Here is a 57,671-nt window from a genome sequence, read left to right on the forward strand (position 1 = left end):
GCTGGTGAGTCCCGAGCGGCTGAACAACCCGGACTTCCGCGACCAGGTCCTGCCCAGGCTCTCCGCGGCGACCGGGCTCCTCGTGGTCGACGAGGCACACTGCATCTCCGACTGGGGCCACGACTTCCGCCCGGACTACCGCCGGCTGCGCACCATGCTCAGCGACCTCCCCGACGGCGTACCCGTACTCGCCACCACCGCCACCGCCAACGCGCGCGTCACCGCCGACGTCGCGGAGCAACTCGGCACGGGCGGCTCGTCGGACGCGCTGGTCCTGCGGGGTCCGCTGAACCGGGAGAGTCTGAGCCTGAGCGTGCTACCCCTGCCGGACGCCGCCCACCGGATGGCCTGGCTTTCCGACCATCTGGACGAACTCCCGGGTTCGGGGATCATCTACACACTGACCGTGGCCGCCGCCGAGGAGGTCACCGCCTTCCTGCGGCAGCGCGGTCACACCGTCGCCTCGTACACCGGCCGGACGGAGGACGCCGACCGCCGGCAGGCCGAGGAGGACCTGCTGGCCAACAAGGTGAAGGCGCTGGTCGCCACCTCCGCACTCGGCATGGGCTTCGACAAGCCCGACCTTGGCTTCGTGGTCCATCTCGGCTCACCGTCCTCCCCCATCTCCTACTACCAGCAGGTGGGCCGTGCCGGTCGCGGTGTCCGGCATGCCGAGGTGCTGCTCCTTCCCGGGAAGGAGGACGAGGCGATCTGGGAGTACTTCGCCTCGCTCGCCTTCCCCTCGGAGGACCTGGTGCGTCGCACCCTCGACGTCCTCGCGCGTGCGGAGCGGCCCATGTCGCTGCCGGCCCTCGAGCCGCTGGTGGAGCTGCGCCGCTCCCGGCTGGAGACCATGCTCAAGGTGCTCGACGTGGACGGGGCGGTGAAGCGGGTCAAGGGCGGCTGGATCGGCACCGGCCGGCCGTGGACGTACGACGCCGAGCGGTACGCCTGGGTGGCACGCCAGCGCAAGACCGAACAGCAGGCGATGCGCGAGTACGCCGCGACCTCCGACTGCCGGATGGAGTTCCTGCAGCGCCAGTTGGACGACGAGGGCGCCAAGCCCTGCGGCCGCTGCGACAACTGCGCGGGCGCGCGCTACACCGCGGAGGCCTCCGCGGTGGCACTCGAGGCGGCCCGGGTGGACCTGGTCCGGGCGGGCGTCGAGGTGGAGCCCCGGAAGATGTGGCCCACCGGTCTGCCGGCGATCGGCATGGAGCTCAAGGGCCGTATTCCGGCCGGGGAACAGGCCGCTCAAGGGAGGGCTCTGGGGCGTCTGTCGGACATCGGCTGGGGCAACCGGCTGCGGCCGATGCTCGCGCCCCAGGCACCGGACGGGCCGGTACCGGACGATGTCGCGGGCGCCGTGGTGGGCGTGCTGGCCGACTGGGCCAAGGGCCCCGGCGGCTGGGCCTCAGGCGCGGCGGACGCCCGGCCCCGGCCCGTGGGGGTGGTGACCCTCGCCTCGCGCACCCGGCCCCGGCTGATCCACTCCCTGGGGGAGCGCATCGCGGAGGTCGGCCGGCTGCCGCTGCTGGGGTCGGTGTCCTACACGGGGGAGGCGCAGCCCGCTCCCCGGAGCAACAGCGCACAGCGCCTCAAGGCCCTCGACGGGGCACTCACCGTGCCGCCCGACCTCGCGGCCGCACTCGCGCGGGCGGACGGCCCGGTTCTCCTGGTCGACGACTACACCGAGACGGGCTGGACCCTCGCGGTCGCGGCGCGCCTGCTGCGGCGTGCCGGTGCACAGGGCGTACTGCCGCTGGTGCTGGCCGTACAGGGCTGATGGATTCAGTCCACCCCGCGGGTGGGGATATTAGCCGTAGAACGTCCGATACCGGGCTGCTGTCCCAATTGCTCGTTGCCGCATCCAAGTTCGACAGGAAGAATTGAAGTCCGCACCCGCACGGCTCGCCCGCCGATCAGGTAGGGCTCTGTTGCGTGCGCGCTCCCCGAATCCGACCCCGCCCGCAGTGCGGGCGTAGCCGAAGGGAGGACCGTGACCTTCGGATTCGCTCCGTCCTCGGCGGCATCGCTGTCGACGTCCGCCGCTTCCGCCACGCGTGTGCTCGAGCCCGCGGAGTGGGCCGCCGCGGGAATCCCGCTGCTGCGCAATCCGCGCGAGGTCGTCAGCGGACTGCACGCACGGCACCGTCCCGGTCCGGCGACCGCGGTCGTCGCCGTGCTCGACCCGGACGAACGTCTGCGGGCGAGCGCCTCGTTCACCCGCCGCACCTCCGCCGCGGACGGCTGGATGCTGCGCAACGTGCTGCTGGCCCAGCTGCGCCGGGTCATCCCCCACGACCTGCGGCGCCGCACACCGGTGCGCACCGCCGTGCTGCTCTACTGCCGTGACGGCGAAGCCCGTTGGACGGAGGAGGACGGCGCGTGGATGTGGGGCCTGCGGGACGCCTGCACCCTGCACGGGCTGCGCTGCGGGGCGTACATCACGCTCACCCGTGACGGCTGGCAGGTGCTCGGTGAGGGGCGGGGTGGCCGCCACCCCAATGCGAGCTCGGCACCGGAGCCGTTCGCGCTGTCCGAGGCGCCACCCCGGATACCACGCACCGGCGGTGTCGCGTCGGACGTGCTGCGCCGCGCGGCGGCGCGCTGACGTTCCCGCGGACGGCCGCACGCCTGCGGACGGTGCCGGGCGCCGTTCCGCGGACGGTGTCGGCGGAACACCCGTCCTCGTCCGGACACCGGGCCCGCGCGGCCGTTCGGGCACGGGACCGCGCGGAACCGCCGACGCCGCGTCAGGCCCCGCCTCGGCCGCCCCGTCCGCGGCCATGGCATCAGGACGGCAGGGGCAGGCGTGCGTCGGCCCTCGGGCCAGGGCATGCCCGGACGCCGCACGGGCGGACGCCGCAGCCACGGCATTCGCACCACCCCACGGCGTCCGCTCGACCACCGTGGCGCCGGCTCAGACAGTCGCGCCCAGCACCGAGTTGATCCGCTGCGGGTCGCCGCAGACGATCAGCAGGGCACCGGCCCGGGTATGAGCCACCGACAGCGCGGAGACGGCCGCGGCCTCCGGGCCTCCGTTGACGGCGACCACGACGACGGGCCGCGTTCCGGCGCGGTCCGCCACCCGGGCGTCCGCGTAGAAGACGTCGTCGCCGGCATCGTGCTGCGCCCAGTAGGAGGCTTCACCGAAGGACAGTTCGTGGGTTGCCCACGGGTGCGGCTCGCCGGTGGTGACCACCAGCATGTCACCGGGGGCGCGGCCCGAGTCCAGCAGCAGGTCCACGGCCTCCTCGGCGGCGGCGAGCGCCCCCTCGGCCGAGGCCGGGATCAACTGGATCTGCGGGGTGACCGCAGCGGGTGCGGACCGGTCCGCGGAACCGGGCTCGGGCGTGGGACCGGGCTCGGTTGCCGCGGCGGGCTTGGCCGCGGGAGCCGCATCGCGCGGCGCACGCTGCGCCGGCGGCGCGGGCCGCGGCGGGCCGGGACGACCGGGACGCGACGGAGCCGCGGGGCGGGGACCGGGTACGGGGCGGGGGGTCGACGCGGTGCGGCCGTTGGCCGGCGCGGCGTGGGGACCCTGGGCACTCTCGTGAATCTGAGGCTCCTCGGGAGGGAGAGGCATAAGCTGATTCTTATCAAACGTCGGTGCGGCTCGCGCCGCCGGGTGGCACATCAGTGCGAGCGGTGCGTCAGAAGTCGAAGCCGAGCTGGCCCTCGATCTCCGGAACACGCGCGTCGGTCCAGCCGCGGACCTTCTTGAGGTGCCGCCACTGGGGCAGCGCATCAAGATACGCCCACGACAACCGGTGGTACGGGGTGGGTCCCCGGACCTCCAGTGCGGCCTTGTGCACGGGCGACGGATACCCGGCGTTGTCCGCAAAACCGAAGTCTGCATGGTCGACGCCCAGTTCGGCCATCATTTTGTCGCGCTGAACCTTGGCGATCACCGAGGCCGCCGCGACCGCCACGCACGACTGGTCACCCTTGATGACCGTACGGACCCGCCAGGGAGACCCGAGATAGTCGTGCTTGCCGTCGAGGATCACCGCGTCGGGCCGGACCGGCAGCGCCTCCAGAGCGCGCACCGCCGCCAGCCGCAGCGCGGCCGTCATTCCCAGTTCGTCGATCTCCTCGGGCGAGGCGTGCCCCAGGGCGTGCGACGTCACCCAGGTCCGCAACGTCTCGGCGAGCGCGGTGCGCCGCTTGACGGTGAGGAGCTTGGAGTCGGTCAGACCCTCCGGGGGCCGGCGCAGTCCGGTGATCGCCGCACAGACGGTGACCGGGCCGGCCCAGGCGCCGCGCCCCACCTCGTCGACACCTGCGACGATCTTCGCCCCGGTCGTGGCGCGCAGTGAGCGCTCGACGGTGTGAGTAGGTGGTTCGTACGGCATGGCGCCCTTAGCGTACGCCGCCCGTGACGACGCGCGACACCCCGGTCCCCGGGTGACACCGGGGGCCGCGCGGCGCGCGGATCACGAGCCGCCGCACCGCAGCAGCGGAACCATCAACTGGTCGATCATCTCCTCCAGATCGACGTCCGCGAGTTCACTGCCGCACATCTTCGACCGGTACATCATCATCGCCGGGAGGACGTCGAAGACACAGCCGTTCGCCGCCTCGGCACGCGCCTCTCCCCGCTTGATTCCACGCTCGATCACCTCACGCAGCATTCTGAGGACCGGCTCCACGACCCCCTCGAAGATGACGGCATGGAAGCGCTCGGCCTGTGCGCTGTCACATTCGTAAATCACCGAGCGCACCGCGAACCCGGCGGGGGAGAACATCGCATCGCGCGCTCGCCGGCACAGGTCCAGCAGATCCTCGCGCACGCTCCCCAGGTCCGGTACCGCGTCGAACTGCGGCAGGCCGGCCCGGAGCGCGTCCGCGACCAGATCCTCCTTGGACGACCAGCGCCGGTAGACGGCGGCCTTGCCGGTCTGGGCGGCGGCGGCGACACCCTCCATCGTCAGGCCGTTCCAGCCGACCGTACTCAGCTGCTCCAGGGCGGCATCGAGGATCGCGCGATCCAGCACTGCGCCGCGACGGCGGGAAGCGGCCGTCCGGGCGTGAGCGGTCGCCCAGCTCGAAGTAACCATCTGAACTCTCTCCAACGAGCGGCGGACATGGGCATTCGGGGATGAAAGGCGCACAGCGCGGCGACTGAGGGGGACACGCCGAGCGGCACGCTTTAAGTGAACGCTTGCGTTCACTGTCGAGGACTCCTACCTTTGTCGCAACAGTGAACGCGAGCGTTCACTGACAGACTCGTGGGGGACCCATAGTGACAACCTCTCCGTTGATCCATGACCAGAAACCGGGTGCGGCCCGCCGGGAGGGGCATCCCGGCATCGCGCTCACCGTCATCGCGGCCTGCCAACTCATGGTGGTACTCGACGCGACAATTGTGAACATCGCGCTGCCGCACATCCAGAACGCTCTCCGGTTCAGCACCACCGACCTCACCTGGGTGGTCAGCGCCTACACCCTGACCTTCGGCGGTCTGCTGCTGCTCGGCGGCCGCGCGGGCGACATCCTCGGCCGCCGCCGTGTCTTCATGAGCGGCATCCTGCTGTTCACCTTCGCCTCGCTGCTCGGCGGGTTCGCCCAGGAGCCGTGGCAGCTGCTGGCCGCACGCGTACTGCAGGGTGTGGGAGGCGCGATCGCGTCGCCCACCTCGCTGGCACTCATCACCACCACCTTCCCGGAAGGGCCCGAGCGCAACCGGGCCTTCGGTGTCTTCGCCGCGGTCTCCGCGGGCGGTGGCGCCATCGGCCTGCTCGCGGGCGGCATGCTCACCGAGTGGCTCGACTGGCGCTGGGTGCTCTTCGTCAATGTGCCGATCGGCCTGCTGATCGCCGTACTCACACCGATGTACATCAACGAGTCCGAGCGGCACACCGGCCGCTTCGACATCGCGGGTGCGGTGACCTCGACCGCAGGCATGGCCTCCCTCGTCTACGGCTTCATACGCGCGGCGGAGGAAGGCTGGCGGGACAGTCTGACCATCGGCTCCTTCGCGGCCGCCGTGGTCCTGCTGGTGGCCTTCGCGCTGATCGAGTCCCGGGCCAAGGAACCGATCACCCCGCTGCGCATGTTCACCGACCGCAACCGCGCGGGCACGTATGTGATCATGCTCAGCCTGGCCGCGGCGATGTTCGGCATGTTCTTCTACATCGTCCTCTTCGTGCAGAACGTCCTCGGGTACACCCCGATCGAGGCGGGCCTGGCCTTCCTTCCGGTGACGGTCGTGATCGCTCTCGGGGCGGGTCTGTCGCAGCGGTTCCTTCCCGTGTTCGGCCCCAAGCCGTTCATGCTCGTCGGTTCGGCTCTCGCCGCGACCGGACTGGCCTGGCAGACACTGATCAGCTCCGACAGCTCCTATGTCACCGGTATCCTGGGCCCGATGCTGGTCTTCGGCTTCGGTATGGGCCTGAACTTCGTGACACTGACGCTCACCGCGGTCTCCGGGGTCGCCCAGCACGAGGCCGGCGCCGCGTCCGGGCTCCTCAACGCAACCCAGCAGGTGGGCGGGTCGGTGGGCCTGGCCCTGCTGACGACGGTGTTCGGCACGGCGAGCAGGGACGAGGCGGACAAGCAGGTCGCGGCCTTCCTCGCCGAGGGGACGGCCGAGCAGAAGGCGGAGTTCGCCCAGACACAGCAACTGCCGGAGCCCTGGGGACACGAGGTGCTCACGCAGGGCATCTCCACGGCCTTCATCCCCGCTGCCGCGATGGCCGTACTGGCCCTGGCCACCGCGTGGTTCGTCATCCGGGTCCGCAAGAGCGACCTGGAGGCACTGTCCGGCACGGCCGGACCCGGGATGGGCTGACCCGGCCCGGGACGAGCCGGGACCACCGCGGGTCCGGCCCGGCGGCTCCCCGACCGACGTCACGGGGGTCGGCCGGGGAGCGCCGGGCCGGCCCGCGCGGCAGAGCGCCACAGCCCCCAGGGCGAGCAGCACGACGAGCCACACATTCATGATCACCGCAACCGCCCCCTTCCCGGCTGGACCGGCACGACCGGCACGACCTACGCGGCGGCGCACCGCGCGGCACTCCGGTAACTGTCAGGCCTCATGCCTCACACAGTGGATGTCCCGACAACGAACGACCTGTCACAGAGAGTTCCCGACGCACACGGAGAGTTCCGACGTCTCCAGGCTTCACACCGAACTCTCCAGGCCTCAGAGCGAGGTCCGCAGCCAGTCGGGAAGCGGCTCGACCCGGTCGGCCCACTCGGCGGGCGGCGCCCCGGCCTTCCCCGCGGCGACCACCCCACCGACGATCGCACAGGTCGTGTCCACGTCTCCGCCCACCTGCGCGGTCGTCCAGAAGGCCCGCTCGTAGTCGCCGAGAGACCGGGCGGCCGACCAGAGCGCGAAGGGGACGGTGTCATGCGCCGTCGTACGCCGTCCGCAGCCGAGCACCGCCGCGACCGTCGCGGCGTCGCTGTAGTCCAGCATGTCCCGAGCCCGGCGCAGTCCCGCGCCGACCGCGCTTCGCGCGGGCACCAGGTCGATCACCCCGTCGAGGAGGGTGTCAGGCCCGGGCGGCCCTCCAGGGGCGGTGGCGAGCGCGGCGGCCGCGGCGACGGCCATGGCACCGACCACCGCCTCGCGATGCTGATGCGTGGGGTAGGCGGAGATCTCGGCCTGGTGCGTGGCCTGCTCCGGGTCGTCCGCGTACCAGGCGCCCAGCGGCGCGATCCGCATGGCGGCGCCGTTCCCCCACGATCCCTGTCCGTTGAAGAGGCCCGCGGCCAGCTCGCGCCAGTCCCCGCCCTCCCGGACCAGCCGCAGCAGCCGGTTGACCGCGGGACCGTACCCCCGGTCGAAGTCGTGATGCACGGCGAAGGACCGGGCGAGGGCGTCCTGGTCGATCCGGTGGTGCGCGGCCAGGACGGTGACGACGGAGCACGCCATCTCCGTGTCATCGGTCCACTGCCAGGGGCCCGGGGGCAGCTCGCGGCGCTTGAGCAGCGGGTAGTTCACCGGCACGAAGAACTGGGAGCCGAGTGCGTCCCCCACCGACAGTCCGCGCAGGCAGGCCAGGGCGCGCTCCAGGCGCCCGGCGGGAGAGGATTCAGCGGTCATCGCCCTGCCACTCTATCCGTGCCCCCGTCTATCCGGTGATTCCGTACGGTTCCGGTTCACGCCAGCGTACGAAGGGCCGGTCGAGGGTGTACTTGCCGTTCTCCCCCAGAACGAGCATCCGCATCTCGGCGTTCCCCGGGTTGGACAGCGACTCGAACTCCGCCACCGTCCAGTGGAACCACCGCATGCAGAACAGCCGCATCGCCAGACCGTGGGTGACGATCATGACGTTCGGCGGATGGTCGGGCTCCTCGAAGCTGCGGAACAGGCTCTCCAGGAAACCACCGACGCGGTCGTACACATCTGCTCCGGACTCGCCCTGGGCGAACCGGTAGAAGAAGTGCCCGTAGGCGTCCCGGTACGCCTTCTGCAGACGCACGTCCTCACGGTCCTGCCAGTTGCCCCAGTCCTGCTCGCGCAGCCTCGGCTCCTCGCGCACCCGTATCAGCCCGGGGTCCAGCCCGAAGGCACGCAGCGTCTGGTGCGTCCGGCGGTACGGGGAGACATACACGCTCACGCGCTCGTGGCCGAACAGTTTCCGCAACCGCTCCCCCGTCTCCTCCGCCTGCCGTCGGCCCCGCTCGGTCAGGGCCAGGGCGTGATCGGGTTCGCGCTCATAAACGGAGTCGTCAACATTGCCCGTTGATTCACCGTGCCGGACAAGGACGATGCGCCGTGGTCGTGCCATGCCAAGACCCTAGATCGGGTGACGCCCGTACGGGCAATCGTGCGGGCCCCATACGGCGTACGTCACACCTGTACCGCAGCGCGCACCGCGTACCACGCACCGCACAGGCGTGCTCCGTTCCGTATCCGGAGCTCACACCGTCCAGGCCGCCTCCATGTCCACGATGTCCCCCGTGAGGGCCGCGACATCGGCCTCCGTCTGCGCCCTCAGGGCGAGGCGCTCCACCCTTTCGGTGCGGTACTTGCCGTGCTCGGCGGCCGAGCGCCACATCGACAGCACCAGGAACTCGCTCCCGGGCGCCTCGCCGAACAGCCCCCGGATCATGCCGGGCGAGCCGGCCATCGCCGGGTTCCAGACCTTCTCCTGCATCAGTACGAAGTGTTCCGCCCGCTCCTCGTGGACCCGGCACAGCGCCACCCTGAGCAGGTCGGCGTCGGTGAAGCGCGGCTCGAATCCGGTCTTCACGTCGAAACGGTGGTCGAAGAGTCTGACCTGGGTGTCCTTGAAGGTCCCCGACTGGGTCGAGGCGAGCCGGTCGTGGGAGCGCGCCATGAAGGAGTCGTAGAAGGCACGGCTCTCCCAGAAGGAGAAGATGTGCGCCACATCCGACCGCCCTCGGCTCCAGCCCCCGCCCTGCCCCCGGAATCCCGGCTCCCCCAGAAGCCCCGCCCACTTCCGCTGCCCCCGCTCAAACCCGCGGCGGTCCACCACGGTGCAGCGAATCCACTTGACCAGCACCGCGCCATCGTAAGGCCCAGGAGCGTGGCGCCGGTCACCCTCGAGGCGACTGGTTCGCGACGTCCGTCACCCTGCGCATGGCAGGATGGACAAACTGCTACGAACGTCCGGCAGTTGAGGTGAGCGGGCAGGACGGTCACGGGAAGGGGAAGACTGGTGAACGGCCTCAACAAGGGCTTCCGCAAGGTCGAGATCGCGCTGAGGTGGGACCCGAGTCCGTCGGGTGAGCCCTCCACCGACCTGGATCTCGTCGCCGCGCCCTATCCGGCGAGTGATCCGCACGGTGATCCCGCCTATGTGGTGCACTTCGACAGTCGCTCCCCCGACGGCACCATCCTGCTCAACCGGGACAGCAAGGACGGCCTCGGCTTCGGCTACGACGAGGTGATGACGCTGGAGCTGGACCGGCTCGACGAGCGGTACGCGCGCGTGGTGGTCGGCGTCGTCATCCAACAGCACCGGACGCGCCGGACGTTCTCCGGGGTGAGCCATCCCGGTCTGCGCATCCGCGAGGGATACACCGTCCTGGCCGAGGACGACTTCGGCGGTGTGCTCGGGGCTATGGCGGCGACCGTCGCGGAGTTCGTCCGCGACGGTGCGGGTCCCTGGGAGTTCCACCCCGGTGTCCAGGGTTTCGACGGCGACCCGGCGGAGTTCTCCCGCAGGATGGGAGCCACCCGCCGGGCCTGACCCGGGCGCGGGCCGGGGCGCCACGGCGAACGGGACGCGCCACGGGACGACGACGCCGGGGGCGGTGGTACCGGAGTTCCGGTACCACCGCCCTCGGCGCGTTCACTCATCTCCGGGCGGCGCCCGGACGCGTCAGCTGCAGCCGCTCGTCGAGCCGCAGCCCTCGCAGATGTAGCAGGAGCCGGCCCGCTGCATCTTCGTACCGCAGGAGAAGCACAGGGGCGCGTCCGCGTGGATGCCCAACTGCATCTCGACCAGTTCCGCGCTGGTGTGAGCCTCCTTCGGGGCCGGCGTGACCGCCTCGGCCCCGGTCCTCGGCGCGGCGACCGCCTTCAGTTCCTGAGCCAGTGGCGCCGACTGGGCCAGGCCCTCGACGTCCAGCTCGTCGTCGGAGGGCTCGTACGAACCGGTCTCCAGGTGACGCTGACGCTCCTCGGCGGAGTGGATGCCGAGCGCGGAACGCGTCTCGAAGGGCAGGAAGTCCAGCGCCAGGCGGCGGAAGATGTAGTCGACGATCGACTGCGCCATCCGCACGTCCGGGTCGTCCGTCATACCGGCCGGCTCGAAGCGCATGTTGGTGAACTTCGCGACGTACGTCTCCAGCGGCACACCGTACTGGAGGCCCACCGAGACCGCGATGGAGAAGGCGTCCATCATGCCCGCAAGGGTGGAGCCCTGCTTGGACATCTTCAGGAAGACCTCACCGAGACCGTCGTCCGGGTAGGAGTTGGCGGTCATGTAGCCCTCGGCGCCGCCGACGGTGAAGGAGGTGGTGATGCCGGGACGGCCCTTCGGGAGGCGCTTGCGGACCGGGCGGTACTCGACCACCTTCTCGACCGCGGCACGGATCGTCTCCTCGGCCTTCTCGGTGACCTCGGCCTTCTCCTTCTCCTTGGTCTTCGCGGAGAGCGGCTGGCCGACCTTGCAGTTGTCGCGGTAGATCGCGAGCGCCTTGACGCCGAGCTTCCAGGCCTCGAAGTAGATCTCCTCGACCTCCTCCACGGTCGCCGACTCCGGCATGTTGACCGTCTTGGAGATGGCGCCGGAGATCCAGGGCTGGATCGCGGCCATCATCCGGACGTGGCCCATCGGGGAGATGGCACGCTCGCCCATGGCGCAGTCGAACACCTCGTAGTGCTCCTGCTTGAGACCGGGGGCGTCGATCACATTGCCGTGGTCGGCGATGTGGGCGACGATCGCCTCGATCTGCTCCTCCTGGTAGCCCAGGCGGCGCAGGGCCTGCGGGACGGTGCCGTTGACGATCTGCATCGATCCGCCACCGACGAGCTTCTTGAACTTCACCAGCGCCAGGTCGGGCTCGACACCGGTGGTGTCGCAGGACATCGCCAGACCGATGGTGCCGGTCGGGGCGAGCACGGACGCCTGGGCGTTGCGGAAGCCGTTCTTCTCACCGACGCGGATCACGTCCTGCCAGGCCTCGGTGGCGGCGGCCCACACCGGGGTGTCCAGGTCGTCCATGCGCACCGCCGCGCCGTTGGCGTCGGCGTGCTGCTTCATGACGCGCTTGTGGGCGTCGGCGTTACGGGCGTAGCCGTCGTACGGGCCGACGATCGCGGCGAGTTCGGCGGAGCGGCGGTACGCCGTACCGGTCATCAGAGAGGTGATGGCACCGGCCAGGGACCGGCCGCCCTCGGAGTCGTAGGCGTGGCCGGTCGCCATCAGCAGGGCGCCGAGGTTGGCGTAGCCGATGCCGAGCTGGCGGAAGGCGCGGGTGTTGTCGCCGATCTTCTGGGTCGGGAAGTCCGCGAAGCAGATCGAGATGTCCATCGCGGTGATGACCAGCTCGACGACCTTCTGGAAACGCTCGGCCTCGAAGGACTGGTTGCCCCGGCTGTCGTCCTTCAGGAACTTCATCAGGTTCAGCGAGGCCAGGTTGCAGGACGTGTTGTCCAGGTGCATGTACTCGCTGCACGGGTTCGACGCGGTGATCCGGCCGGACTCGGGACAGGTGTGCCAGTTGTTGATGACACCGTCGTACTGGATGCCCGGGTCGGCGCAGGCCCACGCGGCCTCGGCGATCTTGCGGAAGAGCGCCTTGGCGTCGACCTCCTCGATGACCTCGCCGGTCATCCGGGCGCGCAGGCCGAACTTGCCGCCCTGCTCGACCGCCTGCATGAACTCGTCGTTGACGCGGACCGAGTTGTTGGCGTTCTGATACTGGACGGAGGCGATGTCGTCGCCGCCCAGGTCCATGTCGTAGCCCGCGTCGCGCAGGACGCGGATCTTCTCCTCTTCCTTGACCTTGGTCTCGACGAAGTCCTCGATGTCCGGGTGGTCCACGTCGAGGACGACCATCTTGGCGGCGCGACGGGTGGCGCCACCGGACTTGATCGTTCCGGCGGAGGCGTCGGCTCCGCGCATGAAGGAGACCGGTCCCGAGGCGTTGCCGCCGGAGGAGAGCAGTTCCTTGGAGGAGCGGATCCGGGAGAGGTTCAGGCCGGCGCCGGAGCCGCCCTTGAAGATCATGCCCTCTTCCTTGTACCAGTCGAGGATCGACTCCATGGAGTCGTCGACGGCCAGGATGAAGCAGGCGGAGACCTGCTGCGGCTGAGGCGTGCCCACGTTGAACCAGACGGGGCTGTTGAAGCTGAAGATCTGGTGCAGGAGGGCGTACGCCAGCTCGTGCTCGAAGATCTCCGCGTCGGCGGGCGAGGCGAAGTACCTGTGGTCCTCACCGGCCTTCCGGTACGTCTTCACGATGCGGTCGATCAGCTGCCTGAGGCCGGTCTCGCGCTGCGGGGTGCCCACCGCACCGCGGAAGTACTTGCTGGTGACGATGTTGACCGCGTTCACCGACCAGAAGTCGGGGAACTCCACGCCGCGCTGCTCGAAGTTGACCGAGCCGTCACGCCAGTTGGTCATCACGACGTCACGGCGCTCCCAGGCCACCTCGTCGTAGGGGTGGACTCCGGGAGTGGTGTGGATGCGCTCGACACGCAGTCCCTTGCCGGCCTTGTTGCTCTTGGCTCGGGAACTCCTTGCCGGACCGCTCGCCGTCTCTGTCATGCCGCCTCCCTGTACGGGCAAAAACGCCCTGAAGTGCCCCGATTGTTCCCGTGGCACGGTGTTCTGTCTGGTATTGCGAGCACCCACTCGTCTGCCCGCAACAGGTCTTCTCATCGCCGCCGCCCGGCCGGTCCCCGCATCCGGCATCCGCGGCCGGCCCGCCGGTCAGTCGGCGGCGGGAGCGGGTTCGGGGACCTGGACGGTCCCTCCGGGCCCGCTGTCGCCTTCCTGGCTCCCCGCGACGGCTCCCTCGCCGTCCCCGTCCCCGCCGTCCCCGCCGCCCGCGGCGCCCGCGGCGGCCCGGTCCGCCCCCCGGAGTTCCGCGATCGCGGCCTCGAAGTCGTCGAGCGAGTCGAACGCCCGGTAGACGGACGCGAACCGCAGATAGGCGACGAGGTCGAGTTCCTGCAGCGGGCCGAGTATGGCCAGCCCCACGTCGTGGGTGGTCAGCTCGGCACTCCCGGTGGCCCGTACCGCCTCCTCGACCCGCTGCCCGAGCTGGGCGAGGGCGTCCTCGGTGACGGGCCGCCCCTGGCACGCCTTGCGCACACCGTTGATGACCTTGGTGCGGCTGAACGGCTCGGTGACCCCGGACCGCTTGACCACCATGAGCGAACACGTCTCCACGGTCGTGAAACGACGGGAGCAGTCCGGACACTGGCGGCGGCGGCGGATCGACGTGCCGTCGTCGGTCGTACGACTGTCGACGACACGGCTGTCGGGGTGCCTGCAGAAGGGGCAGTGCATGAAACTCCCAACCCTCCTCACAGCAGACTCATTGACCTCGCAAGCCCTCACGGGCCTCACGAAGCAGCACCAGCATAGGCGATCTCGGAGGGCCCGAAGACCCGGGGGACCACAACTTCTGGGCCACTGCCGCAATCCAACCACTACATGTGGGGATTGGCTCATACATCCAACGCTCTGCACGCGTGTCGCCCGCGCGCCGCGGGCGGGCGCCGCGGGACGGGGGAGACCGTGTTCCCGGGGAGCGGGAAACCATGCGACTCACGAACGGACCGGGGCCGCTTCCCGCGTGCCGGGGCACCCGATGGCAGACTGTGATCGCAACCCGGGAGAGTCCCGGGAGGTCACCGCCCCGGCGGCGAAGAGTACAACGATGGGCCCGTCCATCCGGCCGGGAACGTGGCGGCCAATACACCTCGACGAGAGATGGCGTACCGCAATTCGCGATTTTTCACTCGAACGTGTGTTTGGCGCAACCTTTCGAAAGCTACTACCGTTGTGCTGCAGGGAGACCATCGAGAGGGGCCGACGTGACCACGACCGCAGACAGTGCCGCCATCACTGCCCAGGACCGCTCCCAGGGCCGGCCCGAGCCGGTGCACGTGATGAACGAAGGTGCGCATCCCGAGGGGCCCAAGCGTTCCCTGCCAGGCCGACCTCCCGGCATCCGGGCGGACAGCTCGGGACTCACCGACCGCCAGCGCCGGGTGATCGAGGTCATCAGGGATTCGGTGCAGCGCCGGGGCTACCCGCCGTCGATGCGCGAGATCGGCCAGGCGGTCGGCCTCTCCAGTACCTCCTCGGTGGCACACCAGCTCATGGCGCTGGAGCGCAAGGGCTTCCTGCGCCGCGACCCGCACCGCCCGCGGGCGTACGAGGTGCGCGGCTCCGACCAGGCCGCCTCCGTGCAGCCCACCGACACCGCCGGCAAGCCGGCCGCGTCCTACGTCCCGCTGGTCGGCCGTATCGCCGCCGGTGGCCCGATCCTCGCCGAGGAGTCCGTCGAGGACGTCTTCCCGCTGCCCCGGCAACTGGTGGGCGACGGCGAGCTGTTCGTGCTGAAGGTCGTCGGCGATTCCATGATCGAAGCGGCGATCTGCGACGGGGACTGGGTCACGGTCCGCCGCCAGCCGGTCGCGGAGAACGGCGACATCGTGGCGGCGATGCTCGACGGCGAGGCGACCGTCAAGCGCTTCAAGCGCGAGGACGGCCATGTGTGGCTCCTCCCGCACAACGCGGCCTACGAGCCGATCCCCGGCGACGACGCGACCATTCTCGGCAAGGTGGTGGCCGTTCTGCGCCGCGTCTGAGCATCGTGCGGGCCGGCTTCGGCCTCGGCCCCGCCCCCTGACCGGACCCCGGGACCCCTGCGCCGGTTCCGGGGTCCTGCGCTGTCCGGACCCGCCCGCCGGCGCCTCGGACAGCATGGTGTGCCGACCGTGAGGCGGCACACCACCGGGCTCACTCCGCCTCGGCCGGCTCCTGTGTGCCCGCCTCCGCCCGGACGGCCGCCGCGTCGATGGCGGCCAGCGACTTCCTGACCTGATTGCGGTCCGTGGTGTACCAGAAGTCGGGCAGCGAAGCCTTCAGATAGCTCCCGTAACGGGCGGTGGCCAGCCGCTGGTCCAGTACCGCCACCACGCCCCGGTCCCCCGAGGCACGGACGAGACGGCCGGCGCCCTGTGCCATCAGCAGTGCGGCATGAGTGGCGGCGACCGCCATGAAGCCGTTGCCACCCGCCTCCTCCACGGCCTTCTGCCGGGCACTCATCAACGGGTCGTCCGGACGGGGGAAGGGGATCTTGTCCATGACCACCAGCTGACAGCTCGGCCCCGGTACGTCGACCCCCTGCCAGAGCGAGAGCGTGCCGAAGAGACAGGTCTTCGGGTCGGCCGCGAAGTTCTTGATCAGCTCACCGAGTGTCTCCTCGCCCTGGAGGAGGATCGGGAACTGGGGAATGCGCGAGCGCAGCTCCTCGGCAGCGAGCTGGGCGGCCCGCATCGAGGAGAACAGCCCCAGGGTGCGACCGCCCGCCGCCTGGATGAGCTCGGTGAGTTCGTCCAGCATGTCCCCGCGGTCACCGTCACGGGCCGGGCGCGCCAGATGCTTCGCGACGTACAGGATGCCCTGCCTGGGGTAGTCGAACGGCGAACCGACGTCCACGCCCTTCCACTGCGGGAGGTCATCGCCCTCGACCCCCTCGGCGGCGAGCCCCAGCGACGCCCCGACGCCGTTGAAGTCGCCGCCCAGCTTCAGCGTCGCGGAGGTCAGGACCACGGAACGGTCGGTGAAGAGCTTCTCCCGCAGCAGGCCCGAGACGGACATGGGAGCGACGCGCAGGGACGCTCCGAAGCGGTCATGGCGCTCGTACCAGACGACGTCCCATTCGGAGCCGTTCGTGATCCGCTCCGCCACGTCGTGCACGCTCTCCACGGAGGCCAGCGCCTGCTTGCGGACCGCGTCCTCGTCCTGAACGGACTTGTCGCGGGTGCCGCCGATCGCCGAGATGACGGTCCGGCACGCGTCGCGCAGCGCCATGAGCGCGTAGCCGAGGTCCTCCGGGATCTCCTCCAGCCGGCCCGGGAGGGCCAGCTCCATCAGCCGTTCGAACCCTTCGGCGGCGGTCTGGAGCTGGTCCGCGGCCTTCTCGTCGACCAGCTTCGCCGCGCGCCGGACCGCACGGTTGACCTGTCCCGGGGTGAGCTCCCCGGTGGCGACCCCGGTGACCCGGGAGACCAGCTCATGCGCCTCGTCGACGATCAGCACCTCGTGCTGCGGGAGCACCGGGGCGCCCTCGATGGCGTCGATCGCGAGCAGGGCGTGGTTGGTGACGACCACGTCCGCCAGCTTGGCGCGCTCACGGGCGGCCTCGGCGAAACATTCGGCACCGTAGGCGCACTTCGTGGCTCCCAGGCACTCCCGCGACGAGACCGACACCTGGGACCAGGCCCGGTCGGAGACGCCCGGCGTCAGATTGTCCCGGTCGCCGGTCTCCGTCTCGTCCGACCAGTCACGCAGCCGCAGCAGGTCCTGGCCCAGCTTGCTGGTGGGGGCGGCCGCCTCGAACTGGTCGAAGAGCCCTTCCTCCTCGTCCTGCGGAACCCCCTCGTGGAGCCGGTGCAGGCACAGGTAGTTGGAGCGGCCCTTGAGCATCGCGAAATCCGGGCGGCGGCGCAGCAGCGGATGCAGCGACTCCACCGTGCGCGGCAGATCCCGCTCCACCAGCTGGCGCTGCAGGGCCAGGGTGGCCGTGGCCACCACCACTCTCTCCCCGTGCGCGAGCGCGGGCACCAGGTAGCCGAGCGACTTTCCGGTGCCGGTACCGGCCTGGACCAGCAGATGGGAGCCGTCGTCGATCGCCTCGGCGACGGCTTCGGCCATGGTCACCTGGCCGGGGCGCTCCGTGCCGCCGACAGCGGCAACAGCGGCGTGCAGGAGTTCGGGGAGTGAGGGCTTCGTCATAGCGCGACCACCCTACGACCCGGCACTGACATTCGTGCGATCACGGCGACGGCCGGTGGTGCGATCAAGACGAGGTCTCCTCGGACTCGGCAAGGGAGCGGGCGGAACCAAGGGGGCGGGCGGCCCCGAAGGGCGGCCGGCCCCGAAGAGAGGGCAGCCCCGAAGAGAGGGCAGCCCCAAAAAGGCGGGCGGGCCCAAAAGGCGGGCGGGCGCTACAGCACATGACGCAGAGAGCGGTCCCGGACCATGAGGGCCGCCCGCTTGGCCGGCAGATCGGCCTCGGCGAAGAAGCGGAAGCCCGCCTTCAGGAACGCGGCGACGGAGGGGGTGTTGCGCAGATCGGGTTCCGCGACGACACGGGGTGCGGCGGGCCGGTTGTCGAGGGCGAGATCGGCGACGGCCCTGAGCAGGGTGCTGCCGAGGCCCCGCCCCCGGTCGCCGGCGGCGCCGATGAGGACGTGCAGGCCGGTGTCGTACGGCCGGGCGGGGTAGTGGCGGGCCAGGGGATCGAGGTCCGCGCGGTAGATCTCCCAGTAGCTCATCGGCGTACCGTCCAGGACCCCCAGGCACGGCACGCTGTGTCCGTCGGCGGTCAGCTGGGCCCGTACGTGGTCGGCCGTCAGGGCCGGCGGGCCGGAGAGTCCCCAGAAGGCGGCCACGGCCGGGTCGTTCATCCACCGTGCCAGCAGCGGCAGGTCCCGCTCCACCCGCACGGGGACGAGACGGAACAGGCCCGCGGGAGTGCTCGCCGGGCCCCAGGCGGTGATGTCTCCGGCCGTCATGGGCGCAGCGGGTTGGCGATGGTGACGTAGACGGACTGGGTGTCGACCGGGCCGACGAGTTCGTCGAGGCCGTGCACCCGGGTCAGCAGATTGGCCTTGCAGCGCAGGGTGGGTGAGTCCAGCAGGAGGTCGGGCAGGGTGCCACGGGTCCGGGGCGGTCCGGCGCGGACCTCGGTGAGGAACCGGCGGAAGGCGGCGAGCAACAGCCGTTCGTCGACGAGGCGCTGGGAGCCCATGGCGCCGATGACTCCGAGGACGTTGTTGATGCCCAGGTAGTAGGCGAAGCGTTCGTCGGTGACCCCGTCGCGGACGAAGGTGTCGCTGTGCTCACCGATGCCGGGCAGCAGCGCGTCCAGTTCCGGGCGTCGCGACTCGCGGAAGTAGTAGCCCTGGTTGTCGCGGTACCGGCCGCCCGCGGGCCAGCCGTCGGGGTCGAGCAGGACCAGGGTGTTCTGCTGGTGCGCCTCCAGTGCGATGCCGGCCACGGCGTCCAGCCAGAGCACGGGCCGCACCACATGCTCCAGGTAGCGCAGGAACCACTCGGTGGCGACGGCCCCGGGCGGCCGTCCCGTCCGGGTGACCAGGCGGGTGATCAGTTCGGCCAGCCGGGATCTCATGGGGCCGTCGGCGCGCGGGCACGGCGAGACGAGTCCGGCGACGCAGGCGACGTCGTCCCGCGGTCCGAACGGGTTGTGCCGGATCACCAGGTCGAGGCCGGGCACCGGGTCACCGGCCGGTCCGTTCACGGCGAGCCAGGCCGGGTCGCGGACAATGTCGAAGCCGGGGTGCGCGGCCCGCCACCGCCGGGACAGTCCGGTGCGCAGCAGCCGGTGGACCTCGACGCCCCGGTGGAGTTCCTTGCGGAGGTTCTCCCGGCGGGAGTTGGTGATGCGCAAGGCCAGCGACAGCTTGAGCATGGCCGGGGCACCGGTGCGGTGGACGGTCCGTACGGAGGACGTGGGGTGCCAGGGTTCGCCATGGCTGCCGAGGTCGCGCAGCAGTCCGGCGTCCAGCAGCGCGGCCGTCGCCGGACGCCGGCGGACCTGGCCCAGTTGCCAGGGGTGCAGGGGCAGCGCCGCGTAACCGTCGGGCAAGGGCAGTCCGGGGCCGGCGAGCCGTGCGGTGAGGTCCGGCGCGGTGACCGCGCGGCCCCGCTCGGTCCAGGCGGAGTCGGCGGCGAGCAGGGAGGGGGCGACGGCCATCCAGTGCAGGGGGAAGGAGCCGCGCGCCTCGGGTGAGTACTGCCGGGCCTCGGCGTCGCGGAGGCCGTCGCGGCTCTTCGGATCGGGGTGCAGGGGATGCCCCAGGACGAGCGCCTGCTCCGCGGCGAGGAAGAGGTCCGGGTGGTCGGCCGTACGGGTCCGCCGCTCGGTGAGGACGGCGGTGACGCGGCGGACGGAGTCGGCGACGCGGGCGACCAGGTCGGTGCCGTCGCGGGCCGGCCGGGGGGCCGGGCCGGACGCCTCCCTGCCGAGGAGGGCGGCGAGCAGGACGGCGTCGACGGGCGGGGCGGGATCGGGGGCGTCGGCCAGGTAGGGGAGCCCGAAACGGTGCCGGCCCGTCGGGGACCAGTACAGGACGGGGACCAGCAGGGCCGTGCCGCTGACCGGCAGCGGGAGACACAGGATGTCGCCGCGGGGAGCGCGGACGCCGGTCTCGCGCACCCAGCAGCGCAGAAGGTTCTCCGTGGCCGCCGCCTCGGCCGCCCCGCGCGGGTCGGGGTCCTCCAGAGGGCATGCACCGGAGCCACTGAGCCACCGGTTGCCGGTCCCCGGCCCCCGTCCTCGGTCTGTGGATTCCGTCACCGTCTCCGCCCTCCCCTGTGCCGCCGCCGGGACCACGCGCGGGGGATCGCGCGCGGGCAGCGGGTTGCCCACCGCTGTCAACTCCGGTCCGCGCACGGGGGTTACGGGCCACCCGTGCGGCATGCGCCCGCCCGAGCACCGCCTGTGCCGACGCGCGCCGGTCTCACATCGGCGCATCTCCGGACGATCGGCCAGGTCAGGTGGCTTGTAGCCGAACCGTTGCCGTTCCGTCGGGTGTCCCCCACAGCGAGCGCATAGTGTGTGATGCCGTTCCCGGAGGCCGTGGAACATCCGCGAACTCCGCGTGGGTCCGGGTGTGAAGACGGCCGCGGCACCACGTTCGTTCATCAGGGGGAGTCAGATCATGCGATCCATACGGCCGTCGTCCACCGCTCGCCGAGGGGGGCGGGCCCGGCGCGGAACCTCCCCCGTTCTGGCCGCTGTCGCACTCGCCTCGGCGCTCGCCCTCACCGCCACCGCCTGCGACTCGGGCGGCGCCGACGCGAGCGCCGACCCTTCCGCGACCGCCGCTGCCGACGACGGCAAGCTGAAGATCCCGGACGACATCAGGGACCGGCTCAAGGAGCACGGGATCGATATCGACAAGTGGCGGGACGGGGCCTGGAAGAACTGGGACAAGGACGACTGGCTGCGCGAGGCGCAGGACTACGTCAACCCGATCATCGAGGACCTGTGGGACCCGGACCGCATGCGGGATGCCGAGGAGCCCGACCAGGGGGTCGACGAGAACGACATCTCCGGTGACCAGGGCGTGACCGACCCCACCCCGGAGCCGGTGCAGGCGGCGGCCGTCGCACCGTCGTACCACGCCAACGCCCCCACGGCCGGGAAGGTCTTCTTCGACTCCCCCGAGGGGACGATGGTCTGCTCGGCGACGGTGGTGCAGGACCCGGCCAACCCGGGCAAGTCCAACATGGTGTGGACGGCGGGCCACTGTGTGCACGCTGGAAAGAAGGGCGGCTGGTACCGCAACATCGCGTTCGTGCCGTCGTACAACGACGCCGGCAAGTCGGCGAAGGAGCTCGAGAGCGCCACCGAGGAAGAGGTCGCCCCGTACGGCATCTGGTGGGGTGACTGGGCGCAGACCTCGGACCAGTGGATCGAGCAGGGTGGCGCCACCGGTGGTGACGGCGCCAGCTACGACTTCGCGGTCATCCATGCGACGCCGGAGAAGGGCGGGGACGGCAAGTCGCTGGAGGAGACGGTCGGTTCGGCGCTGCCGGTGGACTTCAACGCCCCCTCGGCCGCCGAGACGGAGGAGCTGACGGCGATCGGCTACCCGGCGGCTCCGCCGTACGACGGCCAGACCCTGTACCGCTGCGCCGACAAGCCCGGGCGGCTGTCGCTCGGCGCGAACGACCCGACGATGTACCGCATCGGGTGCAGCATGACCGCCGGTTCGTCCGGGGGCGGCTGGGTCTCGGCCGGTTCGGACGGCAGGCCCGCGCTGGTGTCCAACACCTCCATCGGCCCCGTGACGTCGGGCTGGCTCGCCGGACCGCGCCTCGGTGACGAGGCCAAGGGCGTGTACGACGCGGTCAGCGGGAAGTTCGCCGGTCAGTGACCGGCCGGCCCGGTCCCGCGTGCCGCCGCGCACCGGGGCCGGGCGGCGCTCCGGGCCGGTTCTCGCTCTGCCCGGACCTGTGAAGGCCCGCCCCCTGCCAGAAGCAGGGGGCGGGCCTTCACGTCGCCTCGGGCGGGATCAGCCGGCCGGAGTGGGAACGTACGGCGTGAGTTCCGCCGCCAGCTCCTCGTGCACCCGCACCTTGATCAGGGTGCCCTCCGTGGTGTGCTCCTCGGAGATCACCTCACCCTCGTCATGGGCACGGGCGACCAGCTTGCCGTGGGTGTACGGCACGAGTGCCTCGATCTCCACGGACGGCCGGGGCAGCTCGTTGTCGATGAGCGCGCGCAGTTCTTCGATGCCCTGGCCGGTGCGGGCCGAGACCGCGATGGAGTTCTTCTCCACCCGCAGCAGCCGCTGAAGCGTCAGCGGGTCGGCCGCGTCCGCCTTGTTGATCACGACGATCTCGGGTACGTCGGTGGCGCCGACGTCCCTGATCACCTCGCGCACGGCGGCCAGCTGCTCCTCGGGAACCGGGTGCGAACCGTCCACCACGTGCACGATCAGGTCGGCGTCGCCGACCTCCTCCATCGTGGAACGGAACGCCTCGACCAGGTGGTGCGGCAGATGCCGGACGAAGCCGACGGTGTCGGCCAGCGTGTACAGCCGGCCGCTCGGGGTCTCGGCCCGGCGCACGGTCGGGTCGAGGGTCGCGAACAGGGCGTTCTCGACCAGGACGCCCGCGCCCGTGAGGCGGTTGAGCAGCGAGGACTTACCGGCGTTGGTGTAGCCCGCGATGGCCACGGACGGCACCTTGTGGCGCTTGCGCTCCTGGCGCTTGATCTCGCGGCCGGTCTTCATCTCCGCGATCTCACGGCGCATCTTCGCCATCTTCTCGCGGATCCGCCGCCGGTCCGTTTCGATCTTGGTTTCACCGGGGCCACGCGTGGCGAGGCCGCCGCCCTTGCCGCCGCCCATCTGCCGGGACAGCGACTGACCCCAGCCGCGCAGTCGCGGCAGCATGTACTGCATCTGCGCGAGTGCGACCTGTGCCTTGCCCTCACGGGACTTGGCGTGCTGGGCGAAGATGTCGAGGATCAGGGCCGTACGGTCGATGACCTTGACCTTGACGACGTCCTCGAGGTGGATCAGCTGACCGGGGCTGAGCTCACCGTCGCAGATGACGGTGTCCGCGCCCGAGTCGAGCACGATGTCGCGCAGTTCCTGGGCCTTGCCGGAGCCGATGTAGGTGGCGGCGTCGGGCTTGTCACGGCGCTGGATCACGCCGTCGAGAACGAGGGCACCCGCCGTCTCGGCGAGGGCGGCGAGCTCCGCCAGGGAGTTCTCCGCGTCCTGCGCGGTTCCCGAGGTCCACACCCCGACGAGTACCACGCGCTCCAGCCGGAGCTGCCGGTACTCGACCTCGGTGACGTCCTCGAGTTCGGTGGAGAGGCCCGCGACACGGCGCAGGGCCGCACGCTCGGAGCGGTCGAACTGGTCGCCGTCCCGCTCCGAGTCGGTCCCGACGCTCCAGGCGACGTCCTCTTCCATCAGGGCATCGGCCCGAAGACCTTCGGTAGGGGTGGCCGCGAAGCGCTTGGTGTCCTGGGAAGGGGAAGAAGAGGAGGTCATTGGGTCCTTACGTCGTCGAGTCACTTTCTGGCGACGGAGCCGGCCCGGCAGGGCACTCCGTCACTGTGCACAACGTCCGGGCCGCCCGGGAGATTCCCGTGGCCGGTGTGGTGCCGACCTGACGATGGTCGCACGGGACGGGCGTGGCGTCATCGTCTTATTCCCGGCTCGCGCCCGGCCGGTGCGCGGGCGGTACCGGCCGCCGGGCGGGCGTCGCGTCGCGGGCCGCCGCCTTCCATTCCGGGTGGCCGGGCATCGGCGGGGTCGTGACGCCGTAGAGCCAGGGGTGCAGGAAGCCGGTCAGGTCGCGTCCGGCCGTCTCGGAGGCCAGCCGGACGACGTCGGAGGTCCCGGCCGTGCCGTCGCGGTGGCGGGTGACCCAGGCGCGTTCCAGGCGTTCGAAGGCGGTGCGGCCGATCTCCTCGCGCAGGGCGTACAGCACCAGCGCGCCGCCGGCGTAGACGTTCGGCCGGAAGATGCCGATCTTCCGGCCGGGCTCCGGGGGCTTGGGGGCGGCCGGCGGTCCTCCTGCCGCGCGCACACCGTCGGAGGCCGCGTAGGCGGCCTTCATCCGGGCCTCGAGGGATCCGCCGCCCTTCTCCTCGGCGTACAGCGCCTCGTACCAGGTGGCGTGTCCCTCGTTGAGCCACAGGTCGGACCAGGTGCGAGGGCTGACGCTGTTGCCGAACCACTGGTGGGCCAGTTCATGCACCATGATCGACTCCACGTACCAGGCGGGGAGTCCGGGATCGGTGAACATCTCGCGCTCGAAGAGGGAGAGCGTCTGGGTCTCGAGCGCGAAGCCGGTGGACGCGTCGGCGAGGAGCATTCCGTAGGTGGCGAACGGGTAGCGTCCGGCTCTCTCCTCCATCCAGGAGATCTGTCCGGGGGTCTTCGCCAGCCACGGTTCCGCCTGCGCGCGGTGCCCGGTGGGGACGACGTCCCGCAGCGGCAGACCGTGCGGGCCGGCGCGGTGCACGACCGTGGAACGGCCGATGGACACCTGGGCCAGTTCCGTCGCCATGGGGTGCAGGGTCCGGTACGTCCAGGTGGTGGCCCCGCGCGTGCGGTCGACGCCCGAGGGCAGACCGTTGGCGACGGCGGTGTGGCCGTCGGGGGCGGTGATCCGGAAGGTGAACATCGCCTTGTCGGAAGGGTGGTCGTTGCAGGGAAACACCAGGTGGGCCGCGTCCGCCTGGTTGGCCATGGCGAGGCCGTCCGCGGTGCGCACCCAGCCGCCCTCGCGGTCCCCGGCCACCGGGTCGCTGGTGTGGCGGACGGTGATACGGACCGGATCGCCCACGCCGGGACCGTCCCCGGGGGTGATCACCAGGTCCTCGCCGGCGCCGGTGAAGGCGGCGGGACGCCCGTCGACCTCGACCGACCTGACCGTGCCGTGGGTGAAGTCGAGGTTGATCCGGTCCAGGTCCGCGGTGAGGCGGGCGTCGATGGTGGTGACGGCCTGGAGCGGCCGGTCGTTGCGGCCCGGATAGGTCAGGGCGAGGTCGTACGACAGGACGTCGTATCCGGGGTTGCCCAGGTGGGGGAAGAGGCGGTCACCGATGCCGAGCGGGTCGGCCGGGGCACTCGCGGAGAGCAGGCAGCCGGAGACGGCACAGGCGGCAAGCGCCGTGGCCGCCCTCCGGCGGCGGCGGGTGGCATGGTGGCGAGGGGCGAGCGGCATGGGCATGGGCATGCCCCACGGCTATCAGCGGGCGCGTATGCGACGGCGACGGCGCGCTTCCGGCGCACCCGATCGGATCATCACACCGCCCGGACGCCATGTGGACGCCATGGGGATCCGTCAGTCACCGGGGCGGTGCGGCTGGGCCCGGCTCACGTCGTACACCCCGGCCACGTCACGCATCGCGCGCATCAGGGTGGGAAGGCGGGCGGCATCCGGCAACTGCACCGTGTAGGTGTGCCGCACCTGCTGCCGGTCCGGCGGCTCGACCGTCGCGGAGACGATCTCGGCACCCTCGACGGCCATGGCCTCGGTGAGATCCGCGAGCAGATGCGGACGCACGAACGACTCCGCGACCAGCGTGACCCGGCACTCGGCGCCCTCCCCCCAGCGCACACCGACCTCGGGGCGTCCCTCGCTCCTCATCCCCGCCACCCCGGCGCACCCCGCGCGGTGCACGGTGACCACTCCCCCGCGCACCGCGAAACCGGTCACGGCGTCCGGCGGTACGGGCGTGCAGCAGCCGGCCAGCCGTACGGTCGCGCCGGGCCGGTCGGTCAGGACCTGGGCGGCGGCGGGGCGGCCGGACACCGTCTCCGGGACGTCCGGCGGCTGCGGCGGGGCAGGTTCCCCGGAGAGCGGCCGGGACGTCGCGGCCGCTTCCGGCGCGGCCGCCTCGTCCTGTGCGGGGTGGCCGTCCTGTGCGGGGTGGGCCGTCAGCCACCGTTGGATGGCGATCCGCGCGGCCGGGGTGTGTGCGTGCTCCAGCCACTCCCGGGAGGGCTCGGAAGCCGCTTCCTGCCCCATCAGCAACTGGACGGTGTCGCCGTCCTTCAGCACGGTGCTCAGCGTCGCCAGCCGGCCGTTGACCCGGGCGCCGATACACGCGTGGGCGTCCTCGCCGTACTGCGCGTAGGCGGCGTCGACACAGGTCGCCCCCTCGGGCAGACCGAGCCTGCCTCCGTCGGGGCGGAAGACGGTGATCTCGCGGTCCTGGGCGAGGTCCTCGCGCAGAGTGGACCAGAAGGTGTCGGGGTCGGGCGCCGCCCGCTGCCAGTCGAGGAGCCGGGAGAGCCAGCCGGGCCGGGTGGGGTCGACGCGTTCGCCGTCGCTCGCGGACTGTTCCTCCGGCGAGGCGGCGTAGGGGTTGCCGAGGGCGACGACCCCGGCCTCGGCCACCTTGTGCATCTGATGGGTGCGGATGAGCACCTCGACGACCTGGCCGTCCGCGCCGGACACGGCGGTGTGCAGCGACTGGTACAGGTTGAACTTCGGTACGGCGATGAAGTCCTTGAACTCCGAGACGACGGGCGTCATACAGGTGTGCAGCTCGCCCAGGACGCCGTAGCAGTCGGCGTCCTCGTTCACCAGTACCAGCACCCGGCCGAAGTCGGCGCCCCGCAGCGGCCCGCGCTTCCGGGACACCCGGTGCACGGAGACGAAGTGGCGCGGGCGGATGAGGACTTCGGCGGTGATGTCCGCCTCGCGGAGCACCTTGCGCACGTCGTCGGCGACATCGGCGAGCGGGTCGTCCCCGCGGGCCGCGTTGCGCACGACCAGCTCCCGTGTGTGCCGGTACTCCTCGGGGTGCAGAATCGCGAAGACGAGGTCTTCCAGCTCCGTCTTGAGCGCCTGCACACCGAGCCGTTCGGCGAGCGGGATGAGCACGTCCCGGGTCACCTTGGCGATGCGTTCCTGTTTCTCGAGACGCATCACACCGAGCGTGCGCATGTTGTGCAGCCGGTCGGCGAGTTTGATCGACATCACGCGGACGTCGTTGCCGGTGGCGACGAGCATCTTGCGGAAGGTCTCGGGTTCGGCGGCGGCGCCGTAGTCGACCTTCTCCAACTTGGTGACGCCGTCGACGAGATACCGGACCTCCTCGCCGAACTGGTCCCGCACCTGTTCCAGCGTCACATCCGTGTCCTCGACGGTGTCGTGGAGCAGCGAGGCGGTCAACGTCGTCGTCTCGGCGCCGAGTTCGGCGAGGATGAGGGTCACGGCCAGCGGGTGGGTGATGTACGGCTCGCCGCTCTTGCGCATCTGACCGCGGTGCGAGGACTCCGCCAACACATAGGCGTGGCGCAGGGGTTCGAGATCCGCGTCGGGGTAATGGGCACGGTGCGCGTCGACGACGTGTCCGATGGCGTCGGGGAGCCGGTCACGCGCGGTGCCGCCGAGCAGCGCGGCCCGGCCGAGCCGACGCAGGTCGAGCCGGGGGCGGGACTTCCTGCGCGACCCCGTGGGTGTGACGTGACCAGATGTCACAGGGCCTGGGGTCGCGGGATTCACGGCCTCCGCGTTCATGGGCACCTCCGGCTGCGTGGACCGGCGGACGGCGTGCCCCAGGGCGGACTCGGGCTCAGGGGACGGTACTCGTCCCCCGTCCGGGCCGGTGCTTGATGCTACCGACCCCGACCCGCCGGACCGGCCGCCTCCGGCCGAGCGTGAAACGGATCACCCCATCGAGCGAAGGCCCCTCGGCAGTCGCTTTCACGCCATCGGGCCGGTGGTCAGCCATGATCTCGAAGCCCGAGACCCCTCTCCGTCCTGCGGATACGGCCACCGGGCCGTCCCGGGGCTGGGATACCCAGCCGGCGCCCTGGTCAGCGAAGGGCGCTCTCCAGCCATTCCGTCTCGATCAGGCCCTCGGCGACGATCACCGCGGGACCGGTCATCTCGATCTCGCCGCCGGGCCGTTCGGTGATCACGAGGGTGCCGCCGGGCACGTCCACGGTGTACGTCGCCGGCGTACCGGTGACGTCCGGGTCGGCGCCGTCCCTGCGGGCGGCGGCCACGGCGACCGCGCACGCGCCCGTGCCGCAGGACCGGGTCTCGCCCGCCCCGCGCTCGTGCACCCGCAGCGCCACATGCCGCGGGCCGCGGTCGACGACGAACTCCACGTTCACACCGTCCGGGTAGGCGGACGGCGGGCCGACCGGGGGCGGGGTCGTCAGATCGCCCGCGTGGGCGAGGTCGTCGACGAAGGCCACGGCGTGCGGATTGCCCATGTTCACGTTCCGCGCGGGCCACTCGCGCCCTCCGACGCTCACGGTGACCTCGCCCTCGGGGAACAGCGCCCGGCCCATGCCGACGGTGATGTCGCCCTCCTTGGCGATGTGCACGGTCTTCACACCCCCGCGCGTGGCGATCGCGATGTCTCCCGCGGACACATGCCCCGCGCGCTGGAGGTAGCGCGCGAACACACGCACGCCGTTGCCGCACATCTCCGCGATCGAGCCGTCGCCGTTGCGGTAGTCCATGAACCACTCGGCCCCGGCCGCCATCCCCCGGGCCTCGGGGTGCGCCGCGGACCGCACCACGTGGAGCAGCCCGTCGCCGCCGATGCCCGCGCGGCGGTCGCACAGGGCGGCGACGGTGGCCGGGGGGAGGTCGATGGCGTTCTCGGGGTCCGGGACGATCACGAAGTCGTTCTCCGTGCCGTGCCCCTTGAGGAAGGCGATCCGCGTGCTCATTCCTCGATCGTACGGGGTGCCGGTGACAGCCTGTCGCCGCCGCTGGACCGACGCCCCGCCCGGTGGCAGTCCGTCGCCGGGGCGGTGAGCCGACGCCCCGCGCGGTGTCAGCGCAGCCGGGCGACCCGCCAGACCGCCAGGCCGACCACGGCGGCGACCATCACGGCGTAGGCGGTCACCACCCGCCAGTCGGCTCTGCGTCCGGAGCCCCTGGCCGGCAGGCCCGGCCAGGTGTACCCCACCCTGCGGGCGGCCATCATGCCCCAGCCCGCCGAGCAGGAGCAGATCAACAGCCCCAGCATGGCGATCACCGCGCCGCTGTCGCCGAAGTCGAAGGCGAGCGGGAAGGCGAACATCAGGGAGCCGAGCGCGGCCAGGGCGACGATGGGCGCGAGCTGCCACAGGCGCAGCCTGCGCTGCGGGCGCAGCTCCACCTCGACCGCCTCGCCGGCGGCGAACATCTCGTCCGGCTCGGGGCCGTCGTCGGTCACACCGCCCGTGTCCTCCGGCCCGTCGGAGGTGAGACGGTCGGTCTCCTCCTCCGGTGCACCCCGCTCGGTCGTGAGGTGTTCGGTGCCGTGTGCGGTGTCGCGAGGGCCGGCCTCCATCGCCACGCGCCCTCCCAACTAGGACTCCACTGGTCGATCGAAGCTCGATGATGGCACGGCGTCACATGCCCGGATGACGGCCTGGGCGTCCCGATGCCAGGACGTGATCAGGCTGTAACCGGTCGTTCGACCAACGACATCGCGAGCTGGGGAAGTTCCGCGAGGTCCGCCGCGGCCCCACTCAACCAGTGCACCCGGGGATCGCGCCTGAACCATGAATCCTGACGGCGCGCGAAGCGCTTGGTGGCACGTACGGTCTCGGACCGGGCCTCCTCGAGGGTGCACTCCCCTGCGAGGGCCGCGAGCACCTGCTGGTAGCCGAGCGCTCGCGACGCCGTACGCCCCTCGCGCAACCCTTGCGCCTGAAGTGCGCGCACTTCGTCCACCAGACCCGCGTCCCACATCCGGTCGACCCGCCGGGCGATGCGCTCGTCCAGTTCCGGGCGGGCCACGTCGACGCCGATCTGAAGTGTCTCGTAGACCGAGTCGTGGCCCGGGAGGTTGGCGGTGAAGGGCCTGCCGGTGATCTCGATGACTTCGAGCGCGCGGACGATGCGGCGGCCGTTGCCCGGCAGGATCGCCCGTGCGGCCGCGGGGTCCGCCGCGGCGAGGCGCGCGTGCAGCGCACCGGGTCCGCGCAGCGTGAGTTCCTCCTCCAGACGGGCCCTGACCTCGGGATCGGTGCCCGGGAACCGAAGGTTGTCGACGGCTCCGCGCACATAGAGACCGGATCCGCCGACCAGGACGGGCCAGCGTCCGTCGGCGAGCAGCGCGTCGATCCGTTCCCGGGCCAGCCGTTGGTACTCGGCGACGGACGCGGTGACGGTGACGTCCCAGATGTCCAGCAGATGGTGCGGGACACCACCGCGCTCCCCGGGCGTCAGCTTGGCGGTGCCGATGTCCATCCCCCGGTAGAGCTGCATCGAGTCGGCGTTGACGACTTCTCCGCCGAGCCGCTGGGCCAGAAAGACGCCCAGATCGGATTTTCCGGCCGCGGTGGGCCCGACGACGGCGATGACACGGGGGACGAGGGGTGCGCTGCTCACCGATCCAGTCTCGCAAACCTCGCACCCCGCTCTCGAACGGGTTACGTGACGCCGCACCGGCCGGGTCGTTGCCCGTTGCGAGGTTCCCGTCGCCGGATCGCGGCGGCGATGGCCGGGGTCACACGAACGGACACATCGGGCGGCGCGGAATGTCGCCCGTACGAGTAATGTATGGAGTGGATATGGGCGTTTTTGCACGGCTTTTTCGGAGGCCGAAGACCACGGAGGAGACGGCAGCCGCCGAGGCCCGGGCCGACGGAGTGACAGCCGGTGCGGGCGCGGAGGACGGGATCGGTGCGCAGGACGCGGCCGGGACCACGGAGCCGAAGGGCACCACCGGGGCCCCGGAGACCGCGGAGCCTGCGGTGCGGGAGGCCGGCCGGGTCACCGGCACCGAGGCCGTCGACATCCCGAAGCAGCAGTCCTCCGAGGCCGCCGGCAGTGAGGCCGGGGAGGGCGCCCGCACATAGGTCGCCGCGAGGGAAGGTACATCATGGGTCTGCTGGACAATCTGAAGGCCAAGATCGGCCCGGCCAAGGACAAGGTCTCCGGCCTCGCGCAGCAGCACGAGGGCAAGATCCAGCACGGTCTGGACAAGGCCGCGCAGACCGTCGACAAGCGGACCAAGGGCAAGTACAGCGACCGGATCCAGTCGGGTACCGGGAAGGCCAAGGGCGCCGTGGACCGCTTCACGCACAAGAACGACCCCGGCGGCCCGGGGACGGACGACACCACCACGCCGCCGGCCGGGCCGCCGCCCGCTTCCTGAGCGGCACACCGACGGACGGCCGCGGAGCACACCGATCGCTCCCGGCCGTCCGCCGCTGCCGGCATCGGACGGAGGGCGCCGGAACGCGCCGCCGGCCGTGCCGGCGCACGGCCCGGGACGACGACCGGAGACCGGCGGGCGGCCTGCGGCCGTGGGCGTCCAACAGCGCGGCCGACGCGAGCCCGGACCGGGTGACGGCGGCCGGACCGACGGCCGCGGACGGTATCGGCCTCTAGGACCAGGTGGCCACGATGTAGCCCACCCCGTACGGAGCGTCCTCGTACAGCAGCGTGCCTTCCAGCTTCCCGTTCCCCGCCGCCGCGCCGGCGAGTACCTGCCAGGGTGCCCGGCCCGACACCCTCAGCTCGCGGGCCAGCCCGGCGTCCAGTGAACGCAGCGCTCCGGTGTCGGCGGCGCCCAGGGCGCGCGCGAGCCGCGCGTCGAAGGGGGCCGCGCGCTCGTCGAGGTAGCCCGGTGCCTTGAGCGTGCGGCAGGCACTGGCGTCACCCATCACCAGCATCGCCACCCGCTCCGCCCGGCCCGCGATGCGCTCCCCCTCCTCGGTACACCGCTCGGCCGTGAGAGGTTCCCCCACGCCCCGGCCCTCGACGGGAGCGTCCGTCCATCCGGTCCGGTTCAGCAGCCAGGCGCCGACGGCGAGCCCGTACGGCAGTTCCCGCCCGGCCGTGTCCTCGCCCTGCCCCAGTCGTACGTCCAGGTCGACGCCGAAGCCCCGGAAGGACCCCGCAGTGCCCTGCGGATAGGTCTCGGGCCCGGTGCCGTCCGCCGGGCCGACCACCACCAGCAGATCGGGCCGGGCGGCGGCGAGCACCCCCAGGGCGTCCGTGCACGCGGCGCGCGCGGTGTCCAGCTCGGGGGCGGCACCCGCGGCGACCTGCGGCACGAGCAGCGGCGGGCAGGGGCAGACTGCGGCGGCGACAAGCATGATCAGCAGCCTACTGCGGCCCGGAACGGCGGCACGGTCCACCACCGGGCGTGGCCGTACCGCCGGGGGGCGGGTGGGCCGGGTCAGTCGACGGCGCAGCCGCCGGTGGCCGCGGGAAGCGGCTCGGGCACGCCCACCTTGGGCAGGCCGAGCAGCACGCCCGCGGGTCGTGCCGCCTTCTCGCCGCTGCGCCTCTCCCAGGCGTCACCCGCGCGGGTGCGGCGCACGTCCAGCACGGCACCCTCGGCGAGGAGATGGTGCGGGGCGGCGTAGGTGATCTCGACGGTGACCACGTCGCCGGGGCGCACGTCCCGCTCGGGCTTGGTGAAGTGCACCAGGCGGCTGTCGGGGGCACGGCCGGAGAGGCGGTGCGTGGTGCCGTCCTTGCGGCCCTCGCCCTCGGCGACCATCAACTCCAGCGTGCGGCCGACCTGCTTCTTGTTCTCCTCCCAGGAAATCTGCTCCTGGAGGGCGACCAGCCGCTCGTAGCGTTCCTGGACGACCTTCTTGGGGATCTGCCCGTCCATTTCGGCGGCCGGGGTGCCGGGACGCTTGGAGTACTGGAAGGTGAACGCCTGGGCGAAGCGGGCCTCGCGGACCACGTGCAGGGTCTGCTCGAAGTCCGCCTCGGTCTCGCCGGGGAAGCCGACGATGATGTCGGTGCTGATCGCCGCGTGCGGAATCGCGGACCGGACCTTGTCGATGATCCCGAGGAAGCGCTCCTGCCGGTAGGAACGGCGCATCGCCTTCAGGACCGGGTCGGAGCCGGACTGGAGCGGCATGTGGAGCTGCGGCATCACGTTGGGCGTCTCGGCCATGGCGGCGATGACGTCGTCGGTGAAGTCGCGCGGGTGCGGGGAGGTGAAGCGGACGCGCTCCAGGCCGTCGATCGTCCCGCAGGCCCGCAGCAGCTTGCCGAACGCCTCACGGTCGCCGATGTCGGAGCCGTACGCGTTGACGTTCTGGCCGAGCAGGGTGATCTCCGAGACCCCCTCACCGACCAGGGCCTCGATCTCGGCGAGGATGTCGCCGGGGCGGCGGTCCTTCTCCTTGCCGCGCAGCGCGGGGACGATGCAGAAGGTGCAGGTGTTGTTGCAGCCGACGGAGATGGAGACCCAGGCGGCGTAGGCGCTCTCGCGCCGGGTCGGCAGCGTGGAGGGGAACGCCTCCAGCGACTCGGCGATCTCGACCTGTGCCTCCTCCTGGACGCGGGCGCGCTCCAGCAGGACGGGCAGCTTGCCGATGTTGTGCGTGCCGAAGACGACGTCCACCCAGGGGGCCCGCTTCACGATCGTGTCGCGGTCCTTCTGCGCCAGGCAGCCGCCGACCGCGATCTGCATGCCGGGTCGGCTCGCCTTCTTCGGGGCGAGGTGGCCGAGGTTGCCGTACAGCTTGTTGTCGGCGTTCTCCCGCACGGCGCAGGTGTTGAAGACGACGACGTCGGCGTCGCCGTCGGACCCCTCCGCGGCGCGGACGTAACCCGCGTCCTCCAGCAGCCCGGACAATCGCTCGGAGTCGTGGACGTTCATCTGGCACCCGTAGGTGCGTACTTCGTACGTGCGCGTGCCGCCCACTGACTGGCTCCGGTCGATGCTGCTCATGTCCCCAAGAGTAGGCGGTGCCACGGACAGCTCTCCCGCGCGGAGGCCCGTAAGCCCCGCGGGCCCAGGTGGTACGCGGTGCCCGGAGCACCGGCGCGCGGCCGGGGCCCGCCGCGGGCCGCGGCGGCCGTCGGGTCCGCGCGGAGGGCGACCACGCGTCCTCCCGGCGGGCGGACCCGCTCAGGCCTCCCCGCGCGGTGTCCATCCCTGCCGGCGCAGCACCGCCGAGACGTCCGGAGCCTCGTAGTGGTCGCCCTTGAGGATCTTGCCGTCGGCACGTCGGCCGACCTCCCCGCCGGGGCCGAGCTTGGTCATGTTGGAACGGTGGACCTCGGCGATCACGTCGTCCAGGCCGATCCCGTGGACCAGCGCCGTGCCGTACGCGACATAGACGACGTCGGCCAGTTCGTGCGCCAGCCGGTCGAGCGGGCCGGTGACCGACACCTCGGCGACCTCCCTGGCCTCCTCGGCGAGCAGTCCGCCGCGGTGGGCGGCGAGGTCCGGCGAGACCTCGGACGGTTTGTCCCGCGCGTCCAGCCCGAACGCACGGTGGAACTCACGCACCAGATCGGCAGGCGAAGCACTCATGCCGCGACTGTAGCGGTGCGCCCGCGCCACCCCTTTCTGTGAGCTCCGCCCTGGTCAGCGGAGACACGGGCTGGCAGGATCACGCGCATGTCCCCCACGCTGTCCCGGCTCGGCAGGCGACGGGCCCTGCGGGGCGCGGCCGCCGCCCTCGTGGCGCTCGGGCTGCTGCTGTGGTGGCTGGCCCCCTGGAGCGAGGACCCGCCCGGCGGGGCGATCACCCTGAGCACGGGCACCCGTGCCGGGGTCTACCAGAAGTACGGCGAGCTGTTGCGCACCTCGCTCGGCAAGAACATGCCCGACCTCGATGTCCGGCTGGAGACGAGCGACGGCTCGCAGGAGAACGTGCGCCGCGTGGCGACCGGCCAGGCCGACTTCGCCATCGCCGCGGCCGACGCGGTGGAGACGTACCGGCTGGACCACCGGCCCGGCGCCGACCGGCTGCGCGGGGTGGCGCGCCTGTACGACGACTATGTGCAGCTCGCGGTCGCGCCCGGCTCGGGTATCCGCTCCGTCGGGGATCTGCGGGGCAAGCGGGTCGCCATAGGGCCGCCCAAGTCGGGGGTCCGGCTCATCGCCGACCGGGTGCTCACGGCCGCCGGCATCGATCCGGAGAAGGACATCAGGCCCTCCTCCGACGGCATCGACACCGGCCCCGCGCGACTGGGCCACGGTCTGGACGCCTTCTTCTGGTCCGGCGGGCTGCCCACGGACGGACTGAAGACGTTCGCCGAGCAGTCCGCGCTGCGGTTCGTGCCGATCGAGGCGGACCTGGTCGCGAAGCTGCACGAGCAGGGCGGCGCCACGCGCTACTACCGGGCCACGAACATGCCGGAGTCCGCCTACCCGGGCAGTCAGCTCGGCTCGGCCGTCCCGACGATGGCGGTGTCCAACCTCCTGATCACCCGGACGGACGCGGACCCCCGGCTCACCGAGTGGCTGACCCGGGTCGTGCTCAGGAGCCGCGACGGCATCGGCGCGCACGTCCACTCCGCCCAGCTGGTCGACGTACGCACCGCGATCTACACCGATCCGCTGCTGCTGCACGAGGGCGCGCGCCGCTACTACCGGTCCGTCAAACCCTGAGCCGTCGGCTCACCCGCGGGCGCGTCCCTCGGCACGGTCACCGTCACCCGCAGTCCGTGCGGCTCGTGCCGTCCGTACGCGATCGAGCCGCCGCCCGCCGCGAGCAGGGCCCGGGAGATGGACAGACCGAGACCCGACCCCTTGATGTTCTGGTGCCGGCCGCTGCGCCAGAAGCGGTCGCCGACGCGGGTCAGCTCCTCCTCGGTCAGTCCCGGGCCGTCGTCGGTGACGACGACCGTGGAGGTGTCACCGTTGGACGAGACGCTCACCTCGACGGTCTCGCCCTCGGGCGTGAACTTCACCGCGTTGTCGATGACCGCGTCGAGCACGCTGGACAGTGCGACGGGGTCGGCCCACGCGGTGGTCGGCGGGCAGGCTCCGGTCAGCCGCACGCCCTTGGCCTCGGCGGCGGGTGACCAGGCGGCGACGCGCTCGGCGGCGAGGGCGCCGATGTCGGCGACCTGGAGGTGCGGCTCGCTGTGCTCGGCCAGCGCGAGATCGAGCAGATCGTCCAGGACCTCCGCCAGGCGCCTGCCCTCGGCCTGGACAGAGGCGATCTCCGCATTGCCCTCCGGCAGCTCCAGGGCGAGCAGCTCGATCCTCAGCAGCAGCGCCGAGAGCGGGTTGCGCAGCTGGTGGGAGGCGTCCGCGACGAAGGCGCGCTGCTGCTCCAGCACGCTCTCGACGTTGTCCGCCATCTCGTTGAACGACCGGGCGAGCCGTCTGAGCTCCGGCGGTCCGCCGGCCGCCGCGACCCTGGACTTCAGCCTCCCGGTGGCGATGTCGTGGGTGGTGGCGTCCAGGACCCGTACGGGTCGCAGCACCCAGCCGGTCAGTCGCAGGGCCGCGCCGACGGCCAGCAGCATCGCGGCCGCCTCCCCCGCGGCGATGACCAGCCAGCCGCGCAGGATGCGGGACCGCATCTGCCCGGTCGGCGAGTCGGTGACCACGACGGCGACGACGTCACCGTCCCGGATGACGGGTGAGGCCACCACGAGACTGCGCCGCTGCCAGGGCCACACCTGCTCGGGGTCGTGGCTGCGCCGGCTGAGCAGCGCCTCCTCGAAGGCGTCGCGCACCTCGCCCGTGGGGGGCAGGAACCAGTCGGCCGGGGCGTGCGCCATGGGCGAGTCGTTGCGGTAGAAGACACCCGCGCGGATGCCGTACACCCGGTGGTAGCTGCGGAGCTCGCTGCTGAGCGTCTCCCGGCGCTCGTCGGTATCCCCGGCGGTCGGGGCGGCGGGCTCGGTGACGAACTGGGCGAGGGCAGCGAATCGCGCGGTGTCGTCGATCCGGTCGACGACGACCTTCTGCTGCTGCGCGCCGGCCAGACTGACGGCCAGCGGGATGCCGAGAGCGAGCAGCACGGCCGCCATCAGGACGATGAGCAGCGGAAGCAGACGCGTATGCACCTGGTGCCGCTAGCCCGTCGGGGCGACGAGCCGGTAGCCGACGCCGCGTACGGTCTCGATGAGGGCGGGCATGCGCAGCTTGGCGCGCAGGGAGGCGACGTGCACCTCCAGGGTGCGCCCGGTCCCCTCCCAGCTGGTGCGCCACACCTCGCTGATGATCTGTTCCCGGCGGAAGACGACTCCCGGCCGCTGTGCGAGCAGGGCGAGCAGATCGAACTCCTTGCGGGTCAGCTGCACCACCGCACCGTTCACGCTGACCTGGCGGGTCGGCAGCTCGATACGGACCGGGCCGAGGCGCAGCTCCGTCTCGGTGCTGCCCGTGGCCTCCTCCTGGACGCTGCGCCGGCTGACGGCGTGGATCCGTGCGAGCAGCTCGCCCGTGTCGTAGGGCTTGACCACGTAGTCGTCGGCACCGAGGTTGAGTCCGTGGATGCGGGAGCGGACGTCGGACCGCGCGGTGACCATGATCACCGGGGTGGCGGTGCGTTTGCGGATCTTGCCGCAGACCTCGTAGCCGTCCTGGTCGGGCAGCCCCAGGTCGAGCAGGACCACGCCGAAGCCGTCCCCCTCGGGGACCAGCGCCTGGAGGGCCTCCTCGCCGCTGCGCGCGTGGGTGACGTCGAAACCGTGCCGCGCCAGCACCGCCGACAGGGCGGCGGCGACGTGGTTGTCGTCCTCGACAAGAAGCAGTCTCACCAGGGCCCCCTTCGGTTCATCGGCCGTACGATCCGTCTCTGTGAAAACGCGTGAACGCGCGCGTGCACTGTGCAGTCACGCCGATGAATGAGGACGGCGTCAAGAGAGTTCCGGTTGCGCTTTCGTACCGTTACCCGGCCGAAATCACCCCTGCTCACAAGTGCTACGACAGGTGTCCGATTGCTATCGGATCGTGATGCTCAGATTCCCCTCAGATGTAATGACGCAGGTCTGGAGGATTACTACTCTCCTCCGAAACCGAGGAGGACGGAGCCTGAGAGCGATGACCGAAGTATCGGTGGCCAAGGAAGATGTGGCCGCGACCGGCGATCTGGTCGTCCTGAAGAGCGTCAACAAGCACTTCGGCGCGTTGCACGTACTCCAGGACATCGACCTGACGATCGCCCGCGGCGAAGTCGTCGTGGTCATCGGACCCTCCGGGTCCGGCAAGTCCACCCTGTGCCGCACCATCAACCGACTTGAGACGATCGACGACGGGTCGATCACCATCGACGGCAAGCCCCTGCCCGACGAGGGCAAGGAACTCGCCCGGCTCCGGGCCGACGTGGGCATGGTCTTCCAGTCCTTCAACCTCTTCGCGCACAAGACCGTGCTGGAGAACGTGACGCTGGGCCAGGTCAAGGTCCGCAAGAAGGACAAGAAGGCGGCCGAGGAGCGGGCCCGTGCCCTGCTCGACCGGGTCGGCGTGAGCGCGCAGGCCGAGAAGTACCCCGCACAGCTCTCCGGTGGCCAGCAGCAGCGTGTCGCCATCGCGCGGGCCCTGGCGATGGAGCCCAAGGTCATGCTCTTCGACGAGCCGACCTCGGCTCTCGACCCCGAGATGATCAACGAGGTGCTGGAGGTCATGCAGCAGCTCGCCCGCGACGGCATGACCATGATCGTCGTCACCCACGAGATGGGATTCGCCCGTTCGGCTGCAAATCGTGTGGTGTTCATGGCAGACGGTCGCATCGTCGAAGAGGCCTCGCCGGACCAGTTCTTCAGCAACCCGCGCAGCGACCGCGCCAAGGACTTCCTGTCGAAGATCCTTCACCACTGACAGCGCCCCTCGGGCCCTGCCGATTCGCGTCACCGGACATGGACCGGGCCGCATCATTTCACCAGTCAAAGGATGTGCACCATGAAGCTCCGCAAGGTCACCGCCGCCTCGGCCGCCGTGTTCGCCCTCGCCCTGACCGCGACCGCCTGTGGCGGCGACGACAGCGGTAACAGCGGCTCGTCCTCCTCGGGCGGCGGCGAGAAGATCAAGATCGGCATCAAGTACGACCAGCCCGGCCTCGGGCTGAAGGAGCCGGGCGGCGACTTCTCCGGCTTCGACGTGGACGTGGCGACCTACGTCGCCAAGGAGCTCGGCTACGAGCCCGACCAGATCGAGTGGATCGAGACCAAGAGCGCCGAACGTGAGAACGCCCTCTCGCGCGGTGACGTGAAGCTCATCGCGGCGACCTACTCGATCACCGACGAGCGCAAGCAGAAGGTCGACTTCGCCGGCCCGTACCTGCTGGCCCACCAGGACCTGCTGGTCAAGGCCGACTCGGACATCTCCGAGGCCACCGACCTGAACGACAAGAAGCTCTGCTCGGTGACCGGCTCCACCTCGGCGCAGAACGTCAAGAAGGACTTCGCTCCGAAGGCCCAGCTGAGTGAGCGCGGTGGCTACTCCGAGTGCCTGTCCGCCCTGCAGACCGGCCAGGTGGACGCGCTGACCACCGACGACTCGATCCTCGCCGGCTACGCCGCGCAGGAGCAGTACAAGGGCAAGTTCAAGCTCGCCGGCCTGAAGCTGAGCAACGAGAACTACGGCATCGGCGTCAAGAAGGGCGACACCGAGACCCTGAACAAGGTCAACAAGGCCCTCGAGAAGATGGTCAGCGACGGTTCGTGGCAGAAGGCTGTCGACGAGAACTTCGGCCCGGCGAACTACAAGAACGAGGAGGCCCCGAAGATCGGCCAGCTCGTCCAGTAAGGCGGGACTTCTCCGACGCAGGATCCCCGCGGCAGACGCGGGGATCCGCCGACGTGCCGCCGCCCACCACTTCCCCGGCGGCGGCGCGTCACGTCCGACACGTACGTCACACACCCGGAAGCGCGGGAGATCGTGTTCGACTTTCTTTCAAACTATGACGACCCGTCCCTGCTGGGCGCTTTCTGGGTCACGGTGCAACTCACCGTCTTCTCGGCCATCGGATCCCTGGTCTGGGGCACCCTGCTGGCGGCCATGCGGGTCAGCCCGGTCCCGCTGATGCGCGGGTTCGGCACCGCCTACGTGAACATCGTCCGGAACATTCCCCTGACCGTCATCATCGTCTTCACGTCGCTCGGCCTCGCCGACATCTTCGGCCTGGCGATGGGTGCCCCGGACGACTTCGAACTCAAGTACTTCCGGCTGGCCGTGCTCGGTCTCGTCGCCTACACCGCCGCCTTCGTGTGCGAGGCGATCCGTTCCGGCATCAACACGGTGCCCGTCGGGCAGGCGGAGGCCGCACGGGCCCTCGGGCTGAGCTTCAGTCAGGTGCTCCGGCTCGTCGTGCTGCCCCAGGCCTTCCGCTCGGTGATCGGTCCCCTGGCCAACGTGCTGATCGCGCTGACGAAGAACACGACCGTGGCGGCCACCATCGGTGTGGCGGAGGCCGCGCTGCTGATGAAGGAAATGATCGAGAACGAGGCACAGACGCTGCTCATCGGCGCGGTCTTCGCCTTCGGGTTCGTGGTACTGACCCTGCCCACCGGCCTGTTCCTCAACTGGCTGAGCAAGCGCCTGGCGGTGAAGCGATGACTTCTGTTCTCTACGACGCTCCCGGCCCGAAGGCCAAGCGGCGCAACCTGATCTTCTCGGTCGTCTTCTTCGTCCTGCTCGCCCTGCTGCTGTGGTGGGTCTGGCGGGTGCTGGACGACAAGGGCCAGCTCGAATGGTCCCTGTGGGAGCCCTTCACCACGTCCGACGCGTGGACGACGTACCTGCTGCCGGGCCTGGCCGACACGCTGAAGGCAGCGAGTCTCGCCATGGTGATCGCCCTCCCGCTGGGCGCGATCCTCGGCATCGCACGTTTGTCCGACCACCGTTGGGTGCGTGGCCCGGCCGGCGCGGTGGTCGAGTTCTTCCGCGCCATCCCGGTGCTGCTGCTGATGCTGTTCGCCAACGAGTTCTTCGCCCGTTCCACGGACGTCAGCAGTGGCGACCGGCCCCTGTACGCGGTCGTCACCGGCCTGGTGCTCTACAACGCCTCGGTCCTCGCCGAGGTGGTCCGGGCCGGCATTCTCGCCCTGCCCCGGGGCCAGAGCGAGGCCGCCCAGGCGATCGGTCTGCGCAAGAGCCAGACGATGCGCAGCATCCTGCTGCCGCAGGCGGTCACGGTCATGCTCCCGGCGATCGTCAGCCAGCTGGTCGTCATCGTGAAGGACACCGCGCTGGGCGGCGTGATGCTCGGCTTCACCGAACTGCTCAACTCGCGCGGCACGCTGGCGGCCAACTACGCGAACGTCATCCCCAGCTTCATCGTGGTGGCGGTCATCTTCATCGTCCTCAACTTCATCCTCACCTCGTTCGCCTCCTGGCTCGAGGCACGGCTGCGCCGCAGCAAGCGGAGCACGGGCGCGGTGCTCGGCGCGGACGACATCGACGACCTCAACGCGGCCGAGGTGGGCGGCACGCACGGGACCGGTGCGGGCGGCACCATCTGACATCCCCCTGCCGTACGGGATCACTGTGGCCCGCCGGGATTCGGCGGGCCACAGCCATGTCGAGTTGCCGGCCGATCCGGTTGGTGCCGCGGAGCCGTACGCCCGGGGCTGGTGTGATGAGCAGTCAAGTGATGGGGCGGGCCGTTGCCCTCTTTCTTGATCGCCACCGGCCTTCGGTCACTTGACGCAAGCACCGGCAATAGGTTGCATACGTTCTGTGATCGTGCACCCTGCTCCATCTTCCTGTTCCGCCACGTCCCTTCGGACGTCACTTCGGGCAGGGGGCGCCGCGCCGTGGACCCGGTGATCATCGTCGGAGCGGGGCCCGTCGGGCTGACGCTCGCACTGGCGCTGGCACGTCAGGAGGTGCCGTGCGTGGTGCTCGACGAAGGGCCGGGCAAGGACGAGCCCCGTCCGGCCCGCACCGTCGTCCTGCGCGAGGACACGGCCGCGCTGCTCGAGCGGCTGACCGGCGTACCGCTCGCGCACGCCGGTGTCCGTTGGGCCGGATGGCGGTCGGTGCGGCGCAAGCAGGTGATGTGTGAGATCGCCTTCGGCGACGGCGATCCCGCTCCCCTGCACATCGCCCAGCACGTCCTGACGGATGCCCTGCGCCAGGCTCTCGTCGGCGAGCGGCTGGTGAGGACCGCCGTGGAGAGCCGGCTGGACACCATAGAGCAGGAACCCTCGGGCGTCACCGCCCGCACGCGCGGCGCGACGGGCACCTGGTGGCGCGGCAGTTACCTGGTCGGCTGCGACGGACCGCGCTCGACCGTGCGCAAGCTCCAGGACATCCGCTTCCCCGGCCGTACCGCGGTGGAGCGACACGCCGTGGCCACCCTGCGCACCGAGCTTCCCTGGTACGACGAGGCCCTGCTGCACCGCCTGCCGCCATGGCGTACGTCCGGTCCCTCCGCCGGAGAGATCATCGCGCGGCCGCTGCCGGACGACGTGTGGCGGCTGGACTGGCTGCTCCCGCCGGGCAAGGACCTGGTCACGCCCGAACTGCTGCTGACCCGCATCCGGGAGACCCTGGCCGGCTGGGGCGGCGGTCCGACCCCGCCGTACGAACTCCTGGACACCGGGGTCCACACGGTGCACCACCGGCTGGCCCGGCGCTGGCGGGCCGACCGGGTGTTCCTCGCCGGGGACGCGGCCCATCTGCTGGGCGCCCTGGGCACGCACGGGCTGGACGAGGGGCTGCGCGACGCGGACAACCTCGCCTGGAAGCTGGCGCTGGCCTGGCACCACGGGCCGCACGAGGCGCTGCTCGACAGCTACCAGACCGAGCGCCGCGCGATCGTCGCCGCCCGGCTGCGCGCCGCCGACCAGGCGCTGCCGCTGCTGCGGGGCGGGGGAGGACTGCGTGCCTACGTTCCCGGCTCCGCGCGGGGGCACGACACACTGCTGATGGACGGTCACCTGGGGCGGGGCGCGCTGGGCGCGCCGGGAGGGTACGCGAACTCCCCGCTCACGCCCGGCCGGCTCGAGGGCGAGGCGCCGGTCGGGACAGCGCTCGGTGCGGCGGTGACCGATGTGCGGGTCACGGCGGAGGACGGCACGTTCGTCCGGCTCCGGGACCGGCTGGGCCGGGGCGCGCTGCTGGTGGTGCTGATCGCGCCGGGTACGGGTGTGTGGGAGCGACGGCACTGGGTGTCCGCCGGGATCATGCCCCGGCTGGCGGCGGCCGTCTCGGCGCTGCCGCACCGCGCCGAACTGCTGGTCGCCGAGAGCTACCCGGGGGCGGCGGCCCACACGGTGCTGCTGGTGCGCCCCGACGGTCATCTGGTGACGGCGCTGAGCGGGGTCCGCCCGGCGGATCTGTACACGGCGGCGGACGCGGTGCTCGGCGGGCCGGCCTCGGCGGAGACGGAGACGGAGACGGACGCCAAGGAGGACGCCGGGGCGGCGTCGCGCTGAGGTTCCGGTCCGGCGTATCGCCGCGGTGCGTCGGCCGTGGGCGCCGTGGGTGCGGCGCCCACCCGGGAACAGTGGAGCGGAGGTGACCGCGACGGTCAGTTCGGCTCCGTACCGCGCGAGCGGGCGGAAGGTGCGGAGCTCGAGCCGGCCGCCGGGCCGGTCGCCGGGCCGGTCGCCGGGCCGGTCGCCGGGCCGGTTTCGGCCCCGCCCGCACTGCCCGTACCCGGCGTGGTGCCGCCGTGGTCACCGTGGTCGTCACGCGTGGCGAACAGGGACCAGCCGATGGACACCGTGATGGTGACGACGATGACGCCGAGGGTGAGGGGGATGGGCAACTTGCCCACGGGGGTTTCGGACAGGATCAGCTTGACGCCGGCGAAGGCGAGCAGCACCGCGAGCCCGTAGTGGAGGTAGCCGAAGCGGCGCAGCAGCCCGGCCAGGCAGAAGTACAGGCTGCGCAGGCCGAGCACCGCGAAGGCGTTGGCGGTCCACACCAGGAAGGTGTTGGTGGTGATCGCGAGGATCGCGGCGACGGAGTCGACGGCGAAGATCAGGTCCGTGGCCTCGATCGCGACCAGGGCCACGAACAGCAGGGTGGCCACGCGCCGCCCGTTGATCTTCGTGAAGAACCGGCCACCGTGGAACGTCGGGTCGGTGGGGACGATCTTCTTGACCAGACGGACGACGATGTTGCGGTCGGGATGGACTTCCTCGTCCTTGGAGACGGCCATCTTGTAGCCGGTCCAGATGAGGAACGCGCCGAACAGGTAGGCGGTCCAGAAGAAGAGTTGCAGCAGTTCGGCGCCGACGAAGATGAACACCAGCCGGAACACCAGGGCGCCGATGACACCCCAGAACAGGACTTTGTGCTGATAGGCGTCGGGCACGGCGAAGAACGAGAAGACCAGGGCGAAGACGAAGACATTGTCGATCGACAGTGCCTTCTCGATCAGGTATCCGGCGTAGTACGTGGAGGACACCTCTCCGCCCTGCCACGCGAGCAGGACCAGGCCGAAGGCCAGGCCGATCGCGATCCACACCCCGGACCAGACGGCCGCTTCCTTGAACCCGATGACGTGGTTGTCGCGGTGGGCGATCAGATCCACGGCGAGCATGACGGCGATGACGAGCGACACCGCGGCCCACACCCACAGCGGGACGGCGAACGACAGATCATTCATGGGGCATCGAGTTCCTGGGGCGGAGTCGGAGGGCTGAGAGGGCGGGCGTGACGGCGCGGACCAACGGGCCGGACTCGGCGGGACGGGTCTGGGTGCGGACAGACATCGAAAACCTTCTCAACTCTGACAAGGGAGGACATCTGGCGATGTGTTCATCATCACCTGCTCCACCAAAACCCGTCAAGAGTTACGCGAAAACTTTTTCGTCAATTGGATTTCGCGAAACGACGCTGGACAGGCGAAGCTCGCTTCGTAAGATGAAGGTCATGAGCCAGCCCCCCTCCGGACGCGGCGACCAGTGGACGTTCCTGACCAATCACGCCCGCGTCCTGATCGCCCTCGCCCAGGACCCCGATGCACGGCTCCGGGACGTCGCCGAGCACATCGGCATCACCGAACGCGCCGTACAGTTGATCGTCGCCGACCTCGAAGCGGCCGGCTATCTCACGCGCACACGCGTCGGCCGCCGCAACCGCTACACGATCGACCCCACCGTCGCCCTGCGCCATCCCACCGAGGCCGACCACCCCGTCGGTGACCTGCTGGCGACCTTCATCCATCGCGAGGACACCCCGGCAGCAGACTCCGGACGCGCCGCCTCGTAAGGCCTCCGGCGTCCGTGTCAGACGAAGGAGCGCGGGGCGGTCAGCGGCGCCCAGGGCACAGGCGGAGCCGCATGGACGAACGGGCCGCCCCGGATCGCCGCCGCCTCCATCACCGTGTGCGCATCGAGCCCCGCCGGTCCGCTGCGGGAGACCACCAGGCGTGAGCAGCGGTGGGCGATGGCCGCGTCCAGCAGGCCCTTCGCCGCGCACAGCCGTCCGCCTCGCCCGGCGGGACGGTGACAGACGGCCGGCTCGTACCCGATCCCCGCGTGGGCCAGGCGCGGAAGAGCACGCCCCAGCACCGCGCGGACCGTCACGCCGTCCGGCGCCGGCGCCACAGCTCGTGGTAGCAGTGGTGGCAGTACGGCGATCAGCAGCAGCGGTGCGCCACGCGCGACGGCGAGCCGGGCAGCCGTGTCCACCACGGGGACGTCGTCGAGACGGTCGGCCAGCACCGCGGCCACAGGGCGCGGAGGGTGTGAACGACCCGACGTGGAGACCGTGTTCGCGGCGGGCGAGAAGGACGGGCCGAGGATGCTCATGATCGTCACGCCTTCCGGACGAGAGAGGAAAGGGCACTTCCAGGGTCCCCTCCCCCAGGAAAGCACGTCAACAGTTACGCGAAAGATTTTTCGCGTAACAGGGCTCGCATGATCCGAGGTCCGTGGCACCGACCGCGGCAGCACGCGACGTACGACGGAGCCGCGTACCCCCCGCCGTGTCACACGGGTTCGTCGCCGGGGAAGTCCAGGTCCTCGCCCTCTTCTTCCAGCGCCTGCCGGACCACGCGCAGGGCCAGGCCCTCGGAGTAGCCCTTGCGGGCGAGCATGCCCGCGAGGCGGCGCAGGCGCTTGTCGCGGTCGAGCCCGCGGGTCGCTCGCAGCTTACGGGCGACCAGTTCGCGCGCGGTCTCCTCCTCCTGGTCGGAGTCGAGCCGGGACACGGCCGCGTCGATCAGCTCGGGGTCGACGCCCTTGGTGCGCAGTTCCCGGGCGAGCGCGCGCCGGGCCAGTCCCCGGCCGTGATGCCGGGACTCCACCCAGGCGTCCGCGAAGGCGCCGTCGTTGATCAGTCCGACCTCCTCGAACCGGGACAGCACCTCCTCCGCGGCCTCGTCCGGGATCTCCCGCTCGCGCAGCGCGTCGGCGAGCTGCTTCCGGGTGCGCGGAGTCCCGGTGAGCAGGCGCAGACAGATGGCCCGCGCCCGCTCGACCGGGTCCCCGGGAGGCTCCTCCCGCTCCGCCCTCGGCGAGGAAGAGGTACCCCCGTCCGCCGCGGCCGCCTCGCCGAAGGCCCGGCGACTGCGCCCGCGTCCACCGCGCGGCCCGCCGTCACGCGAGCCGCCCGCCCGTGCGCCACCGCCGCGCCGCCGGCCGCGCCCGGAGTCCGCTCTCTGGAGGCCGCCCTCACCCGTGCCGTAGTCGTACGTCGCACCACCGGGCACGGCCGAGCCTTCACCGCCTTCGATGCCCCTCCCCCGGGGGGCACCGGAGGCACCGAACTCGTACTCGGCCCAGTCGGTTCGTCGGGTCACGGGTCAGCTCTTGGCCGCTGCGGCCCTGGACTTGGAGGCCTTGGCCGCCGGGGCCGGTACCGCGGCCGGCTCGGCCGCGGCGGTGCCCGTGGCGTCCGCGCCCGCCTCGGCGGCGGACTCCTCGGGCTGTACGCCGACACCCAGCTTCTTCAGGATCTTCTTCTCGATCTCGTTGGCGAGGTCGGGGTTGTCCTTCAGGAAGTTGCGGGCGTTCTCCTTGCCCTGGCCGAGCTGGTCGCCCTCGTACGTGTACCAGGCGCCGGCCTTGCGGACGAAGCCGTGCTCCACGCCCATGTCGATCAGGCCGCCCTCGCGGCTGATGCCCTGGCCGTAGAGGATGTCGAACTCCGCCTGCTTGAAGGGCGGCGCCACCTTGTTCTTGACGACCTTGACGCGGGTGCGGTTGCCGACCGCGTCGGTGCCGTCCTTGAGGGTCTCGATGCGCCGGATGTCGAGGCGCACCGAGGCGTAGAACTTCAGCGCGCGGCCACCGGTCGTGGTCTCCGGGGAACCGAACATCACACCGATCTTCTCGCGGAGCTGGTTGATGAAGATCGCGGTGGTCTTGGACTGGTTGAGCGCGCTGGTGATCTTGCGCAGGGCCTGGCTCATCAGGCGGGCCTGCAGGCCCACGTGGCTGTCGCCCATCTCGCCCTCGATCTCCGCGCGCGGGACGAGTGCCGCGACGGAGTCGATGACGATGAGGTCGAGGGCGCCGGAGCGGACGAGCATGTCCACGATCTCCAGGGCCTGCTCACCGTTGTCCGGCTGGGACAGGATCAGGTTGTCGATGTCGACGCCGAGCTTCTTCGCGTACTCGGGGTCGAGGGCGTGCTCCGCGTCCACGAAGGCGACCTGGCCGCCGGCCTTCTGCGCGTTCGCCACGGCGTGCAGGGTCAGGGTCGTCTTACCGGAGGATTCCGGTCCGTAGACCTCCACCACACGGCCGCGCGGCAGACCGCCGACACCGAGGGCCACGTCGAGCGCGGTCGACCCGGTCGGGATGACCTCGATGGGCTCCTTCGTCCGGTCACCCATGCGCATGACCGCGCCCTTGCCGAATTGTCGTTCAATCTGTGCGAGCGCGGCGTCGAGCGCCTTCTCGCGGTCGGTTCCTGCCATGGGTTCCACCCGGTTTGCTTGAGTCGATCGCTTCACGTCAAAGACGCTAACGCCTGCCACTGACAACGCGCCCCGACGCACGTCCGGCCTGTGGACAACGCCGATGCATTTCCCGGTGAACCGGGACAGAGCACCCGCCGTCGAGCCTCACCGGCACCCCCATAAGAATAGATGTTCGATTTTTGTGTCAAGCCGCGCCACGCGGTACCCACGGGCCGCGGCCGGCCTCAGGAAGCCCCGGTGTCCCCATTCCGGGCGTGCGGCACGCCGGGCCGCCGGGCCCACAGGCGGCGGGCACGGGTGAGTGCTCCGGACCCTCCGCCGGGGCCGCGGTGGCCGTGCACACGGGGGTCGTCCGTGACGTCGTACCGCCTCACGTACGCGCCGAGGAAGGCCTGGAGGGTGGCGACGGCGGGAATGGCGATCAGCGCCCCCACGGCGCCCAGCAGGGCGGTGCCCGCGACGACCGAGCCGAAGGCGACCGCCGGGTGGATGTCGACGGTCCTGGAGGTCAGCTTGGGCTGGAGCACATAGTTCTCGAACTGCTGGTAGATCACCACGAAGATCAGCACCCACAGCGCGTACCAGGGGTCGACCGTGAAGGCGATCAGCATGGGCAGCGCGCCCGCGAGATACGTGCCGATGGTCGGAATGAACTGCGACACCAGGCCCACCCACACGGCCAGCACGGGCGCGTAGGGCACCGCGAGGAACTCCAGCAGCACGTAGTGCGCCAGGCCGGAGACGAGTGCCATCAGTCCGCGCGAGTACAGATATCCGCCGGTCTTGTTCACCGCGATCTCCCACGCGCGCAGCACCTCGGCCTGGCGCGCGGGCGGCAGCAGGGAGCAGACGGTGCGCCGCAGCCGGGGACCGTCGGCGGCGAAGTAGAACGAGAACAGGCCGATGGTCAGCAGCCGGAAGAGACCGCCGAGGACCTGGGTGGAAACGTCCAGCACCCCGGTGGCACTGTTCTGGACGTAGTTGCGCAGCCAGTCGGAGCGCAGCAGGCCCTCCTGGATGTCCACCCGCCGCAACTCGGTGCGGAAGTGCGTGTTGATCCAGTTGATCACCGAGTCGAGGTAGTTCGGGAAATCCTCGACGATCGTGATGATCTGTCCGGCCAGCATGGACCCGAGCAGCGTGACGAAGCCCGCCGACGCGACCAGGATGCCCAGGAAGACAAGGAACGTGCCCAGTCCCCGGCGCACCCCACGCGCCGACATCCAGCTCACCGCGGGCTCGACGGCGAGTGCCAGGAAGAACGCGATGAGGACGTTGATCAGCAGGCCGGTGAGCTGGTGGAAGGCCCAGCTGCCCAGCTGGAACACCGCGACCAGCGCGAGCGCGAGCACCATGGCCCGCGGCAGCCAGCGCGGCATGCGGGCGCCCGGCCGGGCCGTGGGGTCCACCGGAGGCCCGGCGGGCGGTGCCGCGCCGGGCGTGGTGGGGTGCTGGGCCGCCGGCCCGCTCTCGTCAGTGGGTGTCACGGCTCAAGTCTCACCCACGCCGACGGCAGCCGGCCGCCTCCGGGCGGTCACTGTGACGATCAGCGCTTTTCCCTGGGAACGTCCATCACCGCGCAGATCACCTGCCAGACGTCCTTGGCGTCCCATCCGGCCGCCAGCGCCTCGTGCACGGTGCGCCCGCCGAGTTCGGACATGACATGGTCGCGCGAGAAGGTGTCGGCGTAGCCCGCGCCGAAGTACTCCGCCATCCGCTCCCAGAAAACCGTCAACCGCATGCCCTCAGTATCCCGCCTGTGGGGGGTGACCCCGGCCACCGCGCCTGCCGGAGCCGCCTTCCGCCTACGGTCGGTTTCATGGCCGATACCGGAGCTGCCCCGCCTCCCCCGACCTCTCCGCCGCGTGGCGCGCTCGCGCGGGCGGAGCGGTTCGTCCGGCTCAGCGCGCGGGTGCTCGAACAGCATCTCTTCGCCCACCACTTCCGCGGCGGCGCCGCGGCTCCGGTGGAGACGGCGCTGGACGCCTACCGCAACGAGGACGGCGGATACGGCCACGCGCTGGAACCCGATCTGCGCGGTCCGGTCAGCCAGCCTCTGCACACCGCCCGCGCTCTGCGGGTGCTGGACGCCGTGGGACGATGCGGCGGCCGGCGCGCGGAGGACGTCTGCCGCTATCTGACGTCCGTCTCCACGGCGGACGGCGCGCTGCCGGCCGTCCGTTCCGGTCAGCGCGGCTACCCGACGGCGCCCTTCGTGCGGATCGTGGACGACCCGCCCGGCGAGTTGTCCACCACGGGGCCGGTGGTGGGGCTTCTGCACCGCAACGGGGTGTGGCACGCCTGGTTGTTCCGTGCCACGGACTTCTGCCGGCAGGCCGTGGAATCGCTCGAGAAGCCCCACCCCGACGAGGTCGAGGCCGCCGTGGCCTTTCTGGACCACGCGCCGGACCGCGCCCGCGCGGAGGCCGCCGCCGCGCGGCTGGGCCGCGTGGTGCGCGAGCAGCGGCTCGCGGTCCTCGACCCCGACCGCGCGGACGCGTACCCGGCAGGCCCCGGCCGCGTCCCTGGGGAGCACCGCTTCCCGCACGACTACGCGCGGACACCGGACTCCCTGGCCCGCGCGTGGTTCACCGACGGGGAGATGGCACGCTCCCTGGACGTCCTCGCGGCCGGTCAGCGGGAGGACGGCGGCTGGCCCCTCCGCCGGCGTCCGTGGGCTCCTGGCCCCTCGCTGGAGGCCCGCTCGATCGTGACCCTCGACGCCCTGCGCACCCTGGTCGCGTACGGCCGCGCCGTCGACTGAACGGTCGCCACAGTGAGAACGACGGCCGTCCACGAAATGGGACGCGTTGCGCCCACCGGGCGTGACCAGTGAACGGGGGCGACTTTCACCGACCCGCGCTCGGGGATGCCGCTGCGCCCACCCGTGCCGCCCTGGGGGTACCTCCCAGGCCCTTCAGGCACTGGGGGAGGCACGACGGCCCGCAGCCACGGGCAAGCGCGCCGCCGGCGGGACGCGCGTCCCGCCGCGGACGCGATCCCGCGCAGAGCACACCACGCACATAGGCCACCGGGCGTCACCGCGGCAGCCCCCTGCCCGCAGGCCGGCCTCTCACCCCGGTGCCCGCAGAGTCCCGCGCGGCAGCGCCCGGCACCGTGCGGCGCGTCTCACCCGCCGAGCGCCCGTATCCCCGCCGTCACCACGACGGCCACCGCGACGACGAGCAGGAACGGGGCACGCAGGATCAGCGCCACGGCCGCGGCCGCCACTCCGGCCGCGCGGGCGTCCAGGACCAGGCTCTGCCCGGCGGAGAAGGTCTGCTGGGCCGTCAGGGCGGCCAGCAGGGCCACCGGCAGAAGCGCGGCGAGCCGTCTGACGAGGGGCCGCTCCAGGACCCCGGCGGGTACCAGCAGCCCCGCGAGCTTCACGGCGTAACAGCCGAGGGCGGTCACACCGATCGCGATCCAGATGGTCAACGCTTCTCCCCCGGTACATCACCGCGTGACGCGCTCCCGCGGCCGTGCGCCCACAGGACGGCCGGTGCCGCGAGCGCGGCCACCAGGACCGGCACCCCGGCCGGCAGCACGGGCAGCAGACCGAGCCCCAGGAGAACGGCGAGCCCGGCGACGGTCCGCTCGATGCCGGTCCGCAGCATGGGGGCCAGCAGTGCCAGGAAGACCGCGGGACCGGCCGCGTCCAGCCCCCACGCGTCGGTGTCCCCGATCGCCTCCGCGCCCAGCGCACCGAGCAGCGTGGTGAGGTTCCACAGGATGTACAGACTGAGCCCGGTCACCACGAACCCGACGCGTGCGCTGCGCCGGGTGGGCTGGGCGAGCGACACGGCGGCCGTCTCGTCGATGACCCACTGCGCGGCGAACGGACGTACCACGCGGGGCAGCGCCAGCACCTGCGACAGACGCAGCCCGTAGAAGGCGTTGCGCACCCCCAGGAAGAACGCGCCCGCAGCCGCGGTGAACGGGCCACCGCCGGCGGCCAGCGCGCCCACCAGCGCGAACTGGGAGGCGCCGGTGAACACCAGCAGGCTGAGCACACAGGTCTGGAGCAGGGTGAGTCCGCTGCCCGCCGAGGTCACTCCGAAGGCGAAGCCGGAGAGTCCGACGGCGATCCCGACTCCCAGGGCGTCCCGTACGACGGCGCCGTCGGGCTTCTCCTCCGCGTCTGCGACATCCCGTCCGTCCGCCCGTTGCACTGTTCGTTCCGCTGCCACGCCCCGGACGGTACGAGAAGGCCGCCGCGCGCGTCTTGTACGTTCTTGCGCTCGCGCTGGTAGGCACCCGGGGGCACGCCGACGATCCGGCTGAAGTGACGGTTGAGGTGCGGCTGGTCCGTGAACCCGACGGTGGCGGCCGCCTCGGACGGTGACGTCCCCGCGTCCAGCAGCCGCCGCGCCCGTCGCACCCGGGCGTCGGTGAGCCAGGTGTGCGGCGGCATCCCGTAGGTGTCACGGAACGCGCGCAGCAGGGCGAACGGGCTGGTGCCCAGTTCGGCGGCCAGCCGCTCCAGGGTCGGGGGCCCGGCCATCCGCTCCTCCAGCACGGCACGCGCGCGTGCCGCGACCCGGGCACCCGCCGTGCGCACCTCGCGTCGTGGCAGCGTCCCGCCGTTCAGCCGCAGCAGCCGGGTCACCACGACCCGGAGCAGGGTGTCGGCGGCGAGCGCGTTGCCCTCGTCGGTGGCCCGCAGCACCCGGTGCACCAGCCGGGCGGTGTGCGGGTCGTCGAGGACGGGCGTCACGAACCCGGGTGCGCCGCGCAGCGTGGTGGTCTCGGCGGCGATCGCGGCCACCACCTCCGGTGACGGGTACACCGCCCCGTACCGCCATCCCTCGGGGACACCCGCCCGGCCGGTGTGCGGGGTGTCGGGGTTGACCAGCGCGAGGGACCCGGCACCCGCGTACTGATCGCCGGCGCCGTGGTGGAAGACCTCGACGCCGTCGGCGATGGCGGCGATCACGAAGTTCTCGTGCGTATGCCGGACGAACGCCTTCCGTATGTAGCGGGCACGCAGCAGATCGACACCGGGCAGTTCGTCGTACTGCCAGTGCCGCGCACGCTCCTTACGCGTTTCCGCCATACGGCCATTGTGACGCGGAGCCGGTCGTCCCCCGGGTGGGGCGCCCACCGCCCCGGTCCGCCGCCGATTGTCAGTGGCCGGGTGCACGATGGATCCATGGTCAGCGATCCGCACCGAGCCCTGGACGGCTTCTCCCCCGCGACCCGCGGCTGGTTCACGGGGGCGTTCTCCGCGCCCACCGCCGCGCAGGCCGGGGCGTGGCGGGCCATCGGGGAGGGCTCGGACGTGCTGGTGGTCGCCCCCACCGGCTCAGGAAAGACCCTGGCGGCCTTTCTCGCCGCCCTGGACCAGCTGGCCTCCGCACCGCCCCCCGCCGATCCGAAGAAGCGCTGCCGTGTGCTGTACGTCTCACCGTTGAAGGCCCTGGCCGTCGACGTCGAGCGCAACCTCCGCAGCCCGCTGACCGGGATCCGCCAGGAAGCCGTGCGCCTGGGCCGGCCCGAGCCCGAGGTCAAGGTCGGTATCCGCTCCGGCGACACCCCGCCCGCGGAGCGCCGCGCCCTGGCCACCCGTCCGCCGGACATCCTGATCACCACTCCGGAGTCACTGTTCCTGATGCTGACGTCCGCCACGCGCGAGGGGCTGACGGGCGTGGAGACGGTGATCCTGGACGAGGTGCACGCGGTCGCGGGCACCAAGCGCGGCGCCCATCTGGCGCTCACGCTGGAGCGGCTGGACGAGCTGCTGCCCCGCCCGGCGCGCCGTATCGGCCTCTCGGCGACCGTGCGCCCGGTGGACGAGGTCGCCCGGTTCCTCTCGCCGCGGCGCAAGGTGGAGATCGTGCAGCCGGAGTCGGGCAAGGAGTTCGACCTGTCCGTGGTGCTGCCGGTCGAGGACCTGGGTGAGCTGGGCGGTTCCCCGGTCGCCGACGGCTCGGAGGGTGCCGAGCGTCCGTCGATCTGGCCTCATGTCGAGGAGCGGATCACCGACCTGGTGCAGTCGCACCGGTCGACCATCGTGTTCGCGAACTCCCGTCGTCTCGCCGAGCGCCTGTGCAACCGGCTCAACGAGATCGCCTACGAGCGGGCCACCGGGGAGCCGCTGGACGAGCACCACTCCCCGGCGGAGCTCATGGGTGGTTCCGGGGCCGCCCAGGGTGCGCCCGCCGTCATCGCGCGCGCCCACCACGGCTCCGTGTCCAAGGAGCAGCGGGCCCTGGTCGAGGAGGACCTCAAGGCGGGCCGGCTGCCCGCGGTGGTCGCCACCTCGAGTCTGGAGCTGGGCATCGACATGGGCGCCGTCGATCTGGTGATCCAGGTCGAGTCCCCGCCGTCGGTCGCCTCCGGGCTCCAGCGCGTCGGCCGCGCGGGGCACCAGGTGGGCGCGGTCTCCACGGGCGTGGTGTTCCCGAAGTACCGCGGCGACCTGGTGCAGTCGGCCGTGGTCACCGAACGGATGCGCACGGGTGCCATCGAGTCCCTGAGGGTCCCCGCCAACCCGCTCGACGTCCTGGCCCAGCAGATCGTCGCCATGACCGCGATGGACACGTGGCAGGTCGACGACCTGCTCGCCCTGGTCCGTCGCGCGGCGCCCTTCGCCGCCCTGCCGGAGTCCGCCTTCACGGGCGTCCTGGACATGCTCGCCGGCCGCTACCCGTCCGACGCCTTCGCTGAGCTGCGCCCACGCGTGGTCTGGGACCGGGTCACGGGCGAGATCACCGGCCGCCCCGGCGCCCAGCGCCTCGCCGTCACCTCCGGGGGCACGATCCCCGACCGGGGCCTCTTCGGGGTCTTCCTGGCGGGCGCCGATCCCAAGAAGGGTGGCGGCCGGGTCGGTGAGCTGGACGAGGAGATGGTCTACGAGTCCCGCGTGGGGGACGTCTTCACGCTCGGCACCAGTTCCTGGCGCATCGAGGACATCACACGCGACCGCGTCCTGGTCTCCCCGGCACCGGGGGTACCGGGGAGGCTGCCGTTCTGGAAGGGCGACCAGCTGGGCCGGCCGCTGGAGCTGGGCCGCGCGGTGGGCGCCTTCCTGCGCGAGGTGGGCGCGCTGGCCGAGGACGACGCCCGGCTGCGGCTCCTCGCGGCCGGACTGGACGCCTGGGCCGCGGACAATGTGCTGTCCTACCTCGCCGAACAGCGCGAGGCCTGCGGCCACGTCCCCGACGACCGGACCATCGTCGTCGAGCGCTTCCGTGACGAGCTCGGCGACTGGCGGGTCGTCGTGCACTCCCCGTTCGGCGCCCAGGTGCACGCCCCGTGGGCACTCGCGCTCGGCGCCCGCCTCTCCGAGCGGTACGGCATGGACGCCCAGGTGATGCACGCCGACGACGGCATCGTGCTGCGGCTGCCGGACGCCGACCTGATGAGCCTGGATCTGCTCGACGGGGACCCGGTGAGGACCGGCACCGAGTACGACGCGGACCAGGCCCCCCTGGGCGCCGCCGACGTCGTCTTCGACAAGGGCGATGTCGACCAGGTCGTCACCGACCAGGTGGGCGGCTCGGCACTGTTCGCGTCCCGGTTCCGCGAGTGCGCCGCCCGCGCGCTGCTGCTGCCGCGCCGTAACCCCGGCCGGCGCACCCCCCTGTGGCAGCAGCGTCAGCGCGCCTCCCAGCTGCTCCAGGTGGCCGGGGAGTTCGGCTCGTTCCCGATCGTCCTGGAAGCCGTGCGCGAATGCCTCCAGGACGTGTTCGACGTTCCCGGACTCGTCGAGCTGATGGGCGACCTCGAGTCCCGCAAGGTGCGCCTGGTGGAGGTCACCACCCCCGAGCCGTCCCCCTTCGCCCGTTCCCTCCTCTTCGGGTACGTCGCCCAGTTCCTGTACGAGGGCGACTCCCCGCTCGCCGAGCGCCGCGCCGCCGCCCTGTCGCTGGACTCACGGCTGCTGGCCGAGCTGCTCGGCCAGGCGGAGCTGCGCGAGCTGCTCGACGCCGAAGTGCTGACCGGGCTGGAGCTCGAGCTGCAGTGGCGTACCGAGGACCGGCGCGTCAAGGACGCCGAGGGGGTGGCCGACCTGCTGCGGCTGCTGGGCCCGCTCACCGATGCCGAGCTTGCCGAGCGCGGTGCCGAACCGCAGTGGGCGCGGGAGCTCGCCTCCGCTCGGCGCGCCATCCGGGTGCGGGTGGCCGGCGCCGACCACTGGTCGGCGATCGAGGACGCCGGCCGGCTGCGCGACGCGCTGGGCACGGCACTGCCGGTCGGTGTCCCGGAGGCGTTCACCGAACCCGTCAAGGACCCCCTCGGCGACCTCCTCACCCGCTACGCGCGCACCCACGGTCCCTTCACGTCGGCCACGGCGGCGGCCCGCTTCGGGCTGGGCGTGGCGGTCACCGAGGGCGCCCTGCAGCGGCTCTCGGCGGCGGGCAGGATCGTCCAGGGCGAGTTCCACCCGGCCGGGATCGGACAGGAGTGGTGCGACGCGGCCGTGCTGCGCAGGCTGCGCCGCCGTTCCCTGGCCGCACTGCGGCACGAACTGGAGCCGGTACCACCGGCCGCGCTCGCCCAGTTCCTCCCCCAGTGGCAGCACATCGGCAAGGGACACACCCTGCGCGGCATCGACGGTCTGGTACGCGCCGTCGAGCAGTTGCAGGGGGCGTCCGTGCCCGCCTCCGCGCTGGAGAAGCTGGTCCTGCCGTCCCGGCTGGCGAACTACACCCCGGTGATGCTGGACGAGCTCACGGCAGCCGGGGAGGTGGTGTGGGCCGGTGCGGGTTCGCTCCCCGGGAAGGACGGCTGGGTCTCCCTGTACCTGGCGGACGCGGCCCCCCTGCTCCTGCCGCCCCCGCACCCCCTGGAGCTCACCGCGCTCCACCAGTCCGTCCTGGACACCCTCTCGGGCGGTTACGGCCTGTTCTTCCGTCAGATCGCCGACCAGGTCCGCGCCACCACCCATCCCGAGGCTACCGACCCCCAGCTGGCCGACGTCCTGTGGGACCTCGCCTGGTCCGGGCGGCTCACCAACGACACGCTCACCCCCCTGCGCGCCCTGCTGGGCTCGGGCCGCACGGCGGGATCCACCGCCCACCGCGCGAAGCGCTCGATCCCGCGCGGACGCTACGGATCGCTCACGGCTGCCGCCCGCGCCACCTCCCGCACCGGTCCGCCGACCGTCGCCGGCCGCTGGTCCCTGCTCCCCGACCGGGACGCCGACCCGACCCTCCGCGCGCACGCGCTCGCCCGTACCCTGCTCGACCGGCACGGCGTGGTGACCCGGGGAGCGGTCTCCGCGGAGGGCGTCGAGGGCGGCTTCTCGGCGACGTACCGCATCCTGTCCGCCTTCGAGGAGACCGGGCAGGCCCGTCGCGGCTATGTGGTGGAAGGGCTGGGCGCCGCCCAGTTCGCGATGGACGGGGCGGTGGACCGCCTCCGCGCGGCGGCGGGCGCCCGCGAGCGCGGCGACGGCCTCCCGGCACCGGGCGCACCCAGCCCCTACGACACCGGACCCGACCCACTCGGCGGTGGACCCGACCCCTTCGGGACCGTTCCGGGCCTCGACGGCTCCGCGGGCCCCCAGGACACCCCGTACCCCCGTCCCTCTCCGGGCGACTACGTCTCCCCGCGCGACCTGGCCGTACAGGCCCCGCCCCCGTGGCAGAACGGGGGAGGTCCGTCCTACGACCCCTTCGCCGGACGCCGTACCGGCGTGGACCGCTCGGCACGCGCCGTCGTCCTCGCCGCCGCCGATCCGGCGAACGCGTACGGAGCCGCGCTCAACTGGCCCGAGCCCCAGACCGGCGCCGGGCACAAGCCCGGTCGCAAGGCGGGTTCCCTGGTGGTGCTGGTGGACGGCGAGCTGACGCTCTACCTGGAGCGCGGCGGAAAGACACTACTGGCCTGGCCGACGGCACCCGACGGTGATCCCGCCGACGACTCCCGTCTCACGGCCGCCGCCGAAGCTCTCGCCACCGCCGCCCGCGCGGGCTCTCTCGGCACCCTCACGGTGGAGCGCGTCAACGGCACCTCGGCGCTGACCTCCCCGCTGGGCACCCTGCTGGAGACCGCGGGCTTCGTGGCCACACCCCGGGGCCTGCGCCTGCGCGCCTGACCCGCCACCCCGGCCGGGAACCCGGCCGCCGAGGAGGGGACGTCGGCGTGCCCGTCCCGCCGGCCCGACGTGCCACCCTGGACGCATGCCCGAAGGAGACACGGTCTGGCAGGCCGCGCGACGGCTGCACCACGCCCTCGCGGGTGAGGTGCTGACCCGCAGCGACCTGCGGGTCCCCCGGTTCGCCACGGCGGACCTCACCGGCCGTGCCGTGCTCGACGTCACCCCGCGTGGCAAGCATCTGCTGACCCGCATCGAGGGCGGCCTGACCCTGCACTCGCATCTGCGGATGGACGGCTCCTGGAGGGTGTACACCAACGGGCAGCGGTGGAACGGCGGCCCCGTCCACCAGATCCGCGCGATCCTCGGCACCCCCGGCCGGACCGCCGTCGGCTACCGGCTGCCCGTCCTGGAACTGCTGCGCACCGCCGACGA

49 protein-coding genes (2 of these 49 only partly in view) are annotated in these 57,671 nt (G+C 71.5%); 18 read left to right on the forward strand and 31 right to left on the reverse strand.

Annotated elements, in window-relative coordinates; all coding sequences use genetic code 11:
- Positions 1-1,786: the 3' portion of a RecQ family ATP-dependent DNA helicase gene (locus ACIF9R_RS19420; protein ID WP_399981369.1), read on the forward strand. Its footprint begins 380 nt before the window's first position; only the last 1,786 of its 2,166 coding nucleotides appear in the window; the start codon falls outside the window, past its left edge; the stop codon is at positions 1,784-1,786.
- 213 nt (positions 1,787-1,999) lie between these two features.
- Positions 2,000-2,614, forward strand: coding sequence for a hypothetical protein (locus ACIF9R_RS19425; RefSeq protein ID WP_399981371.1), 615 nt, complete (start codon positions 2,000-2,002; stop codon positions 2,612-2,614).
- 309 nt (positions 2,615-2,923) lie between these two features.
- Here ACIF9R_RS19425 and ACIF9R_RS19430 read toward each other — a convergent pair whose 3' ends face one another.
- The 3 genes from ACIF9R_RS19430 to ACIF9R_RS19440 form a co-directional block, all read right to left on the reverse strand.
- Complete coding sequence (locus ACIF9R_RS19430; RefSeq protein ID WP_399981374.1) at positions 2,924-3,589, reverse strand: hypothetical protein; 666 nt, start codon at positions 3,587-3,589, stop codon at positions 2,924-2,926.
- Positions 3,590-3,656: 67 nt separating this feature from the next.
- A complete protein-coding gene (locus ACIF9R_RS19435; RefSeq protein WP_399981376.1) occupies positions 3,657-4,358 on the reverse strand; it encodes a ribonuclease HII in 702 nt (233 codons plus the stop codon).
- Between the two features lie 81 nt (positions 4,359-4,439).
- Positions 4,440-5,063, reverse strand: coding sequence for a TetR/AcrR family transcriptional regulator (locus tag ACIF9R_RS19440; RefSeq protein WP_399981379.1), 624 nt, complete (start codon positions 5,061-5,063; stop codon positions 4,440-4,442).
- 185 nt (positions 5,064-5,248) lie between these two features.
- Between ACIF9R_RS19440 and ACIF9R_RS19445 the strand changes: the two genes are divergently transcribed.
- Positions 5,249-6,796 (forward strand): MFS transporter, encoded by a 1,548-nt coding sequence (locus ACIF9R_RS19445; protein ID WP_399981382.1) that lies wholly within the window; start codon positions 5,249-5,251, stop codon positions 6,794-6,796.
- Positions 6,797-7,150: 354 nt separating this feature from the next.
- On the opposite strand, the gene ACIF9R_RS19450 is transcribed toward ACIF9R_RS19445, so the two are convergent.
- From ACIF9R_RS19450 to ACIF9R_RS19460, 3 genes are all read right to left on the reverse strand, one after another.
- Positions 7,151-8,059, reverse strand: coding sequence for an ADP-ribosylglycohydrolase family protein (locus ACIF9R_RS19450; protein ID WP_399981384.1), 909 nt, complete (start codon positions 8,057-8,059; stop codon positions 7,151-7,153).
- Between the two features lie 28 nt (positions 8,060-8,087).
- Positions 8,088-8,747 carry a histidine phosphatase family protein gene (locus ACIF9R_RS19455; protein WP_399981386.1) on the reverse strand — a complete coding sequence of 220 codons (660 nt, stop codon included), beginning with the start codon at positions 8,745-8,747 and terminating at the stop codon, positions 8,088-8,090.
- Between the two features lie 132 nt (positions 8,748-8,879).
- Positions 8,880-9,485, reverse strand: a complete 606-nt coding sequence (locus ACIF9R_RS19460; RefSeq protein ID WP_399981389.1) for a YdbC family protein — start codon at positions 9,483-9,485, stop codon at positions 8,880-8,882.
- A 156-nt stretch (positions 9,486-9,641) separates the two neighbouring features.
- Here ACIF9R_RS19460 and ACIF9R_RS19465 point away from each other — a divergent pair, with 156 nt between their 5' ends.
- Positions 9,642-10,175, forward strand: a complete 534-nt coding sequence (locus tag ACIF9R_RS19465; RefSeq protein WP_399981392.1) for a TerD family protein — start codon at positions 9,642-9,644, stop codon at positions 10,173-10,175.
- A 132-nt stretch (positions 10,176-10,307) separates the two neighbouring features.
- On the opposite strand, the gene ACIF9R_RS19470 is transcribed toward ACIF9R_RS19465, so the two are convergent.
- Both ACIF9R_RS19470 and nrdR read right to left on the reverse strand, forming a co-directional pair.
- The gene (locus ACIF9R_RS19470) at positions 10,308-13,202 is read right to left on the reverse strand and encodes a vitamin B12-dependent ribonucleotide reductase (RefSeq protein WP_399981394.1); all 2,895 of its coding nucleotides are present in this window, start codon (positions 13,200-13,202) and stop codon (positions 10,308-10,310) included.
- Between the two features lie 165 nt (positions 13,203-13,367).
- Entirely contained in the window at positions 13,368-13,949 is a 582-nt protein-coding gene (nrdR, locus tag ACIF9R_RS19475) for a transcriptional regulator NrdR (RefSeq protein WP_399981396.1), read from the reverse strand.
- A gap of 530 nt (positions 13,950-14,479) precedes the next feature.
- On the opposite strand from nrdR, the gene lexA reads away from it, so the two are divergent.
- A complete protein-coding gene (gene lexA, locus ACIF9R_RS19480) occupies positions 14,480-15,259 on the forward strand; it encodes a transcriptional repressor LexA (RefSeq protein ID WP_399981399.1) in 780 nt (259 codons plus the stop codon).
- Positions 15,260-15,410: 151 nt separating this feature from the next.
- Here lexA and ACIF9R_RS19485 read toward each other — a convergent pair whose 3' ends face one another.
- From ACIF9R_RS19485 to ACIF9R_RS19495, 3 genes are all read right to left on the reverse strand, one after another.
- Positions 15,411-17,411 (reverse strand): ATP-dependent DNA helicase, encoded by a 2,001-nt coding sequence (locus ACIF9R_RS19485; protein WP_399981402.1) that lies wholly within the window; start codon positions 17,409-17,411, stop codon positions 15,411-15,413.
- A gap of 212 nt (positions 17,412-17,623) precedes the next feature.
- Positions 17,624-18,295: a GNAT family N-acetyltransferase gene (locus ACIF9R_RS19490; protein WP_399981518.1), complete on the reverse strand. Its 672-nt coding sequence runs from the start codon at positions 18,293-18,295 to the stop codon at positions 17,624-17,626.
- A complete protein-coding gene (locus ACIF9R_RS19495) occupies positions 18,190-20,121 on the reverse strand; it encodes an IucA/IucC family protein (RefSeq protein WP_399981404.1) in 1,932 nt (643 codons plus the stop codon). The genes ACIF9R_RS19490 and ACIF9R_RS19495 overlap by 106 nt, the downstream gene beginning before the upstream one ends.
- Positions 20,122-20,362: 241 nt before the next feature.
- Between ACIF9R_RS19495 and ACIF9R_RS19500 the strand changes: the two genes are divergently transcribed.
- Positions 20,363-21,583, forward strand: a complete 1,221-nt coding sequence (locus tag ACIF9R_RS19500) for a trypsin-like serine peptidase (RefSeq protein WP_399981406.1) — start codon at positions 20,363-20,365, stop codon at positions 21,581-21,583.
- Between the two features lie 138 nt (positions 21,584-21,721).
- Here ACIF9R_RS19500 and hflX read toward each other — a convergent pair whose 3' ends face one another.
- From hflX to miaA, 6 genes are all read right to left on the reverse strand, one after another.
- Entirely contained in the window at positions 21,722-23,215 is a 1,494-nt protein-coding gene (gene hflX, locus ACIF9R_RS19505) for a GTPase HflX (RefSeq protein WP_399981409.1), read from the reverse strand.
- 157 nt (positions 23,216-23,372) lie between these two features.
- Positions 23,373-24,899 carry a M1 family metallopeptidase gene (locus ACIF9R_RS19510; protein WP_399981521.1) on the reverse strand — a complete coding sequence of 509 codons (1,527 nt, stop codon included), beginning with the start codon at positions 24,897-24,899 and terminating at the stop codon, positions 23,373-23,375.
- Between the two features lie 120 nt (positions 24,900-25,019).
- A complete protein-coding gene (locus tag ACIF9R_RS19515; protein ID WP_399981412.1) occupies positions 25,020-27,206 on the reverse strand; it encodes a RelA/SpoT family protein in 2,187 nt (728 codons plus the stop codon).
- A 299-nt stretch (positions 27,207-27,505) separates the two neighbouring features.
- Positions 27,506-28,375 carry a diaminopimelate epimerase gene (gene dapF / locus ACIF9R_RS19520; RefSeq protein WP_399981414.1) on the reverse strand — a complete coding sequence of 290 codons (870 nt, stop codon included), beginning with the start codon at positions 28,373-28,375 and terminating at the stop codon, positions 27,506-27,508.
- A gap of 107 nt (positions 28,376-28,482) precedes the next feature.
- The gene (locus tag ACIF9R_RS19525) at positions 28,483-28,983 is read right to left on the reverse strand and encodes a hypothetical protein (RefSeq protein WP_399981523.1); all 501 of its coding nucleotides are present in this window, start codon (positions 28,981-28,983) and stop codon (positions 28,483-28,485) included.
- A gap of 107 nt (positions 28,984-29,090) precedes the next feature.
- Positions 29,091-30,029: a tRNA (adenosine(37)-N6)-dimethylallyltransferase MiaA gene (miaA, locus tag ACIF9R_RS19530; protein WP_399981417.1), complete on the reverse strand. Its 939-nt coding sequence runs from the start codon at positions 30,027-30,029 to the stop codon at positions 29,091-29,093.
- Positions 30,030-30,211: 182 nt separating this feature from the next.
- On the opposite strand from miaA, the gene ACIF9R_RS19535 reads away from it, so the two are divergent.
- Together ACIF9R_RS19535 and ACIF9R_RS19540 are read left to right on the forward strand one after the other, a co-directional pair.
- Complete coding sequence (locus ACIF9R_RS19535; RefSeq protein WP_399981419.1) at positions 30,212-30,499, forward strand: hypothetical protein; 288 nt, start codon at positions 30,212-30,214, stop codon at positions 30,497-30,499.
- Between the two features lie 23 nt (positions 30,500-30,522).
- Entirely contained in the window at positions 30,523-30,798 is a 276-nt protein-coding gene (locus tag ACIF9R_RS19540) for an antitoxin (RefSeq protein ID WP_399981422.1), read from the forward strand.
- 232 nt (positions 30,799-31,030) lie between these two features.
- On the opposite strand, the gene ACIF9R_RS19545 is transcribed toward ACIF9R_RS19540, so the two are convergent.
- The 3 genes from ACIF9R_RS19545 to ACIF9R_RS19555 form a co-directional block, all read right to left on the reverse strand.
- Positions 31,031-31,744: a class III extradiol dioxygenase subunit B-like domain-containing protein gene (locus tag ACIF9R_RS19545; protein ID WP_399981424.1), complete on the reverse strand. Its 714-nt coding sequence runs from the start codon at positions 31,742-31,744 to the stop codon at positions 31,031-31,033.
- An 83-nt stretch (positions 31,745-31,827) separates the two neighbouring features.
- A complete protein-coding gene (miaB, locus tag ACIF9R_RS19550) occupies positions 31,828-33,345 on the reverse strand; it encodes a tRNA (N6-isopentenyl adenosine(37)-C2)-methylthiotransferase MiaB (RefSeq protein ID WP_399981427.1) in 1,518 nt (505 codons plus the stop codon).
- 180 nt (positions 33,346-33,525) lie between these two features.
- Positions 33,526-33,933 carry a MazG nucleotide pyrophosphohydrolase domain-containing protein gene (locus ACIF9R_RS19555; RefSeq protein WP_399981431.1) on the reverse strand — a complete coding sequence of 136 codons (408 nt, stop codon included), beginning with the start codon at positions 33,931-33,933 and terminating at the stop codon, positions 33,526-33,528.
- Positions 33,934-34,020: 87 nt separating this feature from the next.
- Between ACIF9R_RS19555 and ACIF9R_RS19560 the strand changes: the two genes are divergently transcribed.
- Positions 34,021-35,016, forward strand: coding sequence for a TAXI family TRAP transporter solute-binding subunit (locus ACIF9R_RS19560; RefSeq protein ID WP_399981434.1), 996 nt, complete (start codon positions 34,021-34,023; stop codon positions 35,014-35,016).
- On the opposite strand, the gene ACIF9R_RS19565 is transcribed toward ACIF9R_RS19560, so the two are convergent.
- The gene (locus ACIF9R_RS19565; protein WP_399981437.1) at positions 34,995-36,428 is read right to left on the reverse strand and encodes a sensor histidine kinase; all 1,434 of its coding nucleotides are present in this window, start codon (positions 36,426-36,428) and stop codon (positions 34,995-34,997) included. The genes ACIF9R_RS19560 and ACIF9R_RS19565 overlap by 22 nt on opposite strands.
- A 9-nt stretch (positions 36,429-36,437) precedes the next feature.
- A complete protein-coding gene (locus tag ACIF9R_RS19570; protein ID WP_399981439.1) occupies positions 36,438-37,124 on the reverse strand; it encodes a response regulator transcription factor in 687 nt (228 codons plus the stop codon).
- 283 nt (positions 37,125-37,407) lie between these two features.
- Here ACIF9R_RS19570 and ACIF9R_RS19575 point away from each other — a divergent pair, with 283 nt between their 5' ends.
- The 5 genes from ACIF9R_RS19575 to ACIF9R_RS19595 all read left to right on the forward strand — a co-directional run bounded on the left by ACIF9R_RS19575 (position 37,408) and on the right by ACIF9R_RS19595 (position 42,746).
- Complete coding sequence (locus ACIF9R_RS19575) at positions 37,408-38,184, forward strand: amino acid ABC transporter ATP-binding protein (protein WP_399981442.1); 777 nt, start codon at positions 37,408-37,410, stop codon at positions 38,182-38,184.
- 81 nt (positions 38,185-38,265) lie between these two features.
- Complete coding sequence (locus ACIF9R_RS19580; RefSeq protein WP_399981445.1) at positions 38,266-39,111, forward strand: glutamate ABC transporter substrate-binding protein; 846 nt, start codon at positions 38,266-38,268, stop codon at positions 39,109-39,111.
- Between the two features lie 132 nt (positions 39,112-39,243).
- Positions 39,244-39,921, forward strand: a complete 678-nt coding sequence (locus ACIF9R_RS19585; RefSeq protein ID WP_399981448.1) for an amino acid ABC transporter permease — start codon at positions 39,244-39,246, stop codon at positions 39,919-39,921.
- On the forward strand, positions 39,918-40,826 hold the full coding sequence (locus ACIF9R_RS19590; RefSeq protein ID WP_399981451.1) for an amino acid ABC transporter permease: 909 nt from the start codon (positions 39,918-39,920) through the stop codon (positions 40,824-40,826). Before ACIF9R_RS19585 ends, ACIF9R_RS19590 begins: the two co-directional genes overlap by 4 nt.
- A 294-nt stretch (positions 40,827-41,120) precedes the next feature.
- Positions 41,121-42,746: an FAD-dependent monooxygenase gene (locus ACIF9R_RS19595; RefSeq protein ID WP_399981454.1), complete on the forward strand. Its 1,626-nt coding sequence runs from the start codon at positions 41,121-41,123 to the stop codon at positions 42,744-42,746.
- 95 nt (positions 42,747-42,841) lie between these two features.
- On the opposite strand, the gene ACIF9R_RS19600 is transcribed toward ACIF9R_RS19595, so the two are convergent.
- On the reverse strand, positions 42,842-43,927 hold the full coding sequence (locus tag ACIF9R_RS19600; protein ID WP_399981457.1) for a TerC family protein: 1,086 nt from the start codon (positions 43,925-43,927) through the stop codon (positions 42,842-42,844).
- 266 nt (positions 43,928-44,193) lie between these two features.
- On the opposite strand from ACIF9R_RS19600, the gene ACIF9R_RS19605 reads away from it, so the two are divergent.
- Positions 44,194-44,532 (forward strand): helix-turn-helix transcriptional regulator, encoded by a 339-nt coding sequence (locus ACIF9R_RS19605; protein ID WP_399981459.1) that lies wholly within the window; start codon positions 44,194-44,196, stop codon positions 44,530-44,532.
- Between the two features lie 17 nt (positions 44,533-44,549).
- On the opposite strand, the gene ACIF9R_RS19610 is transcribed toward ACIF9R_RS19605, so the two are convergent.
- From ACIF9R_RS19610 to ACIF9R_RS19630, 5 genes are all read right to left on the reverse strand, one after another.
- Entirely contained in the window at positions 44,550-45,074 is a 525-nt protein-coding gene (locus ACIF9R_RS19610; RefSeq protein WP_399981462.1) for a universal stress protein, read from the reverse strand.
- A 179-nt stretch (positions 45,075-45,253) separates the two neighbouring features.
- Positions 45,254-46,066 carry a recombination regulator RecX gene (recX, locus tag ACIF9R_RS19615; RefSeq protein ID WP_399981465.1) on the reverse strand — a complete coding sequence of 271 codons (813 nt, stop codon included), beginning with the start codon at positions 46,064-46,066 and terminating at the stop codon, positions 45,254-45,256.
- Between the two features lie 3 nt (positions 46,067-46,069).
- Positions 46,070-47,188, reverse strand: a complete 1,119-nt coding sequence (gene recA, locus ACIF9R_RS19620) for a recombinase RecA (RefSeq protein WP_399981468.1) — start codon at positions 47,186-47,188, stop codon at positions 46,070-46,072.
- A 227-nt stretch (positions 47,189-47,415) separates the two neighbouring features.
- Complete coding sequence (locus tag ACIF9R_RS19625) at positions 47,416-48,678, reverse strand: AI-2E family transporter (RefSeq protein ID WP_399981471.1); 1,263 nt, start codon at positions 48,676-48,678, stop codon at positions 47,416-47,418.
- A 59-nt stretch (positions 48,679-48,737) separates the two neighbouring features.
- Complete coding sequence (locus ACIF9R_RS19630) at positions 48,738-48,932, reverse strand: DUF3046 domain-containing protein (RefSeq protein ID WP_399981473.1); 195 nt, start codon at positions 48,930-48,932, stop codon at positions 48,738-48,740.
- 78 nt (positions 48,933-49,010) lie between these two features.
- Here ACIF9R_RS19630 and ACIF9R_RS19635 point away from each other — a divergent pair, with 78 nt between their 5' ends.
- Positions 49,011-49,955, forward strand: a complete 945-nt coding sequence (locus ACIF9R_RS19635; protein ID WP_399981476.1) for a hypothetical protein — start codon at positions 49,011-49,013, stop codon at positions 49,953-49,955.
- Positions 49,956-50,320: 365 nt separating this feature from the next.
- Here ACIF9R_RS19635 and ACIF9R_RS19640 read toward each other — a convergent pair whose 3' ends face one another.
- The 3 genes from ACIF9R_RS19640 to ACIF9R_RS19650 are packed head-to-tail and all read right to left on the reverse strand — an operon-like array spanning position 50,321 to position 52,247.
- Positions 50,321-50,629 (reverse strand): AzlD domain-containing protein, encoded by a 309-nt coding sequence (locus tag ACIF9R_RS19640; protein ID WP_399981479.1) that lies wholly within the window; start codon positions 50,627-50,629, stop codon positions 50,321-50,323.
- Entirely contained in the window at positions 50,626-51,291 is a 666-nt protein-coding gene (locus ACIF9R_RS19645; RefSeq protein ID WP_399981526.1) for an AzlC family ABC transporter permease, read from the reverse strand. The genes ACIF9R_RS19640 and ACIF9R_RS19645 overlap by 4 nt, the downstream gene beginning before the upstream one ends.
- Positions 51,243-52,247: an AraC family transcriptional regulator gene (locus ACIF9R_RS19650; RefSeq protein ID WP_399981481.1), complete on the reverse strand. Its 1,005-nt coding sequence runs from the start codon at positions 52,245-52,247 to the stop codon at positions 51,243-51,245. The genes ACIF9R_RS19645 and ACIF9R_RS19650 overlap by 49 nt, the downstream gene beginning before the upstream one ends.
- 96 nt (positions 52,248-52,343) lie before the next feature.
- Here ACIF9R_RS19650 and ACIF9R_RS19655 point away from each other — a divergent pair, with 96 nt between their 5' ends.
- Complete coding sequence (locus ACIF9R_RS19655) at positions 52,344-57,236, forward strand: ATP-dependent helicase (protein WP_399981484.1); 4,893 nt, start codon at positions 52,344-52,346, stop codon at positions 57,234-57,236.
- Between the two features lie 85 nt (positions 57,237-57,321).
- A protein-coding gene (locus tag ACIF9R_RS19660) for an Fpg/Nei family DNA glycosylase (protein ID WP_399981486.1) crosses the window boundary here: on the forward strand, positions 57,322-57,671 show its start. Its footprint extends 472 nt past the window's final position; 350 of the gene's 822 nt are visible here — the first part of the coding sequence; it begins with the start codon at positions 57,322-57,324; the stop codon falls past the right edge of the window.

The sequence above is a fragment of the Streptomyces sp. NPDC086080 genome (assembly GCF_044540255.1).
Classification (GTDB): Bacteria; Actinomycetota; Actinomycetes; order Streptomycetales; family Streptomycetaceae; genus Streptomyces.

Coding starts and splice junctions, on each gene's coding strand:
- ACIF9R_RS19430 (WP_399981374.1), bottom strand. CDS start 3,589: ATGCCTCTCCCTCCCGAGGAGCCTCAGATTCACGAGAGTGCCCAGGGT.
- ACIF9R_RS19435 (WP_399981376.1), bottom strand. CDS start 4,358: ATGCCGTACGAACCACCTACTCACACCGTCGAGCGCTCACTGCGCGCC.
- ACIF9R_RS19440 (WP_399981379.1), bottom strand. CDS start 5,063: ATGGTTACTTCGAGCTGGGCGACCGCTCACGCCCGGACGGCCGCTTCC.
- ACIF9R_RS19450 (WP_399981384.1), bottom strand. CDS start 8,059: ATGACCGCTGAATCCTCTCCCGCCGGGCGCCTGGAGCGCGCCCTGGCC.
- ACIF9R_RS19455 (WP_399981386.1), bottom strand. CDS start 8,747: ATGGCACGACCACGGCGCATCGTCCTTGTCCGGCACGGTGAATCAACG.
- ACIF9R_RS19470 (WP_399981394.1), bottom strand. CDS start 13,202: ATGACAGAGACGGCGAGCGGTCCGGCAAGGAGTTCCCGAGCCAAGAGC.
- nrdR (WP_399981396.1), bottom strand. CDS start 13,949: ATGCACTGCCCCTTCTGCAGGCACCCCGACAGCCGTGTCGTCGACAGT.
- ACIF9R_RS19485 (WP_399981402.1), bottom strand. CDS start 17,411: ATGACGAAGCCCTCACTCCCCGAACTCCTGCACGCCGCTGTTGCCGCT.
- ACIF9R_RS19495 (WP_399981404.1), bottom strand. CDS start 20,121: ATGCCGCACGGGTGGCCCGTAACCCCCGTGCGCGGACCGGAGTTGACA.
- ACIF9R_RS19500 (WP_399981406.1), top strand. CDS start 20,363: ATGCGATCCATACGGCCGTCGTCCACCGCTCGCCGAGGGGGGCGGGCC.
- hflX (WP_399981409.1), bottom strand. CDS start 23,215: ATGACCTCCTCTTCTTCCCCTTCCCAGGACACCAAGCGCTTCGCGGCC.
- ACIF9R_RS19510 (WP_399981521.1), bottom strand. CDS start 24,899: ATGCCGCTCGCCCCTCGCCACCATGCCACCCGCCGCCGCCGGAGGGCG.
- ACIF9R_RS19515 (WP_399981412.1), bottom strand. CDS start 27,206: ATGAACGCGGAGGCCGTGAATCCCGCGACCCCAGGCCCTGTGACATCT.
- dapF (WP_399981414.1), bottom strand. CDS start 28,375: ATGAGCACGCGGATCGCCTTCCTCAAGGGGCACGGCACGGAGAACGAC.
- ACIF9R_RS19525 (WP_399981523.1), bottom strand. CDS start 28,983: ATGGAGGCCGGCCCTCGCGACACCGCACACGGCACCGAACACCTCACG.
- ACIF9R_RS19535 (WP_399981419.1), top strand. CDS start 30,212: ATGGGCGTTTTTGCACGGCTTTTTCGGAGGCCGAAGACCACGGAGGAG.
- ACIF9R_RS19540 (WP_399981422.1), top strand. CDS start 30,523: ATGGGTCTGCTGGACAATCTGAAGGCCAAGATCGGCCCGGCCAAGGAC.
- ACIF9R_RS19545 (WP_399981424.1), bottom strand. CDS start 31,744: ATGCTTGTCGCCGCCGCAGTCTGCCCCTGCCCGCCGCTGCTCGTGCCG.
- miaB (WP_399981427.1), bottom strand. CDS start 33,345: ATGAGCAGCATCGACCGGAGCCAGTCAGTGGGCGGCACGCGCACGTAC.
- ACIF9R_RS19555 (WP_399981431.1), bottom strand. CDS start 33,933: ATGAGTGCTTCGCCTGCCGATCTGGTGCGTGAGTTCCACCGTGCGTTC.
- ACIF9R_RS19560 (WP_399981434.1), top strand. CDS start 34,021: ATGTCCCCCACGCTGTCCCGGCTCGGCAGGCGACGGGCCCTGCGGGGC.
- ACIF9R_RS19575 (WP_399981442.1), top strand. CDS start 37,408: ATGACCGAAGTATCGGTGGCCAAGGAAGATGTGGCCGCGACCGGCGAT.
- ACIF9R_RS19580 (WP_399981445.1), top strand. CDS start 38,266: ATGAAGCTCCGCAAGGTCACCGCCGCCTCGGCCGCCGTGTTCGCCCTC.
- ACIF9R_RS19590 (WP_399981451.1), top strand. CDS start 39,918: ATGACTTCTGTTCTCTACGACGCTCCCGGCCCGAAGGCCAAGCGGCGC.
- ACIF9R_RS19600 (WP_399981457.1), bottom strand. CDS start 43,927: ATGAATGATCTGTCGTTCGCCGTCCCGCTGTGGGTGTGGGCCGCGGTG.
- ACIF9R_RS19605 (WP_399981459.1), top strand. CDS start 44,194: ATGAGCCAGCCCCCCTCCGGACGCGGCGACCAGTGGACGTTCCTGACC.
- ACIF9R_RS19610 (WP_399981462.1), bottom strand. CDS start 45,074: ATGAGCATCCTCGGCCCGTCCTTCTCGCCCGCCGCGAACACGGTCTCC.
- recA (WP_399981468.1), bottom strand. CDS start 47,188: ATGGCAGGAACCGACCGCGAGAAGGCGCTCGACGCCGCGCTCGCACAG.
- ACIF9R_RS19630 (WP_399981473.1), bottom strand. CDS start 48,932: ATGCGGTTGACGGTTTTCTGGGAGCGGATGGCGGAGTACTTCGGCGCG.
- ACIF9R_RS19635 (WP_399981476.1), top strand. CDS start 49,011: ATGGCCGATACCGGAGCTGCCCCGCCTCCCCCGACCTCTCCGCCGCGT.
- ACIF9R_RS19650 (WP_399981481.1), bottom strand. CDS start 52,247: ATGGCGGAAACGCGTAAGGAGCGTGCGCGGCACTGGCAGTACGACGAA.
- ACIF9R_RS19655 (WP_399981484.1), top strand. CDS start 52,344: ATGGTCAGCGATCCGCACCGAGCCCTGGACGGCTTCTCCCCCGCGACC.